At 64.3% G+C, this 57,671-nt stretch carries 50 protein-coding genes, 1 tRNA gene, 3 rRNA genes and 5 pseudogenes (1 of these 59 running past the window's edge); 13 read left to right on the top strand and 46 right to left on the bottom strand.

Annotated elements, in window-relative coordinates; translation table 11 throughout:
- The 4 genes from EET03_RS19125 to fabG all read right to left on the bottom strand — a co-directional run.
- Positions 1-1,152, bottom strand: a 1,152-nt coding sequence (locus EET03_RS19125) for an acyl-CoA dehydrogenase family protein (RefSeq protein WP_122508809.1), incomplete at its 3' end; no start/stop codon positions are given.
- The gene (locus tag EET03_RS19130) at positions 1,145-2,356 is read right to left on the bottom strand and encodes a CoA transferase (RefSeq protein ID WP_075541320.1); all 1,212 of its coding nucleotides are present in this window, start codon (positions 2,354-2,356) and stop codon (positions 1,145-1,147) included. The genes EET03_RS19125 and EET03_RS19130, both read right to left, overlap by 8 nt.
- 2 nt (positions 2,357-2,358) lie before the next feature.
- Entirely contained in the window at positions 2,359-3,570 is a 1,212-nt protein-coding gene (locus tag EET03_RS19135) for an acetyl-CoA C-acetyltransferase (RefSeq protein ID WP_075541319.1), read from the bottom strand.
- Positions 3,567-4,310 carry a 3-oxoacyl-ACP reductase FabG gene (gene fabG / locus EET03_RS19140; RefSeq protein ID WP_099193668.1) on the bottom strand — a complete coding sequence of 248 codons (744 nt, stop codon included), beginning with the start codon at positions 4,308-4,310 and terminating at the stop codon, positions 3,567-3,569. The genes EET03_RS19135 and fabG overlap by 4 nt, the downstream gene beginning before the upstream one ends.
- 71 nt (positions 4,311-4,381) lie before the next feature.
- Between fabG and EET03_RS19145 the strand changes: the two genes are divergently transcribed.
- Entirely contained in the window at positions 4,382-5,542 is a 1,161-nt protein-coding gene (locus EET03_RS19145) for an acyl-CoA dehydrogenase family protein (protein WP_075541317.1), read from the top strand.
- 138 nt (positions 5,543-5,680) lie between these two features.
- Here the strand turns inward: EET03_RS19145 and EET03_RS19150 are convergent, their stop codons facing one another.
- The 3 genes from EET03_RS19150 to EET03_RS19155 form a co-directional block, all read right to left on the bottom strand.
- Positions 5,681-6,082, bottom strand: coding sequence for a DUF4267 domain-containing protein (locus EET03_RS19150; RefSeq protein ID WP_075541316.1), 402 nt, complete (start codon positions 6,080-6,082; stop codon positions 5,681-5,683).
- Complete coding sequence (locus tag EET03_RS30365) at positions 6,083-6,226, bottom strand: hypothetical protein (protein WP_167470665.1); 144 nt, start codon at positions 6,224-6,226, stop codon at positions 6,083-6,085. It lies immediately after the preceding gene.
- A 305-nt stretch (positions 6,227-6,531) separates the two neighbouring features.
- A tRNA-Leu gene (locus EET03_RS19155) sits at positions 6,532-6,615 on the bottom strand.
- 338 nt (positions 6,616-6,953) lie between these two features.
- Between EET03_RS19155 and EET03_RS19160 the strand changes: the two genes are divergently transcribed.
- Both EET03_RS19160 and EET03_RS19165 read left to right on the top strand, forming a co-directional pair.
- On the top strand, positions 6,954-7,328 hold the full coding sequence (locus EET03_RS19160; RefSeq protein WP_075541315.1) for a hypothetical protein: 375 nt from the start codon (positions 6,954-6,956) through the stop codon (positions 7,326-7,328).
- Entirely contained in the window at positions 7,325-7,678 is a 354-nt protein-coding gene (locus EET03_RS19165) for a DUF3817 domain-containing protein (RefSeq protein WP_075541314.1), read from the top strand. Before EET03_RS19160 ends, EET03_RS19165 begins: the two co-directional genes overlap by 4 nt.
- 245 nt (positions 7,679-7,923) lie before the next feature.
- Here the strand turns inward: EET03_RS19165 and rdgB are convergent, their stop codons facing one another.
- From rdgB to clpS, 16 genes and pseudogenes are all read right to left on the bottom strand, one after another.
- The gene (gene rdgB, locus EET03_RS19170; RefSeq protein WP_208649090.1) at positions 7,924-8,526 is read right to left on the bottom strand and encodes an RdgB/HAM1 family non-canonical purine NTP pyrophosphatase; all 603 of its coding nucleotides are present in this window, start codon (positions 8,524-8,526) and stop codon (positions 7,924-7,926) included.
- Between the two features lie 33 nt (positions 8,527-8,559).
- The gene (locus EET03_RS19175; protein WP_244232442.1) at positions 8,560-9,159 is read right to left on the bottom strand and encodes a DUF4395 domain-containing protein; all 600 of its coding nucleotides are present in this window, start codon (positions 9,157-9,159) and stop codon (positions 8,560-8,562) included.
- 260 nt (positions 9,160-9,419) lie between these two features.
- Complete coding sequence (gene rph, locus EET03_RS19180) at positions 9,420-10,199, bottom strand: ribonuclease PH (protein ID WP_063472369.1); 780 nt, start codon at positions 10,197-10,199, stop codon at positions 9,420-9,422.
- Positions 10,200-10,351: 152 nt separating this feature from the next.
- Positions 10,352-10,499 (bottom strand): annotated as a pseudogene (locus tag EET03_RS19185) (DUF1801 domain-containing protein); the annotation flags it as partial.
- Positions 10,496-10,928, bottom strand: a pseudogene (locus tag EET03_RS19190) (VOC family protein). The pseudogenes EET03_RS19185 and EET03_RS19190, both read right to left, overlap by 4 nt.
- Before the next feature lie 5 nt (positions 10,929-10,933).
- Positions 10,934-11,381: pseudogene (locus tag EET03_RS19195) on the bottom strand (helix-turn-helix transcriptional regulator).
- A 32-nt stretch (positions 11,382-11,413) separates the two neighbouring features.
- Complete coding sequence (locus EET03_RS19200; RefSeq protein WP_208649091.1) at positions 11,414-12,187, bottom strand: cyclic nucleotide-degrading phosphodiesterase; 774 nt, start codon at positions 12,185-12,187, stop codon at positions 11,414-11,416.
- 70 nt (positions 12,188-12,257) lie between these two features.
- Positions 12,258-13,073: a glutamate racemase gene (gene murI / locus EET03_RS19205; RefSeq protein WP_075541312.1), complete on the bottom strand. Its 816-nt coding sequence runs from the start codon at positions 13,071-13,073 to the stop codon at positions 12,258-12,260.
- Entirely contained in the window at positions 13,070-13,738 is a 669-nt protein-coding gene (locus tag EET03_RS19210; RefSeq protein WP_075541311.1) for a rhomboid family intramembrane serine protease, read from the bottom strand. Before EET03_RS19210 ends, murI begins: the two co-directional genes overlap by 4 nt.
- Positions 13,735-13,809: pseudogene (locus EET03_RS31765) on the bottom strand (16S rRNA (guanine(966)-N(2))-methyltransferase RsmD); the annotation flags it as partial. The pseudogene EET03_RS31765 and the gene EET03_RS19210, both read right to left, overlap by 4 nt.
- Positions 13,810-13,864: 55 nt before the next feature.
- Complete coding sequence (locus EET03_RS19215) at positions 13,865-14,836, bottom strand: cysteine synthase (protein ID WP_075541310.1); 972 nt, start codon at positions 14,834-14,836, stop codon at positions 13,865-13,867.
- Positions 14,837-14,845: 9 nt separating this feature from the next.
- Complete coding sequence (locus EET03_RS19220) at positions 14,846-15,118, bottom strand: MoaD/ThiS family protein (RefSeq protein WP_036400290.1); 273 nt, start codon at positions 15,116-15,118, stop codon at positions 14,846-14,848.
- Positions 15,119-15,170: 52 nt separating this feature from the next.
- Entirely contained in the window at positions 15,171-15,605 is a 435-nt protein-coding gene (locus EET03_RS19225; RefSeq protein WP_279637720.1) for a M67 family metallopeptidase, read from the bottom strand.
- On the bottom strand, positions 15,586-16,659 hold the full coding sequence (locus EET03_RS19230; RefSeq protein WP_075541309.1) for a P1 family peptidase: 1,074 nt from the start codon (positions 16,657-16,659) through the stop codon (positions 15,586-15,588). Before EET03_RS19230 ends, EET03_RS19225 begins: the two co-directional genes overlap by 20 nt.
- 16 nt (positions 16,660-16,675) lie before the next feature.
- Positions 16,676-17,263: an oxidative stress transcriptional regulator AosR gene (gene aosR, locus EET03_RS19235; protein WP_075541308.1), complete on the bottom strand. Its 588-nt coding sequence runs from the start codon at positions 17,261-17,263 to the stop codon at positions 16,676-16,678.
- A gap of 24 nt (positions 17,264-17,287) precedes the next feature.
- Positions 17,288-17,593 (bottom strand): ATP-dependent Clp protease adapter ClpS, encoded by a 306-nt coding sequence (clpS, locus tag EET03_RS19240; RefSeq protein ID WP_075541307.1) that lies wholly within the window; start codon positions 17,591-17,593, stop codon positions 17,288-17,290.
- A 66-nt stretch (positions 17,594-17,659) separates the two neighbouring features.
- Here clpS and EET03_RS19245 point away from each other — a divergent pair, with 66 nt between their 5' ends.
- Together EET03_RS19245 and EET03_RS19250 are read left to right on the top strand one after the other, a co-directional pair.
- Positions 17,660-18,976 (top strand): nicotinate phosphoribosyltransferase, encoded by a 1,317-nt coding sequence (locus EET03_RS19245; RefSeq protein ID WP_063472377.1) that lies wholly within the window; start codon positions 17,660-17,662, stop codon positions 18,974-18,976.
- Between the two features lie 34 nt (positions 18,977-19,010).
- A complete protein-coding gene (locus EET03_RS19250; RefSeq protein WP_099193670.1) occupies positions 19,011-20,996 on the top strand; it encodes an ATP-dependent DNA helicase in 1,986 nt (661 codons plus the stop codon).
- Here EET03_RS19250 and glgP read toward each other — a convergent pair whose 3' ends face one another.
- Positions 20,997-23,624: an alpha-glucan family phosphorylase gene (glgP, locus tag EET03_RS19255; RefSeq protein WP_075541305.1), complete on the bottom strand. Its 2,628-nt coding sequence runs from the start codon at positions 23,622-23,624 to the stop codon at positions 20,997-20,999.
- A gap of 255 nt (positions 23,625-23,879) precedes the next feature.
- Here glgP and EET03_RS19260 point away from each other — a divergent pair, with 255 nt between their 5' ends.
- Positions 23,880-25,967, top strand: a complete 2,088-nt coding sequence (locus EET03_RS19260) for an alpha-1,4-glucan--maltose-1-phosphate maltosyltransferase (protein ID WP_075541304.1) — start codon at positions 23,880-23,882, stop codon at positions 25,965-25,967.
- Between the two features lie 5 nt (positions 25,968-25,972).
- Positions 25,973-28,180, top strand: coding sequence for a 1,4-alpha-glucan branching protein GlgB (gene glgB, locus EET03_RS19265; RefSeq protein WP_075541332.1), 2,208 nt, complete (start codon positions 25,973-25,975; stop codon positions 28,178-28,180).
- Positions 28,181-28,211: 31 nt separating this feature from the next.
- Here glgB and EET03_RS19270 read toward each other — a convergent pair whose 3' ends face one another.
- Together EET03_RS19270 and EET03_RS19275 are read right to left on the bottom strand one after the other, a co-directional pair.
- Positions 28,212-29,126 (bottom strand): thioredoxin family protein, encoded by a 915-nt coding sequence (locus EET03_RS19270; protein WP_082274456.1) that lies wholly within the window; start codon positions 29,124-29,126, stop codon positions 28,212-28,214.
- A gap of 177 nt (positions 29,127-29,303) precedes the next feature.
- A complete protein-coding gene (locus tag EET03_RS19275; protein ID WP_075541302.1) occupies positions 29,304-30,497 on the bottom strand; it encodes an acetyl-CoA C-acetyltransferase in 1,194 nt (397 codons plus the stop codon).
- An 82-nt stretch (positions 30,498-30,579) separates the two neighbouring features.
- On the opposite strand from EET03_RS19275, the gene mce reads away from it, so the two are divergent.
- Positions 30,580-31,041 carry a methylmalonyl-CoA epimerase gene (gene mce, locus EET03_RS19280; protein WP_075541301.1) on the top strand — a complete coding sequence of 154 codons (462 nt, stop codon included), beginning with the start codon at positions 30,580-30,582 and terminating at the stop codon, positions 31,039-31,041.
- A gap of 9 nt (positions 31,042-31,050) precedes the next feature.
- On the opposite strand, the gene EET03_RS19285 is transcribed toward mce, so the two are convergent.
- Together EET03_RS19285 and nucS are read right to left on the bottom strand one after the other, a co-directional pair.
- Positions 31,051-31,338: a hypothetical protein gene (locus EET03_RS19285; protein ID WP_081255083.1), complete on the bottom strand. Its 288-nt coding sequence runs from the start codon at positions 31,336-31,338 to the stop codon at positions 31,051-31,053.
- A 22-nt stretch (positions 31,339-31,360) separates the two neighbouring features.
- Positions 31,361-32,032: an endonuclease NucS gene (gene nucS, locus EET03_RS19290; protein ID WP_075541331.1), complete on the bottom strand. Its 672-nt coding sequence runs from the start codon at positions 32,030-32,032 to the stop codon at positions 31,361-31,363.
- Positions 32,033-32,364: 332 nt separating this feature from the next.
- On the opposite strand from nucS, the gene EET03_RS19295 reads away from it, so the two are divergent.
- The 4 genes from EET03_RS19295 to EET03_RS19310 all read left to right on the top strand — a co-directional run bounded on the left by EET03_RS19295 (position 32,365) and on the right by EET03_RS19310 (position 37,953).
- Positions 32,365-33,978: an adenylate/guanylate cyclase domain-containing protein gene (locus tag EET03_RS19295; RefSeq protein WP_075541300.1), complete on the top strand. Its 1,614-nt coding sequence runs from the start codon at positions 32,365-32,367 to the stop codon at positions 33,976-33,978.
- Between the two features lie 248 nt (positions 33,979-34,226).
- Positions 34,227-35,852 carry an adenylate/guanylate cyclase domain-containing protein gene (locus tag EET03_RS19300; RefSeq protein WP_075541299.1) on the top strand — a complete coding sequence of 542 codons (1,626 nt, stop codon included), beginning with the start codon at positions 34,227-34,229 and terminating at the stop codon, positions 35,850-35,852.
- A gap of 89 nt (positions 35,853-35,941) precedes the next feature.
- Positions 35,942-37,459 (top strand): DNA-3-methyladenine glycosylase 2 family protein, encoded by a 1,518-nt coding sequence (locus tag EET03_RS19305; protein WP_075541298.1) that lies wholly within the window; start codon positions 35,942-35,944, stop codon positions 37,457-37,459.
- Positions 37,456-37,953 carry a methylated-DNA--[protein]-cysteine S-methyltransferase gene (locus tag EET03_RS19310; RefSeq protein ID WP_075541297.1) on the top strand — a complete coding sequence of 166 codons (498 nt, stop codon included), beginning with the start codon at positions 37,456-37,458 and terminating at the stop codon, positions 37,951-37,953. Before EET03_RS19305 ends, EET03_RS19310 begins: the two co-directional genes overlap by 4 nt.
- A gap of 54 nt (positions 37,954-38,007) precedes the next feature.
- Here EET03_RS19310 and rrf read toward each other — a convergent pair.
- From rrf to murA, 4 genes are all read right to left on the bottom strand, one after another.
- A 5S ribosomal RNA gene (gene rrf, locus EET03_RS19315) occupies positions 38,008-38,121 on the bottom strand.
- A gap of 82 nt (positions 38,122-38,203) precedes the next feature.
- Positions 38,204-41,308 (bottom strand): 23S ribosomal RNA (locus EET03_RS19320).
- Between the two features lie 294 nt (positions 41,309-41,602).
- Positions 41,603-43,133, bottom strand: a 16S ribosomal RNA gene (locus tag EET03_RS19325).
- Together the 16S, 23S and 5S rRNA genes form the textbook arrangement of a ribosomal RNA operon.
- A 285-nt stretch (positions 43,134-43,418) precedes the next feature.
- Positions 43,419-44,675 carry a UDP-N-acetylglucosamine 1-carboxyvinyltransferase gene (gene murA / locus EET03_RS19330; RefSeq protein WP_075541296.1) on the bottom strand — a complete coding sequence of 419 codons (1,257 nt, stop codon included), beginning with the start codon at positions 44,673-44,675 and terminating at the stop codon, positions 43,419-43,421.
- 70 nt (positions 44,676-44,745) lie between these two features.
- Here murA and EET03_RS19335 point away from each other — a divergent pair, with 70 nt between their 5' ends.
- The gene (locus EET03_RS19335) at positions 44,746-45,348 is read left to right on the top strand and encodes a cob(I)yrinic acid a,c-diamide adenosyltransferase (RefSeq protein ID WP_075541295.1); all 603 of its coding nucleotides are present in this window, start codon (positions 44,746-44,748) and stop codon (positions 45,346-45,348) included.
- A gap of 91 nt (positions 45,349-45,439) precedes the next feature.
- Here EET03_RS19335 and EET03_RS19340 read toward each other — a convergent pair whose 3' ends face one another.
- The 14 genes and pseudogenes from EET03_RS19340 to prfA form a co-directional block, all read right to left on the bottom strand.
- Positions 45,440-45,883: a DUF2550 domain-containing protein gene (locus EET03_RS19340; protein ID WP_063471756.1), complete on the bottom strand. Its 444-nt coding sequence runs from the start codon at positions 45,881-45,883 to the stop codon at positions 45,440-45,442.
- Positions 45,884-45,890: 7 nt separating this feature from the next.
- Positions 45,891-46,256 (bottom strand): F0F1 ATP synthase subunit epsilon, encoded by a 366-nt coding sequence (locus EET03_RS19345; RefSeq protein ID WP_063471755.1) that lies wholly within the window; start codon positions 46,254-46,256, stop codon positions 45,891-45,893.
- Positions 46,257-46,289: 33 nt separating this feature from the next.
- Complete coding sequence (atpD, locus tag EET03_RS19350; protein ID WP_063471754.1) at positions 46,290-47,756, bottom strand: F0F1 ATP synthase subunit beta; 1,467 nt, start codon at positions 47,754-47,756, stop codon at positions 46,290-46,292.
- 29 nt (positions 47,757-47,785) lie between these two features.
- The gene (locus EET03_RS19355) at positions 47,786-48,703 is read right to left on the bottom strand and encodes a F0F1 ATP synthase subunit gamma (RefSeq protein WP_075541294.1); all 918 of its coding nucleotides are present in this window, start codon (positions 48,701-48,703) and stop codon (positions 47,786-47,788) included.
- Between the two features lie 6 nt (positions 48,704-48,709).
- Positions 48,710-50,371, bottom strand: coding sequence for a F0F1 ATP synthase subunit alpha (atpA, locus tag EET03_RS19360; RefSeq protein WP_099193671.1), 1,662 nt, complete (start codon positions 50,369-50,371; stop codon positions 48,710-48,712).
- 62 nt (positions 50,372-50,433) lie between these two features.
- On the bottom strand, positions 50,434-51,774 hold the full coding sequence (locus EET03_RS19365; RefSeq protein ID WP_099193672.1) for a F0F1 ATP synthase subunit B/delta: 1,341 nt from the start codon (positions 51,772-51,774) through the stop codon (positions 50,434-50,436).
- Between the two features lie 6 nt (positions 51,775-51,780).
- Positions 51,781-52,305, bottom strand: coding sequence for a F0F1 ATP synthase subunit B (locus EET03_RS19370; RefSeq protein ID WP_075541291.1), 525 nt, complete (start codon positions 52,303-52,305; stop codon positions 51,781-51,783).
- 10 nt (positions 52,306-52,315) lie between these two features.
- Entirely contained in the window at positions 52,316-52,561 is a 246-nt protein-coding gene (locus EET03_RS19375) for a F0F1 ATP synthase subunit C (protein ID WP_003406686.1), read from the bottom strand.
- Positions 52,562-52,620: 59 nt separating this feature from the next.
- Positions 52,621-53,370: a F0F1 ATP synthase subunit A gene (gene atpB, locus EET03_RS19380; RefSeq protein ID WP_063471749.1), complete on the bottom strand. Its 750-nt coding sequence runs from the start codon at positions 53,368-53,370 to the stop codon at positions 52,621-52,623.
- Positions 53,363-53,851, bottom strand: a complete 489-nt coding sequence (locus EET03_RS19385) for an ATP synthase subunit I (protein ID WP_075541290.1) — start codon at positions 53,849-53,851, stop codon at positions 53,363-53,365. The genes atpB and EET03_RS19385 overlap by 8 nt, the downstream gene beginning before the upstream one ends.
- Positions 53,852-54,078: 227 nt before the next feature.
- Positions 54,079-55,303, bottom strand: a pseudogene (locus EET03_RS19390) (glycosyltransferase family 4 protein).
- Positions 55,304-55,312: 9 nt separating this feature from the next.
- A complete protein-coding gene (locus tag EET03_RS19395) occupies positions 55,313-55,972 on the bottom strand; it encodes an L-threonylcarbamoyladenylate synthase (protein WP_099193674.1) in 660 nt (219 codons plus the stop codon).
- Positions 55,969-56,817, bottom strand: a complete 849-nt coding sequence (prmC, locus tag EET03_RS19400; protein WP_075541287.1) for a peptide chain release factor N(5)-glutamine methyltransferase — start codon at positions 56,815-56,817, stop codon at positions 55,969-55,971. Before prmC ends, EET03_RS19395 begins: the two co-directional genes overlap by 4 nt.
- On the bottom strand, positions 56,814-57,671 hold the 3' portion of the coding sequence (gene prfA / locus EET03_RS19405; RefSeq protein ID WP_075541286.1) for a peptide chain release factor 1. It continues 216 nt past the right edge of the window; 858 of the gene's 1,074 nt are visible here — the last part of the coding sequence; its start codon lies beyond the right edge, outside the window; its stop codon occupies positions 56,814-56,816. Before prfA ends, prmC begins: the two co-directional genes overlap by 4 nt.

Consider the following 57,671-nt stretch of genomic DNA (forward strand, 5'->3'; position numbering starts at 1 on the left):
CTTCTGTATTTCGCTGGTTCCCTCGCCGATCAGCAGGAACGGTGCATCGCGCATCAGCCGCTCGATCTCGTAGGCCGTCGAGTATCCGTAACCGCCGTGGATGCGGAAGCTTTGCTGGGTGACTTCCGAACAGTATTCGCTGGCAAGGTATTTCGCCATTCCGGCGGCGACGTCGTTGCGCTCGCCCGAGTCTTTCAGCCGCGCCGCGTTGACCATCATCAGGTGTGCCGCTTCGACCTTGGTCGCCATCTCGGCCAACTGGAAAGCGATGGCCTGGTGCTCGGCGATCGGCTTGCCGAATGTGTGGCGTTGCTGCGCGTACCGCACCGCGAGCTCGAAGGCTCGAATGGCGACACCACAGGCTCGCGCCGCAACGTTCACCCGACCGACTTCGATGCCGTCCATCATCTGGAAGAAGCCCTGCCCCGGGATGCCGCCAAGGATGTCGTCGGCGGGTGCCCGATAACCGTCGAAGATGAGTTCGGTGGTATCGATGCCCTTGTAGCCCAGTTTGTCGATCTTTCCGGGGATCACCAAGCCCGGAGCCACTTCACCGAAACCCGTTGGCTTTTCGACGAGGAACGCGGTCAGGTTGCGGTGCGGCTTGGCTGCGCCTTCATCGGTGCGCACCAGCACCGCCACCAGCGTCGAACTGGCGCCGTTGGTCAGCCACATCTTCTGGCCATCGATGGCGTAGTCGCCACCGGGATCGCGGCGGGCCCGGGTGCGGATCGCAGCGACGTCGGAGCCCAGTTCCGGCTCGGACATCGAGAACGCGCCGCGGCACTCGCCGGTTGCCATCCGCGGCAGGAAGCGCTGCCGCTGCTCGTCGGTGCCGTGCTGGCGCAGCATGTAGGCCACGATGAAGTGGGTGTTGAGCACACCCGACACGCTCATCCAGCCACGCGCCAGCTCTTCGACACACAACGCGTAAGTCAGCAACGACTCTCCCAGTCCGCCGTATTCTTCGGAGATCATCAGGCCGAACAAGCCCATGCCCCGCATCTGGTCGACGATGGCCTGCGGATAGGCGTCGGCACGCTCCAGCTCCGGCGCGTTGGGAATGATCTCTTTGTCGACGAATTGCCGCACGGTAGTGATGATTTCGGTTTGCAACTCGGTCAGCCCGAGGGTCTTGGCAAGTCTAGTCATGCGCTGGCGTTCCTATCGTCTTGGCGCTCGACAATCGCGCGATGTCGGCGGCCGTCAGTCCGAGGCACTCGGTCAACACCTGCGCGGTGTCCTGTCCGAGTGCCGCTGCGGGTGTGCTGGCCGGGTGGACGCCATCGAACGCCGTCGGGATGCCGGGGGCCAGGTGATCACCGACTTCGGGCTGGTGCAGTAGGGAAAACAGCGGGTTGGCAGTCACTTTCGGGCTCGCAGCCACCTGCGCGAAGCTGCGGTAGCGTTCGAAGAGCACGGTGGTACCCGACAGTGCCGCAGTGATCTCGTCGCCGGTGTGGTCGCCGAACCAGGTCGCGAAAAGGCCCGTGAGGACATCGCGGTAGCGGTACCGGTCGCCTTCAGCGGCGAAGTCCACACCCAGCGCCTCGGCCAGCGCCGACACCGCCGCCCCGGTGCCGGTCACGTCGACCAGATCGCGAAAGTGCCGTCCGGTCAACGTGACAACCATGAACCCGAACCCGTCGCGGCTGGTGAAGTCCTGGCCGTACTGGCCGTAGACGGCATTGCCCAGGCGCTGCCGTTGCGTCCCATTGACCTGCGGCTCGGTCAACAGCCCCAGGTTTCCCGCCGTCGCCAGCGCAACGTCTTCCAGCGCCAGACTGACCCGAGCCCCCATCCCGGTCTGGTCGCGGCGCCGCACCGCAGCGACGACGGCGAGCGCGGCATACAGACCGCAACAGACGTCCCAGGCCGGCAGCACATGGTTGACCGGGCCGGCATGGCCGACCGGACCGGTGACCAGCGGGAAGCCGGTGGCCGCGTTGACGGTGTAGTCGACAGCGGTAGACCCGTCGCTTCGCCCGAGTAGCTGGAGGTGGATGACGTCGGAACGCCGGGCGGCCAGCAGCTCATGGCTGAGCCAGGGAAAGCCGGCGTTGGTCACGACGATGCCGTCGCCCTCGATGACCAACCGCTGCACCAGCTGCTGTCCTTCCACCGAGCGTAGATCCACGGTCACCGAACGCTTTCCCTTGTTCAGACCCGTCCAGTAGATCGACGTTCCGGATGCAGCGAGCGGCCAGCGCTGCACGTCGGCAGCACCGCCGATCGGATCCACGCGGATCACCTGTGCACCAAGCTGACTGAGCGTCATGCCGCACAGCGGTGCGGCCACGAAGCTGGAAACCTCGACGATGCTGATGCCGCTCAACGGCAACGCGCGACCTTGCATGTCTATGCGACCCGCTCAAAGACGGCGGCCAGCCCCTGACCCCCACCGATGCACATGGTCTGCAGGCCATAGCGCGCCTGGCGGCGGTCCAGTTCACGCGCCAGGGTCGCCAACATCCTGCCGCCGGTCGCGCCGACGGGATGACCCAACGAGATGCCGGAGCCGTGCACGTTGGTGCGTTCTCGGTCGGCGGCACCGAAGTTCCACTCCCGCATCACCGCAAGCGCCTGCGCGGCGAACGCTTCGTTGAGTTCGATGAGATCGATGTCGGCCAGCCGCAGGCCCGCCTTGGCGAGTGCGGCCTCGGTCGCGGGCACCGGACCGATGCCCATGATGTCGGGCGCCACCCCCGCCAGCCCCCAGGACACCAAACGGACCAACGGCCGCAAGCCGTACTCGGCGGCTTTGGCCGGCGTGGTGACCACGCACATCGATGCCGCATCGTTTTGGCCGCTGGCGTTGCCGGCTGTTACCGTGGCCTCCGGATCGTGTTTCAGCAGAACGGGTTTGAGCTTACTCAGCGACTCAAGCGTCGTGTCGGCGCGGGGAGGTTCGTCGGTGCCGATTAGCTCCTCGCCCTGGCGGGTGGGCACTGCGACCGGAATGATCTCCGCGGCCAGGATGCCGTCCTGTTGCGCGGTGACCGCCCGCCGATGCGACGTCACCGCGAGTTCGTCTTGCTCCAACCGCGAAATGCCGTACCGGCGGCGCAAATTCTCGGCGGTCTCCAGCATCCCACCGGGCACCGGATGATGCCGGCCCCCGGCCGTGGTGCGGCCACGAGCCAGCCCGTCGTGCACCCGGATGCCACCGCGGGCGCCACCCCAGCGCATATCGGTGGAATAGAACGCGACATTGCTCATGCTTTCGCAGCCGCCGGCGATGACGAGGTCGTTATCGCCATTGCTCACCTGCAGGCAGGCGTGGATCACGGCCTGCAGGCCCGAACCGCAGCGGCGGTCGACCTGCATACCGGGAACCGTGACCGGCAGCCCGGCATCCAATGCGACCACCCGGCCGATGGCCGGTGCCTCACTGCTGGGATAGCAGTGCCCCAGAATCACGTCCTGCACCGCATCGGGCGGCAGACCGGTGCGGTGCAGCAGTCCGTTGAGCGCGGCGACACCGAGATCAACGGCACTGACCGACTTGAATATCCCGCCGTAGCGGCCGATCGGCGTACGGACCGGCTCACAGATGACAGCGTCATTCATATGAACCGCCCGCCGGTGACATCCAGCACCGTTCCAGTCATGTACGAGGACAGGTCAGAGGCCAAAAACAAGGCGACGCTGGCGACTTCGCTGGGCTCGCCCGCTCTGCCCATTGGGACCTCGGCCAATTTCTGGTCCCAAATGCGTTGCGGCATTGCTTCCGTCATCGCCGAGCGAATCAATCCGGGGGCGATCGCGTTCACTCGAACACCCACGTGGGCAAGCTCTTTGGCGGCGGCCTTGGTCATCCCGACGATTCCGGCTTTAGCCGCGGAGTAATTGGTTTGGCCCACCATCCCGACCTTGCCCGACACCGAGGACATGTTCACGATCGCGCCCCGCTTGTTTTCGCGCATGATGGCGGCCGCCAGCCGGGTGCCGTTCCAGGTGCCCTTCAGATGCACGTTGATGACCTGGTCGAACTGCTCCTCGGTCATGTTGCGCATGGTCGCGTCTCGGGTGATGCCGGCGTTGTTGACCATGACGTCGAGACCGCCGAAAAGCTCCACGGCCGTGCGGATGAGCGCTTGGACCTCGTCGGCTTTGGTCACGTCGCACCGTACAGCCGCGGCTACTGCATCGCCGCCCAGCTTCTCGGCCGCGGCCTCGGTCGCTTCGAGATTCACATCACCGAGCACGACGCGCGCGCCCTCGGTGACGAATCGCTCGGCAATGGCCAAGCCCAGTCCTTGGGCTCCGCCGGTGACCACCGCGGTCTGACCGTTCAGCAATGACATCAACTATTCCTCACTGTCCTGCCCGCAGCCGGGCACTCACCGTTCAAGTATAATATTTCATATATGATGAGGCGATGCCCGTGACAGTCAACGACGAGGACTTTCAGCAGATCCTGGCCCAGACCCGTCACTTCGTCCGCACCGCCGTGATTCCGCGTGAGCAGGAGATCCTGGACAACGATCGGGTGCCGGACGACCTGCGTGAGCATGCCAAGAAGATGGGATTGTTCGGCTACGCGATTCCACAGGAGTGGGGCGGGCTTGGCCTCGACCTGCCGCAGGATGTCGAACTTGCCATGGAATTGGGCTACACCTCGCTGGCGCTGCGGTCGATGTTCGGCACCAACAACGGCATCGCCGGGCAGGTACTGGTCGGCTTCGGCACCGACGAGCAGAAAGCCCGCTGGCTGGTACCGATGGCCTCCGGCGACGTAGTCGCCTCCTTCGCACTGACCGAACCCGGCGCCGGGTCCAACCCGGCCGGACTTCGCACCAAAGCCGTTCGGGACAACGGCAATTGGGTGATCTCGGGGCAAAAGCGCTTTATCACCAATGCACCGGTGGCTGGTCTGTTCATCGTGTTCGCGCGGACCAGGCCGGCCGACGAGCGGGGCGCCGGCATCGCGGTCTTCCTGGTTCCCGCGGACGCGGCAGGAGTTGATGTCGGTGTCAAGGACGCCAAGATGGGCCAGGAAGGGGCCTGGACATCCGACGTCAACTTCAACGACGTCCGGGTCGACGCCGAGGCGCTGATCGGCGGCAGCGAGGATATCGGCTATCGAGCTGCCCTGACGTCGTTGGCACGCGGCCGGGTGCATATCGCCGCGATCGCGGTCGGCACGGCTCAGCGGGCACTCGACGAATCCGTGGCCTATGCCACGACCGCGACGCAGGGTGGCACGCCGATCGGGAACTTCCAGTTGGTGCAGGCGATGCTGGCCGATCAGCAGACCGGCGTGCTGGCCGGACGCGCGCTGGTTCGCGATGCGGCGCGGCTGTGGGTGTCAGGAGAGGACCGCCGCATCGCGCCGTCGGCGGCGAAGCTCTTCTGCACCGAAATGGCCGGCAAGGCAGCCGATCTCGCGGTGCAGATTCATGGTGGCAGTGGCTACATGCGTGGCGTCCCGGTGGAACGCATCTACCGCGATGTTCGGCTGCTGCGACTGTACGAGGGCACCAGCGAGATTCAGCGGCTGATCGTCGGGTCGAACCTGGCCCGAGCGGCGCAGCGCTGAACTCGGCGCCGTACGGCGTCAGCCAGATCGCGGATCGTCAGATCGCCCTGCTGCTGGCGGTAGCCCAACGACTGGGCGGCACCATCTACTATCGCCTCGACTCGCCGCGCAGTTGAGCGTAGGGCGATGCCGCATCGCTCAGCCGTCGTCCGAGCCGCTCTCGCACGCCACGGAAGACCCTAGCGCGGCGAAAACCAGTGCGCCGCCTGCGCCCAACAGAATCGCCTGTGTGCTGAGGTTTCCGCGCCGGCCCTCATCAAATCCTGCGATTACGTCGACCGTGTCGATCGCCGCGCCCGCCGCCGCGACCGCCCGAACCGCACCGGGCGGGGCCGCGAGCAACGCCACCGCCAGGGCGAGTTCCCGGGCACCGAAAAGCCTTGTCAGGAAGCGATTTGCGGTCACGGGGTCAATGCCGAATAGCCGCGCCGTCAGGTCCGGGGCGAGCCAGCTGCCGAGACCGACGGCAGCGCGGGTTGCGCCAAGCGCAATACGTGCAGTGGAATAAGTCGCCATTTCATGAACATAGATCATGCGCATTCAGATGAGACGCGTGCCGGCCAGGACGTCGCGGATTGCCAGGCAACCCTGTCGCAGCATCCCCAGCTCGTTGTCGTCGCCGCGGTCGGCCAAAGCGGCAAAGGGCAAATCCCGGTGCGGGGCAATCAGAACGGCCGCTGGCACTCGCAGCCGGCAATTGCGCCAACAGGTTTCACGGTGAGTAGCCGCTGACGCCGGAGTTCGATAGTGCTCGGTGACCGTCACCCGGTCAGGTTTTTCGATTGCTGAGCTGAGCCGCGGATTCAAGCAAGTTAAATTAAGATCGGGCTTGCCGCCCGCCAGACCGAAGCCGCGGACCGGGCGCTAGCTGAATACTCTTTCCAGCTGCTGAGGCGTCACATCACGGCATAGCGGGGATTCGCCTGTCTCCCGGTTGCACCTCACCACCCTGGGGCCAGCGATCGTCGACCAACACACAATCGCAAGGGTGCGGGCGGAGGGACTCGAACCCTCAAGCTCTCTCGAGCAATGGCACCTAAAACCATCGCGTATGCCAATTCCGCCACGCCCGCAGCGTTGCCGATCGTACCGCCCGGCTCGCCAGGCGAGTCGGTCAGTGGTCTCTCCTACCTTGGGTTCAGCACGCCGAAAGGAGCCCGCAGGCGCGATCCGTGGAGTTGGTTGCGGATTGATCGACAGCGACGGGTGCCGGCTAGTCGCCAACGATCGCCAGGGCGAAGCGTTACATCCTGGACTTGATCACCGGGGCACTCGACGACTTGGGTCCCCTGGACACGATCGAGCCATTACATCATCGCCGTGTACCGCAAACCGTCATTTTCCACGGTCGCGCGTCTCGACGAGTTCGACGGACCCAAGTCATGACGCATCGTCGCGGTACCGTCTAAGTGTGTCGACTACGCATCGTCGCAGGCCCGCGCTGATCGCCCTGGCGATCGTCACCGCGTGCGGCTGCCTGGCCTTGGGCTGGTGGCAGTGGACCAGATTCCAGTCGGTGTCCGGCACCTTCCAGAACCTGGGATACGCATTGCAGTGGCCGATGTTCGCCTGGTTCTGCATCTACGCGTACCGCAAGTTTGTTCGCTATGAAAAGGTACCGCCGGAGCCGCCAAACGCCATGACCGAGATACCACCCGGTCTGTTGCCCGAACGGCCCAAGCCCGTGCCACAGCCCTCCGACGATCCTGCCCTACAGGAGTACAACGCATACTTGGCCGAACTCGCGAAGCACGATGCCGAGAGGCAGAACAGGAACAGCGCATGACGACGCCTGAGACACCCGAAACGCAGCGGAACACTATCTTTCCTACGGAAAAGATCCGCACCGCGCTGCTCGGCTATCGCGTGATGGCGTGGACGACGGGTATCTGGCTCATCGCCCTGTGTTATGAACTGATCTCGCATCTGGTCTTCCACCACGAGATCCGCTGGATCGAGATCGTGCACGGTTGGGTTTACTTCGTCTACGTGTTGGCCGCTTTCAATCTCGCCGTGAAAGTTCGCTGGCCGATCGGTAAGACAGTCGGTGTCCTGCTCGCCGGCACCATCCCGCTACTGGGCATCATCGTCGAACATTTCCAAACCAGGGACGTCAAGGCGCGCTACAACCTCTAGAGGGGCGATGCCGGTCTGGCTGCCGCGCTCCGCGGAGTACCGGGCTGTGCCAGCCACGTCCTTAACATTCGTTCCGGCGAAGCAGGTACACAATTTGCTCGCCTATGAGCGACAAGCCAAGGCGCACAACGGGATTGTCGCTGTTAGGTGGGCACAACGACCATCCGACCCCGAGGCGACTCAAGTGACTGATGTGACCAGGCCCGCCGTCGCCCAACAGCTGACGGCACTACATCGGCACTGTCTTAGGCGAGGGCTCGCAACTCCGGCAACAGCAGCCTCAGCGCGCGGCCGCGATGCGACATCGCATCCTTCTCCTCGGGGCTTAGCTGCGCCGCGGTCCGCTGATAGCCGTCGGGAATGAAGACGGGGTCGTAGCCGAACCCGCCGTCACCGCGTGGCTCCCGCGCAATCATGCCGGGCCACTGGCCACGCACCACGACTTCGCCGGACGCCGAGACCAATGCGCAGGCCGAGACGAATGCCGCACCGCGCCGCCCGTCGGGTACATCGCGCAACTGGGCCAGCAGCAGGGCGGTGTTGGCCGCGTCGTCGCCGTGGTTGCCGGACCACCGGGCCGACAGCACCCCGGGCATGCCGTTGAGTGCCGCCACCTCCAAACCGGAGTCGTCGGCGACGCTGACCAGACCGGTCGCGGCGAACGCGTCGCGCGCCTTGGCCAGCGCGTTGTCCTCGAATGTCGCACCGGTTTCGGGTGTCTCGTCGAATGACGCGACGTCGTTGAGCGACACCAATGTCACCCCCGACAATCCGCCACCGTCCAGCACCCTGCGCAGTTCGGCCAGCTTCTTGGGGTTGCGGCTGGCAACCAGCAGGTTGGTCACCAATCAATCCGAAACATAGTCATAACGGCCCCGGGCCTACGCGCGACTTTCCAGGTTGATTGCTGGACTTTCCTGGTTTAGTGCTGGTCGTGGTGCCATTCCCCTGAGATAAGGGACTTCGCAGTCTTCACAACCCCAAATCAATTTGTGCATGTAACAGCCCACGCAAAATCCCAGCGTGGCCTCTAACCACGTCAGGACAAAACAGACCGCAACAACAGCCGCCATCGCTACGGACGACGCGCCGAACAGGCGCATGGCAAGACATGTCGCCGCTAAACTGCCACCGAGCAACCATGCAAACCGTTTCGGCCGCGTTGGTTTCCACACCGGACGAATTCCCATTGTCAACGCGGTACCCAGAATGCCAGTGGGGCTGAATGGAGTTAATCCGGTAGCCGCCGCAGCCAACATATCAAAAAGCACGAGCGGACCAACAATGATCACCGGATCGGTTTCCGGACGCATCAGCAATAATGCGATCGTGATTGCAGAGATAATATTTAGCAAACCCGCTCTTGCGCGGGTCGCGGTTTCGTTGATGCGCGGTTCCGCATGTGCACGCGTCATCTGTCCCATTGCCCACCACGGGTGGTTGAGAAAGGCATGTTCAAGTGGGACTTGCCGGCTGGCCATCAATTAATCCTAAAGCAATTGGTTTTGACAAAACTCAATTAGACGTCGAGAAGCTTATCATAACGGTATTGTGCGCACCTCTAGCCAGCCGCATTGAGTCGACGACAAAGGCAAACGCTACGGCCGATCAAGCCTAGCGGCGCCGCACTGCCGGTGACCGGCAGCAAAGACATCGTCTCCATGAACGACGCACCGTTTGTTAAGTTGACCAACACTCCGGCCATTGAGGCTTGAGTGTTCCGATTGGTGGATTACCAGGGTCAGCTTCCGAACACCTTCGGCGGTGGCGGTCCTTCGGGCAGGACACCTGGATACGGCAGCGCCAACGCCTCCCGCTGAGCGGCGAACAATTTGTCGCACGCGCCCAGCCCCATGTCGAGCAGCTTGTCCAGCGTCGACCGCGGGAACGTCGCGCCCTCGCCGGTGCCCTGGATCTCCACCAGAGTCCCGGTGTCGGTGGCGACGACATTCATATCGACCTCGGCTCGGGAATCTTCCTCGTACGGCAGGTCAACCCGGATCCGGCCGTCGACCACCCCCACACTGATCGCGGCGATGGCGCACGACAACGGCCGGGGATCAGATAGTTTGCCGGCCGCCGCCAGGTAGGTCACTGCGTCCGCCAGCGCCACATAGGCACCCGTGATGGCTGCCGTGCGGGTACCGCCGTCGGCCTGCAACACATCGCAGTCGACCGCAATGGTGTTCTCCCCCAAGGCCGCCAAGTCGATGCACGCGCGCAGCGACCGACCGACCAGTCGACTGATTTCCTGGGTGCGGCCACCGACTCGCCCCTTGACCGATTCGCGGTCCGAGCGCGTATGAGTGGCCGATGGCAACATTGCGTATTCGGCGGTGAGCCATCCCACGCCTGATCCCTTGCGCCAGCGCGGAACCCCCTCGGTGACGCTGGCGGTACACAGGACCTTGGTGCGACCGAACTCAATCAGCACCGAGCCTGCAGGGTTTTCGGTGAACCCGCGGGTGATGACCACCGGACGAAGCTCGTCGTCGAGGCGGCCGTCTTCTCGTTTCGACACGACGCCAACCCTAGCGGGCACCGTCCCCATCGAGCGTGCGTCCACGGCGTCGAGTGTGCGTCCACGGCGTCGCCACGTGCCTTGGGTTCAAGCGGTCGGCTGCCGTGTGTCCCAGCGTGGGCCGCACACGACGCTCAACCAACGGGTATTCACCAGACGGGAAAGCCGCGCCACTTCCATTCCTCGATGACGTTCGGATCGGTCTGCTTGATGAGCGTGCGGATCCGCGCGAGCGTGTCGCCCCGCCAGTCGGCCCAGCTCAGCCATCCGCGCATCGATATTCTGCGTTGCGTCGCTCATGGGTTCAGCTCAACTGCGAACTGTTGAATGCGGATCAGGTTGCCGGCAGAATCACGCAGTGCGCAGTCTCGAACCCCGTACGGCTGATCCGTCGGCTCCTGAATCACCTCGCCTTGGCCGTCGTGCAGGCAGGTCTGCGGCCGTTCAAAGGTGGCATCGCGATCTTTGGTTGCCAAGAGCAGGGTGCCGTAGCTGCCTTTGGCCATCATCTCGGCAATGGTGCGGCGCTCCTCGTCGGTGATGCCGGGGGTGGCATTCGGCGGGGTACAAGACGATGGAGGTGTCGGGCCGATGGGGAGGACCGACCGTGTCCCAGCGCACCTTGCCCTTGCCGACGTCGAGGCGGACCTCGAAGCCCAGCATGTCGCGATCGAAGACCAGCGATTCCTCCGGGTCGCGGAAGGAGCTCGAGTGAATGGTGATGTCCATGACGCTCACGCTAGGTGCAGCTCGGTAACCGAGGCTTCTCGATTCCTGATCGGTCGGGTCACCTGCTTCTCCAGGCACGCCGGAATGCCCTTTGCGGCGCCTGATGTGCGCTCTCGATAAAGGCTGGGTGGCATGCCGACCAGTTCGGGTAAAGCGAGTGCTGAAGGTGCCCAACGATGAGCAACCAACAGTGAAGCAAACCTCGGTGACGCTAAGGTCGCCGCGACGCAAGAGCGCCATCGCGCGCTCGATGCGCCGCGTCATGAGATACGAATACGGCGATTCGCCATAGGTCAGCTTGAACTGGCGGCTGAAATGCCCGGCAGACATATTCACGCTTCGGGCGAGCGCGTCGACGTTCAGCGGCTGTGCATACTCGCGGTCGATCCTGTCCCGAGCGCGCCGCAGCAGCTTGAGGTCTCGTAAGCGCTGAACCTCTGCCGGTGTGCTCACCTGCGCCGAACCACCGCCTTCGCCAGCGAGCTTCAGGCCCGCCGGACTTCGAAAGTCTCGCCGCACACCACCGCGTGTACTGGTCCGTCGAACTCGGCCTTGGCCTCACTGATGACGTCCTCGCGCGATGTCCATGGCGGAATGTGGGTCAGCAGGAGCTCGCGGACGCCGGCCCGCCTCGCGGCCCTTCCGGCTTCAGTGCCGGACAGATGTAGGTCCGGCGGACGGTCCGGGGAGTGTGTCCAGGAGGCCTCGCACAGAAAGACATCGACGCCGCGAGCCAACTCGACGAGCTGGTCACAGATGCCGGTGTCGCCGCTGTAGGCAAATGACGCGCCGGTGGAATCGGTAAAGCGCATGCCGTAGGACTCGGTCGGGTGGGCAACGACCCGGGGCACCACGGTAACCGCGCCGAACGTCACCGGCTCGCCGTCCACCCAGTGGTGGACGGCGAAGATGTCCGAGCAATCGTCGATCTCGCCGCCGTAGGGCGACGACGCTGCCCCCAGACGCGACCAGGTGTCGCTCGGGCCGTATAACAACGCCTTGCCCTTGGGAGGCGTTGGGTGATAACGGCGCCATACGAATAAGCCCGGCATATCCAGACAGTGGTCCGCGTGCAGATGCGACAACAGCACATGCACCGACCCGGGATCCAAGTGTCGTTGCAGTGCGCCGAGCACACCGCCACCGAAGTCGATGACCATCGGCGGGGTGTCCGGAGCCCGAAGCAGATAACCCGACGCGGCCGAATCCGGACCCACGACGCTGCCGGAGCATCCGAGCACGGTTATTAGCACGGACACTACTGTGCCATGCCCATTACCGCGATGAGAAAAACATTGCCGCAATAGGTGAGCAGAATCTCGCGTACCGCTATTTGACAGGCGGATGATGAACGGCTTCCACAACGGTAATCGCCGGCCCGAGGAATCGCGCCGCGAGCCGGGTGAACGCTTCCGGGTCGCCGGTGGCTTCGAACACCCGGGTAGCCGGCGGCGCATCGTGCGGGCGCAGCAGGTCGCTCTGGGTCAGCACCCGGAGAACTTCTTTGGCGGTCTCCTCGGCGCTCGAGACCAGCGTGACGTGGTCTCCCATGGCCAGTTGAATGAGTCCGGACAGCAGCGGGTAGTGCGTACAACCGAGCACCAGAGTGTCCACCCCGGCACGCTGCAACGGCTCCAGGTAACCCTCCGCCAGCCCCAGCACCTGACGGCCGCTGGTGACGCCACGCTCGACGAAATCCACGAACCGCGGACAGGCCACCGCGGTGATCTCGGTGTCGCGCGCGGCGGCGAACGCGTCTTGGTAGGCGTGGGAGGTGATGGTCGCGCGAGTGCCGATGACCCCGATGCGACCGTTGCGGGTGGCGGCAACCGCGCGGCGTACGGCCGGCAGGATCACCTCGACGACGGGCACGTCGTATCGCTCCCGCGCGTCTCGCAGGCAGGCCGCGGACGCCGAGTTGCAGGCGATCACCAAAACCTTGACACCCCGGTCGACCAAGTCGTCGCCGATGGCCAACGCGTGTGCGCGGATCTCCGGGATGGTCAATGGACCGTAGGGGCCGTTGCCGGTGTCACCGACGTAGATGATGTCTTCGTCGGGCAGTTGGTCGATGATGGCCCGCGCGACGGTCAGTCCGCCGACGCCGGAGTCGAAGATTCCGACGGGCGCCAACGGCGAGCTCATGTCTTCGGACGCAACTGCCGGTTGCCGGCCTTCTTCAGTGCGCGGGCTTTACGCTCCGGTGCCGACAAGAGATATGCCGCCACCACGCCGGCAAGCGCACCGCACAGATGGCCCTGCCATGACACCCCGCCGCACATGCCCAGCCGCGGAAAGGCTCCCAGCAAGACGCCACCGTAGAAGAACAAGACCACCAAACCGATGACGATGTCCCAGACCTTGCGCACGAAAAGGCCGAACACCAGCAGAAAGGTCAGCCAGCCGAAGATCAGCCCGGACGCTCCGATGTGGTCGGTCGGACCGCAGCTGCTGCCCACATTTCCGATGAGCCAGGTGCCGAATCCGCCCAGAATCCACACGATCACCGTCGCCCAGACGAACCGCGACAACCCGGCCAGCGTCATCAGGAATCCCAACACCAGTAAGGGAATGGTGTTGGCCATCAGGTGTGCCCAGTTGGCATGCAGCAGCGGCGCGAAAACGATGCCCCACAACCCGTCGGTTTTCAGCGGGCGGATGCCGTTGACGTCCAGCGAATGCCGCGTCAGCTGGTCGATCAGTTCAACGAGATACAGCAGCGCGACGAAGGTGAGGATGGTCGCCCCGCCGACGATCCAGCGCGGCCGCTTTTCCGGTTGCTTCGCGGGTGTGCGCGGATACCCGGTCATTGGCGCCGCTCCTCCTCATCGCTTCGTCCCCCGCAAGCGGGCGGTGCCCCCACTGCATCGTCGCCGGCGCGGGTCATTGGCGCCGCTCCTCCTCGTCGTTTCACTCCGCATCGTCGCCGGCGCGAGTCATGCCCACAGCTGCCCTTCCAGAGCGTTCTCGGCATCAGCAAGGCTACCGGCATAGGCGCCGGTCGACAGATACTTCCACCCTGCGTCGGCAACCACCAAGGCAATGTCGGCGCGGTTACCCGACTGGACGACATTGGCCGCGATTCCCAGTGCGGCGTGCAGCACCGCGCCCGTCGAGATACCCGCGAAGATGCCCTCGGCTGCCGCCAGTTCACGGGTACGGCGCACCGCGTCGTGCGCGCCCACCGAGTATCGCGCGGTCAGCACCTCAGGGTCATACAGTTCGGGGACAAAGCCCTCGTCGATGTTGCGCAGCGCGTACACCCCCTCGCCGTAGCGTGGCTCGGCGGCCACGATCTGAATGCCGGGAACCCGCTCACGCAGAAACCGGCCGGTACCCATCAGCGTGCCGGCGGTGCCCAGGCCGGCGACGAAATGGGTGATCTCGGGTAGGTCATCCAGCAACTCGGGACCGGTGCCGCAGTAATGCGCGTCCGTGTTGGCCGGATTGCCGTACTGGTACAGCATCACCCACGACGGGTTGGCGGCGGCAAGCTCCTTGGCGGCGGCCACCGCTGTATTGGATCCGCCCTCGGCCGGCGAAAAAATGATTCTCGCGCCATAGAGCTCCAGCAGCTGACGCCGTTCCATCGAGGTGTTCTCGGGCATCACGCATATCAGCCGGTAGCCCTTCAACCGCGCCGCCATCGCCAGCGAGATACCGGTGTTGCCGCTGGTGGGCTCGATGATGGTGGCGCCGGGCGACAACCGCCCGTCTAGTTCGGCCTGTTCGATCATCCGCAGCGCCGGCCGGTCTTTGATCGATCCGGTCGGATTGCGGTCTTCGAGCTTGGCCCACAACCGCACGTGGACTGCGTCGGCCTCGTCCACCCAGCGTGGGGACAGCTGCCGCAGACCCACCAGCGGGGTGTTGCCCAGGGCCTGTAGCAGCGAGTCGTATCGCGCCATGCGCTCCGCTTACCCGCCCGCGACGGCGGGCAGGATGGTGACCGAGTCGCCGTCGGATAGCACGGTGTCCAGACCACCGGAGAACCGCACATCCTCGTCGTTCACGTAGACGTTCACAAAGCGGTGCAGTTTGCCGTTATCGATCAGCCGCTCGGAGATGCCCGCGTAGTTGGCCTCGAGGTCGTTGATGACCGCGCCGAGCGTGTCGCCGTTCGCGGAGACGCGCTTCTGGCCATCCGTGTGTGGTCGCAGGACGGTCGGGATGGACACGGTGACGCTCATGCAGGCCTTCCTCGCACTTTTCCGGGGACTTTCCGGGGACCTTCACAGATGTTCAATACTGCTCGACGATATGGACAGGCTCTTCGGTGACGGCACCGGCGACGATGCGATAGCTACGTAGCTCGCAACGCTCGGCATCACGGGTGGACACCAGCACATAGTGCGCCTCCGGTTCCGCGGCCAGGCTGACGTCCGTGCGGCTCGGGTAGGCCTCGGTCGCCGTATGCGAGTGATAGATGACAACCGGCACTTCGTTCGCGCTTTCCATGGATCGCCACACCTGGAGCTGCTCGCCGGAATCGAAACGGTAGAACGTCGGCGAGCGCTCCGCATTGGTCATCGGGATATGGCGCTGGGGACGGTCGGAACCCTCCGGCCCTGCCAGCACCCCACAGGCTTCGTCAGGGTGATCGCGGCGCGCATGGGCGAGCATCGCATCGACCAGGTCGGCACGAATCACCAGCACCTCAGCCGTTCCCTTCCGCACGTGTTCGGAATGCTGCAGGCAACATGGCGCGGTAGCTCGGTATTCCGGCCACCGGCGCGGCGGCGATGACACCAGCCAATACCGCTCGGGCCAGGCAATCGCCGGCGGCCGCTCCCACCGCGCTGACGAGCCCCGTCTCCGGCGAGAGAGCGGCGGGTAACCCGGGGTCCGGCGGCACCTCGACCGCACCGGTGGCCAGCGCGAAGACGGTATCGCCGTCCAGCGGCGTGTGGGCCGGCCGGATCGAGCGGGCCAGCCCGTCGTGAGCCGCGATCGCGACGCGCCGGCACGCCGCCGGACTAAGAGCCGCGTCCGTCGCGACCACCGCAATGGTGGTGTTCATGGGGCTCGACTCCGTCGGCAGCTGCGCCAACGCCGCGACCTGCTCGGGAGGCGGTTTGGACAGCTCGAACTCGTCGATCAGCTCCGCCATCCACGGCAGGCCGGTCGCCGGATCGACGACGTTGCCCACCGAGTTCACCACGACGACCGCGCCGACGGTCACGCCGGACGGCAGCGTGGTCGACGCCGTGCCGACGCCGCCCTTGAGGAGGCCGGCGCGCGCGCCCACGCCAGCGCCTACGGTCCCGACGGCGACGGCCGCACCCTCGCCGCCGTCGGCGACAGCACCGGCCGCTTCGCAGGCCAGATAGCCGAAGTCAGCTCCCGGCCGGCAATTCCAGCCCCCGACCGGCAGGTCGAAGATCACCGCGGCCGGGACAATGGGCACCACCCCGGCGCCCCCCAAACCGACAGCGACACCGCGTTGATGTTCCTCGAGCCAGCGCATGACACCGTCGGCGGCGGCCAGGCCATAGGCGCTGCCGCCGGCGAGCAGCACCGCGTCCACGAAGCGGACACTGTTGACCGGATCCAGCAGGTCGGTCTCGCGGGTTCCGGGCGCACCTCCGCGGCAGTCGACCGCACCGACCGTTCCGGGTGGCGGCAGCACAACGGTGACGCCGCAAGCCCAGCCGGCGCCGAGGGACGCGTCGGGATCAAGCCGCTGGTGGTGGCCGACGCGGATGCCGCCGACGTCGGTGATGGCGTTCATCCGGTTGCCGTCGCGATCATCCGGCGGGTTTACCCATCAGCACCAGGACGAGGTACTCCTGCAGAACTGTCAACCATTGGTAGACGTCGTAATGCGCCGCCATGGGATGGTCAACCGGCAGCCGCTCGGGCCCTTGCGGGCCGACGTTGAGCAGTACTCCAAGAGTCAGCCGCAAGTCGTTGACGGCAGCAACCCAGGCGTTGGCATCGGACTCCGTCAGCTCGAACCGACCGCCGTTCTCCGGGACCGTCTGCAGCAACTGCTGTGCGGCACCGCGTTTGGCGTCGATGATCGCCGGCTCATGCAGACTGCGAAGGGCGGCGTTGAGCGTCTCGGAGGCATCGAGGGTCATCGGGTCGCCGGGATCCAGCTTGTAGAAATCCGGCAGCAGCCGACGCAGCGTCGGGTCACCGGGACGGTCGGAGTGCCCGGTCTTTATGCCGGTAATCTCTTCGAGTTCGTCTGTCGGAGTGGTCGATTCGCGTTCGTCGAACAAACCGACCATCGCGCCGACCAGATTCTTGAGCAGCGCTGCCTCGTGGGGCGCCAAGGCCGACCGAAAACGGGGGCCATTGCGGGTTTCGACGCGCTTCCATTTGCGCACGCTGGATCCGGATACCCTCGAAGCTCACCGGTCCTGCTGCATCGTCGCCCACAATCCGGCGGCGTGCAGTTTGGACACATCGACCTCCATGGCTTCCCGGCTGCCGGCCGAGACCACTGCCTTTCCCTCGTTGTGCACCTGCAGCATCAGCGTGGTGGCATGCGGCTCGCTGTAGCCGAACAACTTTTGGAACACGTACGTCACATAGCTCATCAAGTTGACCGGGTCGTCCCAGACGATAGTCACCCACGGACTGGCCGTCACATCGACCGGCGCGGACTCGCGTTGCCCGGTCGATCCGGGCTTGGCGGGCGCTGATGCGACGACCATAGCCATAGGATAGCGAGCCACCGCGGTGGATACCGAGACCCCGACACGAACCGATACGGTTGCGGGGTGAATGACTCGGTCCCCGCTGGGCTTCTGACCGACAAGTACGAGCTGACCATGCTCGCGGCCGCGCTGCGCGACGGCACAGCCAATCGCCGGACCACGTGGGAAGTGTTCGCCCGCCGGCTTCCCGCCGGCCGACGGTATGGGGTGGTGGCCGGAACCGGTCGACTGCTGGAGCTGTTGCCGCAGTTCAGGTTCGACGACGACGCGTGCGAGTTGCTGGCCCAGTTCCTCGACCCCGAGACCCTGGGCTACCTCCGGGATTTTCGCTTCTGCGGCGATATCGACGGCTACCCGGAAGGCGAACTGTACTTCCCCGGTTCCCCGGTGCTCTCGGTGCACGGCAGTTTCGCCGAATGCGTGCTGCTGGAAACGCTGGTGCTGTCGATCTTCAACCACGACACGGCCATCGCATCCGCGGCAGCGCGGATGGTCAGCGCCGCCGGAGGCCGCCCGCTGGTCGAAATGGGCTCACGCCGGACACATGAGCGCGCCGCGGTCGCCGCCGCCCGGGCCGCTTATCTCGCAGGCTTCGCCGGCTCGTCCAATCTGGAAGCTCAGCGACGCTACGGGATACCCACCGAAGGCACCGCTGCCCACGCGTTCACGATGCTGTACGCGCACCGGGACAGCCCCGCGGCGGTGTCAGAGTTAGCCGCATTCCGCGCCCAGGTCGAGGCGCTGGGCCCGGACACGACGCTGCTCGTCGACACCTACGACGTGACGACCGGTATCGCCAACGCTGTCGCGGCCGCCGGTACCGGGCTCGGCGCGGTCCGCATCGACTCAGGCGAGCTGGGCGTGCTGGCCCGCCAAGCCCGGGAGCAGCTCGACCAACTCGGCGCCAACCAGACCCGCATCATGGTGTCCGGCGATCTCGACGAGTTCGCCATCGCGGCGCTGCGCGCGGAGCCGGTCGATCATTACGGTGTCGGGACGTCGCTGGTCACCGGCTCGGGTGCACCGACCGCGAACATGGTGTACAAACTGGTCGAGGTCGACGGCATTCCGGTGCAAAAACGCAGCAGCCACAAGGAATCCCGCGGCGGCCACAAAGAAGCGCTGCGGCGGTCGAAGCCGGCGGGCACCATCACCGAAGAAATCGTGCATCCGGCGGGGCGCCCACCGACCACCACCGAGCCGCACCGAGTGTTGACCACCCCGCTGGTTCGCGGTGGGGACGTGGTAGCCGATACCGGTGGCAGTGCGCTGGCGGCCGCCCGCAAGCTGGTGGCGTCCGGGCTGGGGAGCCTGCCCTGGGAGGGACTGAAATTAGCGGCCGGCGAGCCGGCCATTCCGACCCTGACTATCACGCCCTGAGATTCGACTCGACAAGGGAGTAACCACGCCTGAGGTGTCTGTTCCCGAGTTGCTGGCCGTCGCCGTGGCAGCGCTGGGCGGCAGCGAACGCCGCGGCCAGCTGGAGATGGCCAACGCCGTGGCCCAGGCTTTCGCAACCGGCGAGCACCTCGTCGTCCAGGCCGGCACCGGCACCGGTAAGTCCCTGGCGTACCTGATTCCGGCGATTGTCCGTGCGGTCGGCGACGACGAGCCCGTCGTGGTGTCTACCGCAACAATCGCCCTGCAGCGGCAACTCGTCGATCGCGACCTACCCCGGCTCGCCGATGCGCTCGCCGCTTCCCTGCCCCGCCGGCCGCAGTTCGCATTGCTCAAAGGGCGGGGAAACTACCTGTGCCTCAACAGGATTCACAACGGCAGCGCGGCCGCCGACGCGGCCGGCGAGCCGCAGGAGGAACTCTTCAACCCCATGGCCGTGACCGCGCTGGGCCGCGACGTGCAACGGCTCACCGAATGGTCGGCCACAACCGGCACCGGAGACCGCGACGACCTCAAACCCGGCGTGGCCGATCGGTCGTGGTCGCAGGTCAGCGTCTCCGCGCGGGAATGCATCGGCGTGGCCCGGTGCCCGTATGGCTCCGAGTGCTTCTCCGAACGGGCACGCGCGCGGGCGGGTGCCGCCGATATCGTCGTCACCAATCATGCGTTGCTGGCCGTGGACGCCGTTGCCGAATCCTCGGTGCTGCCCGAACACCGCCTCCTGGTGGTCGACGAGGCGCACGAACTGGCCGACCGGGTGACCTCGGTGGCCACCGCGGAGCTGACGTCGGCAACCCTCGGTGTGGCCGCGCGGCGGATCGCTCGGCTGGTCGCCCCGGAAGTGCTCGAGCGGTTGGAAGGAGCGTCGGCGACCTTCACCTCGGCGATCCACGACGCGCCACCCGGGCGCATCGATTACCTCGATGACGAGTTGGCGACATACCTGACGGCGCTACGCGACGCGGCCGGCGCAGCCCGCTCGGCGATCGACAGCACCAGCGACGCGAACGCGGCGTCGGCCCGCGCCGAAGCCGCGGCGGCCCTGACCGAGATCTGCGATACCGCGTCGCGAATACTGACGTCCTTCGCACCGGCGATCCCCGACCGCACCGACGTGGTCTGGCTCGACCATGAGGAGAACCGCGGTTCGCCACGCAGCGTGCTGCGGGTGGCTCCGCTGTCGGTCGCCAACCTGCTGGCCACTGCCGTATTCGCCCGTTCGACGACGGTGCTGACCTCGGCGACGCTGGCAATCGGCGGGACCTTCGACGCGATGGCGGCGGCCTGGGGCCTGCCTTCAGACAGATCCTCGGACAAGCCTTCGGACACACCGTGGCGTGGGCTGGACGTGGGATCGCCGTTCCAGCACGCGAAGTCGGGGATCCTCTACGTGGCGGCCCATCTTCCGCCCCCCGGCCGTGACGGAACCGGGTCGGCCGAGCAGCTGACCGAAATCGCCGAACTCGTCACCGCGGCCGGCGGGCGGACCCTTGGCCTGTTCTCCTCGATGCGCGCGGCGCGCGCCGCCGCGGAAGCCATGCGCGAACGGCTTTCCACACCGGTGTTGTGCCAGGGCGACGACAGCACCTCCGCACTGGTCGAGCAGTTCACCGCCGACGCCGCCACCTCGCTGTTCGGCACCCTGTCGTTATGGCAGGGCGTCGACGTACCCGGACCGTCGCTGTCGTTGGTCCTGATCGACCGCATCCCGTTCCCCCGCCCGGACGACCCACTGCTGAGCGCCCGCCAGCGCGCGGTGGCGGCCCGCGGCGGCAACGGCTTCATGACGGTCGCCGCCAATCATGCGGCGCTGCTGCTGGCACAGGGCGCGGGTCGGCTGTTGCGCCGGGTCAGCGACCGTGGGGTGGTGGCGGTGCTGGACTCGCGACTGGTGACCGCCCGCTACGGGGACTACCTGCAAGCCTCGCTGCCCCCGTTCTGGCAGACCACCAACCCCACCCAGGTCCGCGCGGCGCTGCGGCGATTGTCGGCCGCCGGCTGATCAGCCCCCGGCGAGGGTGACCAGCCCGAGCTCATTGCCGGCGGCCAGCATCGGATGGCGAGGCAGCACTCGCACGGTGTAGCCGACGGCCCCCGCCAGCGGCAGCGGCGTTGTCGTCGAGAAGATGTGGCTCACACCGTCGGTGCCGGTATGCGACATTTCGACGGTGGCCGGGTCCACCAGCGCATCGCCGGCGTCGACCCTGCCCAGCACCGCTTGCACCGTAACCTCGTCGGGCTGCAGGCCGGCCAGTTGCACGATTGCGGTCAAGGTCAGCTTCGAGCCGAGCAGCGGAGTATCGGGCAGCCCGGCGCTGTCCACGTCGGTGATCTCGATACGCGGCCACGCTGCTGCGGCCCGCCGCCGGTAGGCGGCCAGCTCGCGGGCCCCGGCGAACTCGGTGCCGTCACCCGCAACACCGATGGTCTTGCGCCACGATTGCGCCGCCGGAGCGTAGTAGTGCTCGACGTAGTCGCGCACCATGCGAGAAGCCAGCACTTTCGGTCCCAAGGTCTGCAGGGTGTGCCGCACCATCTCCATCCATCGCGGCGGCACGCCGCGTTCGTCACGCTCGTAAAACTTCGGCGCCACCGCCTGTTCCAACAGGTTGTAGAGCCCATTGGACTCCAGGTCATCGCGTCGTTCCGGATCTGCCACGCCGTCGGCAGACGGTATCTCCCAACCGTTTTCGCCGTCGTACCATTCGTCCCACCAGCCGTCACGGATGGACAGATTCAGCCCGCCGTTGAGCGCGCTCTTCATCCCTGACGTTCCGCACGCTTCCAACGGCCGCAACGGGTTGTTCAGCCACACGTCGCAGCCCCAATACAACCACCGGGCCATCGACATGTCGTAGTTGGGCAAGAACGCGATGCGGTGGCGCACCTGCGGCCGGTCGGCGAACCGCACCACCTGCTGGATCAGCGCCTTTCCCCCATCGTCGGCCGGATGCGACTTGCCTGCCACGATCAGCTGTATCGGCCGTTCGTGGTCCAGCAGCAGCTTCTCGAGTCGATCCGGATCACGCAGCATCAGGGTCAGCCGCTTGTACGTCGGAACCCGGCGGGCAAACCCGATGGTCAACACGTTCGGATCGAAGGCCGTTGCGATCCAGCCCAATTCGGCTTCGGAGGCACCGCGTTCCAACCACGATTGCCGCAGCCGCGCCCGCACGTCCTCCACCAGCAACGAGCGCAGCTGTGACCGGATCCACCACAGGTGGCCGGCATCCACCTGCTGTAGCCGCAGCCAGACGGCGGGCTCGGCGAACGAGTCCGAACCGGCCAGTTCGCGGCCCAATTGCAGCCATTGTGGTGCGGCCCAGCTGCGGGCGTGCACCCCGTTGGTGATCGACCCGATCGGTACTTCGTCGTGGTCGAATCCGGGCCACAGCTCGTTGAACATGGCCCGGCTGACCCTGCCATGCAGCAGCGAGACACCGTTGGCCCGTTGTGCCAGCCGCAGACCCATGTGGGCCATGTTGAACTTGGTGGGATCGTCCTCGGCGCCCAGCCCCAGGATGCGATCGGTCGGCACGCCCGGCAGCAGCGTCGGCTCGTCATCGCCGAAGTAACGCTGCACCATGTCCACCGGGAACCGGTCGATACCGGCGGGCACCGGAGTGTGCGTGGTGAACACCGTGCTGGACCGCACCACCGTCAGCGCGGTATCGAAGTCCAATCCCGAGTCGGTGATGAGTTCCCGGATGCGTTCGGCTCCCAGGAATCCGGCGTGGCCCTCGTTCATGTGGAATACCTCGGGGGCCGGCGATCCCTCGATGGCGGTGAACGCGCGAATGGCCCTTATCCCGCCGATACCGGCCAAGATCTCCTGCTTGATCCGGTGTTCTTGGTCACCCCCGTAGAGGCGGTCGGTCACGCCGCGCAGCTCGTGCTCGTTTTCCGGAATATCGGAATCCAGCAGCAGCAACGGCACCCGGCCCACCTGGGCAACCCAGATCCGCGCCCGCAGCTGCTCGAAATCCGGCAGCGCCAGCTCGACCAGCACCGGATCACCGTTGGCGTCGGTGAGCAGGCGCAACGGCAGCCCGTGCGGGTCCAGCGACGGATAGGTCTCCTGCTGCCAGCCGTCGGCGGTCAGCGACTGCCGAAAATATCCGGAGCGGTAGTACAGACCGACCGCGATCAGCGGCAGCCCCAGGTCGGACGCGGCCTTGAGATGGTCGCCGGCCAGAATCCCAAGGCCGCCGGAGTAATTGGGCAGCACCTCGGCGATGCCGAACTCCATCGAGAAGTACGCGATGCTGGTGGGCAGGCACGGCCCGGATGCTCCGGGGACACCCGCCTGCTCTTGCTGCTGATACCCCTGCTCGTGCTGCTGATACCACAGTGGGCGGCTCAGGTAGTCGGCCAGATCGGCCGCCTGCTCGTCGAGCCGGCGCAGGAATTCTTCGTCGAGCGCCAATTCGTCCAGGCGTGCCGGTTTGACCGCACCCAGCACCGCCACCGGGTCATTGCCGCAGCTGGCCCACAGTGCCGGGTCGATGCTCGCGAACAGGTCCTGGGTGGACTTTTCCCAGGACCACCGCAGGTTGGTCGACAGTTGGTCCAGCGCGGCAAGACGGTCGGGCAGATGAGCACGGACAGTAAACCGGCGGAGGGCTTTCACGCGTCTTTACCTTACTGAGGATTTCGGTCAGAGCGGGCTACTCGGTGACAGGTTGGGCCCCGCCGGTGTGGCCGGACACTAGGGTGGGTATGGGGCGCTAAGACGAGCAGACAACGACACACGAAGGACACCCCGGCGACACCGCTGTTGCTCGTCCCCGGGGTGACGAGCCCAGGAACGGCCCGCAGTGGCCAAGGGGGGCGAGGTCGGGTTCCCCGCCTGCATGGGCGAGCCGCGAACAGAACGGAGTGATTGGTGCCCGGTCGTGTCGAGATCGATAACGTCCAGCCCGTCGTCTCATGCGGCGCCTACCCCGCCAAGGCGGTGGTAGGCGAGGTGGTGCCGGTCAGCGCCTCGGTATGGCGCGAGGGCCACGAAGCAGTGGCCGCGACCCTGGTAGTGCGCTACCTCGGCCCGCGTTATCCGCTGGTCAGCGACGTACGCAGGGTCTCGGCGGTGCGGGCGCTGGAATCCGAGGTGGCGGCCAGGCCGGCCGAGCAGCAGCGCGTCAAACCGCTGTTGTTCCCGATGACGATGGGCCAGGAGCCCTACGTCTTCCACGGCCAGTTCACCCCCGACAGCGCCGGACTGTGGACCTTCCGGGTCGACGGTTGGGGTGACCCGGTACATACCTGGCGTCATGGCCTGGTCGCCAAACTCGATGCCGGCCAGGGCGAAAAAGAATTGTCCAACGATTTGCTGATCGGCGCCGCGCTACTCGAGCGCGCCGCCACGGGGGTGCCGCGCGCGCAACGCTGGCCGCTGATGGAGGCTGCCGCGACGTTGCGGAATCCCGGTGACCCGGTGACCCGCTCCGCGCTGGCCCTGTCCCCGGAAATCGACGACCTGCTCAAGGCTTATCCGCTGCGGGATCTGGTTACCCGCGGCGAACAGTTCGGCATCTGGGTCGACCGCTCGGTGGCCCGCTTCGGGGCGTGGTACGAGATGTTCCCGCGTTCCACCGGAGGTTGGGACGACGACGGCAAACCGGTGCACGGCACCTTTTCCACCGCGGCGGCCGAGCTACCGCGCATTGCACGGATGGGGTTCGACGTGGTGTACCTGCCGCCGATTCATCCGATCGGCAAGGTGCACCGCAAGGGCCGCAACAACAACCCCACCGCCGCGCCCGGTGACGTCGGATCTCCGTGGGCGATCGGCAGCGACGAGGGCGGCCACGATGCCATCCACCCGAGCCTGGGCACCATCGACGATTTCGACGACTTCGTTGCCGCGGCGCGCGACCTGGGCATGGAGGTGGCCCTGGACCTGGCCCTGCAATGCGCGCCGGACCATCCGTGGGCCCGTGAACACCGAAACTGGTTCACCGAACTGCCGGACGGCACCATTGCCTACGCGGAGAACCCGCCGAAGAAGTATCAGGACATCTATCCACTCAACTTCGACAACGACCCCGTGGGACTCTACGACGAAGTGCTGCGCGTAGTACGACATTGGATCGACCACGGCGTCAAGTTCTTTCGGGTCGACAACCCGCACACCAAGCCACCCGACTTCTGGTCTTGGCTGATCGGTCAAGTCAAGACCATCCACCCCGACGTGTTGTTCTTGTCCGAGGCATTCACTCCCCCGGCCCGCCAGTACGGGCTGGCCAAACTGGGCTTCACGCAGTCCTACAGTTACTTCACCTGGCGCACGTCCAAGTGGGAGCTCACCGAATTCGGTAACGAGATAGCCGAATTCGCCGACTTCCGCCGGCCCAACCTCTTCGTCAATACCCCCGACATCCTGCACGCGGTCCTGCAACACAACGGCCCCGGCATGTTCGCCATCCGCGCGGCGCTGGCTGCCACCATGGGTCCGGCCTGGGGCGTGTACTCCGGTTACGAGCTGTTCGAGCACCGGGCGGTGCGGGAAGGCAGCGAGGAGTACCTGGACTCGGAAAAATACGAGCTGCGTCCCCGTGACTTCGCGGGCGCGCTCGCCGAAGGCAGGTCACTGGAGCCGTTCATCACGCAGCTCAACGCAATTCGGCGACTGCATCCCGCGCTGCAGCAGTTACGCACCATCCATTTCCATCACGTCGACAACGAGGCGTTGCTGGCTTACAGCAAGTTCGACCCGGCGACCGGCGACTGTGTCCTGGTGGTGGTCACGCTCAACGCCCTCGGGCCCGAGGAAGCAACCCTGTGGCTGGACATGGCCGCGCTGGGTATGGAGCCCTACGAGCGGTTTTGGGTCCGCGACGAGATAACCGGCCAGGAATTCAATTGGGGGCAAGGAAATTATGTTCGCATCGACCCGGCGCAAGCAGTCGCCCACGTCATCAACATGCCACTCATTCCGGAGGAATCCCGAGTCACACTGCTGCGCAGGAGGTGAGCGACTTGAGTAGATCCAAGAGCCGAACCGATCAACTGCCCGGGACGCACTTGGCGCCCGACCCCGCCGAGCTGGCGCGCCTGGTGGCCGGCGCCCACCACAACCCGCACAGCATCCTGGGCGCCCACGAGTACGGCGACCACACGGTTATCCGGGCATTTCGTCCACACGCGGTCAGCGTCGTCGCGCTCGTCGGTGACGACCAGTTGCCGATGCAGCACATCGACGCCGGGCTGTTCGCGGTGGCCCTGCCCTTCGTCAACTTGATCGATTACCGGTTGCAGGTTTGCTACGAAGGTGCTGACCCCTATGCGGTCGCCGACGCTTACCGTTTTCTGCCCACCCTGGGTGAAGTCGACCTCCATCTGTTCGCCGAGGGACGCCACGAGCGACTCTGGGAAGTCCTTGGCGCTCATCCCCGCTCGTTCACCACGGCCGACGGTGTCGTGGAGGGCGTGTCGTTCGCGGTGTGGGCGCCCAACGCCAAGGGCGTCAGCCTGATCGGTGATTTCAATGGCTGGACCGGAAACGACGCACCAATGCGCGTACTGGGTTCCTCGGGAGTGTGGGAGTTGTTCTGGCCTGGTTTCCCGGACGACGGCCTCTACAAGTTCCGGGTGCACGGCGCCGACGGCGTCGTGACCGATCGGGCCGACCCGTTCGCGTTCGGCGCCGAGGTGCCGCCCCAGACGGCATCGCGGGTGACGGTGAGCGACTACACCTGGGGCGACGCCGACTGGATGGCTCGGCGTGTCCAGCGTAATCCGGTGTTCGAGCCGATGAGCACCTATGAAGTCCACCTGGGCTCCTGGCGTCCCGGACTGAGCTACCGCCAGCTTGCCCGGGAGCTGACCGATTACGTGGTGGCACACGGGTTTACCCATGTGGAGCTACTACCAGTGGCCGAACACCCGTTCGCCGGATCATGGGGATACCAGGTCACGTCGTACTATGCGCCGACATCGCGCTTCGGCACTCCCGACGATTTCCGGGGGCTGGTCGACGCCCTTCACCAAGCGGGCATCGGCGTCATCGTGGACTGGGTGCCGGCCCACTTCCCTAAGGACGCATGGGCGCTCGGACGGTTCGACGGCACTCCGCTCTACGAGCATTCCGATCCCAAACGTGGCGAGCAACTAGACTGGGGCACTTACGTTTTCGACTTCGGGCGGCCGGAGGTACGAAACTTCCTGGTGGCCAACGCGTTGTTTTGGCTCCAGGAATTTCACATCGACGGCCTGCGGGTGGACGCGGTGGCATCGATGCTCTACCTGGATTACTCGCGCCCCGAGGGCGGCTGGACCCCCAACATCTACGGCGGGCGGGAGAACTTGGAGGCGGTGCAGTTCCTGCAGGAGATGAACGCCACCGCGCACCGGGCGGCACCCGGCATCGTCACCATCGCCGAGGAGTCGACGTCGTGGCCAGGGGTAACCAGACCGACAAGCCTTGGCGGCCTTGGCTTTTCGATGAAATGGAACATGGGCTGGATGCACGACACGCTTGACTACATCAGTCGAGACCCGGTCTATCGCAGTTTTCATCACCATGAGATGACGTTCTCGATGCTGTATGCGTTCAGTGAGAATTACGTGCTGCCCCTCAGCCACGACGAGGTAGTGCACGGCAAAGGGACGCTATGGGGGCGGATGCCGGGTAGCAATCACATGAAGGCCGCCGGGCTTCGCAGCCTGCTCGCCTACCAGTGGGCACACCCGGGCAAACAACTGCTGTTCATGGGCCAGGAATTCGGCCAGCGTGCCGAGTGGTCCGAGCAACACGGTCTTGACTGGTTCCAGCTCGACGAACAAGGCTTCTCGAACGGTATTTTGCGCCTGGTGCGCGACATCAACGAGATCTACCGCAACCACCCGGCACTGTGGAGCCAAGACACCGTTCCGGCCGGCTATTCCTGGATCGACGCCAACGATTCGGCCAACAACGTGTTGAGCTTCCTGCGCTACGGCAACGACGGCTCGGTGATGGCGTGCGTGTTCAATTTCGCCGGCACCGAGCACAGCGGCTACCGGCTGGGTCTGCCTTCGGCCGGCCGGTGGCGAGAAGTCCTCAACACCGACGCGACCTCCTACAACGGGTCCGGGATCGGCAACCTCGGGGGCGTCGACGCCACCGACGACCCGTGGCACGGTCGTCCCGCATCAGCGGTGCTGGTGCTGCCGCCCACGTCGGCCTTGTGGCTGGAACCGGCCTGAAGCGACCAGTCACCAACCCCTGCCCGACACCTCAGTACAGGGCGTTGGCGAGATTGCGCCGGCCCGCGATGACCTCGGGATCGGCGGGGTCGAAGAGTTCGAAGAGCTCGATCAGCCTAGTGCGCACCCGGGTGCGCTCATCCCCCGATGTACGGCGCACCAATGCGACCAGACGCTCGAACGCCCCGCTGACATCCTGATTGAGGATTTGCACGTCGGCGGCCGCGAACGCGGCCTCGATGTCATCGGGTGCGGCGTCGGCGACCCGGACGGCATCCGGCCGCTGTGCGGTTGCGCGAGTGAGGAAGTCGATCTGCCGGATCGCCGCCTTCGCTTCGACATTGCCCGGCTCGGTATCCAGAATCGCTTGGTACGACTTCTTTGCGGCGTCGAAGTCGCCGGCCTCGAGTTCCGCGCGGGCCTGCGCCACCGCCGGATCGACTTCCGCGAACTCTCCCGAATCCGTTGGGCCCCTGAGCTTTCCCGCAGTCGCCGACAGCAGCGAGTCCAGCCAGCGTCGTAGCTGATCGGCAGGCTGGGGGCCCTGGAAACTTGAGATCGGCTGCGCCGCAGCCAGAGCCACCACGGTTGGGACCGCCTGGATGCCGAATATCTGAGCCACTCTGGGTACAACGTCGACGTTGACCGTCGCCAGCTGCCAGGTGCCCTGGTCGGTCGAGGCCAGGCCGGACAACGTGTCGAGCAGGTCGACGCACACATCGCTGCGCGGCGACCATAGCAACACCACCACGGGCACCTCGTCGGAGCGGGCGATCACCTCGTCTTCGAAGTTCGTCTCACTGATCTCGACCACACCCGGCTGAGCAGACGGTGTCCGGCCGGCAGCCCCGCCTGTTGCGGCGCTTTGTTGAGCTCGTTGCTTGAGACCGGAAAGGTCGACCGCACCGGCCATGGCAGGCCCGATCGAAGGTCGGGGACGTGTCACGTCATCAAGTCTGTCACGCCGGGCCCGGCTGCCATCCACCCGGTGGCGCCGACCGTTGCATGCTGACCGAAATCGCTGCCGGAAACCCGCACCAACAGCCGCGAGGGGCGGATATGACGAAAATCACACCGGCACCCGACGGAGGCATTCCAGCAACGTCAACACTGGCTGCCGGCGCTAGCCCGCCCGCAGGATCAACGCGTCGCCCTGGCCGCCCGCGCCGCACAGGGCCGCAACGCCGTAGCCCGAGCCGCGGCGGGCCAACTCGAGCGCCACATGCAGTGTGATGCGCGCTCCCGACATCCCGATGGGATGGCCGACGGCTATCGCTCCGCCGTTGACATTGACGATCTCGGGATTCACCCCCAGCTCACGCATCGAGGCCAGTGCGACCGCCGCGAAGGCCTCGTTGATCTCGACGACATCGAGCTGGTCCACCGAGATGCCCTCACGCTTGAGCGCCTTCTTGATCGCGTTGGCCGGCTGCGACTGCAGTGTCGAATCCGGGCCGGCCACGACGCCATGCGCGCCGATCTCGACCAGCCACGAAAGTCCTAGCGCCCGGGCCTTTTCTTTGCTCATCACCACGACCGCGCAGGCGCCGTCGGAGATCTGCGACGCCGAGCCGGCGGTAATGGTGCCGTCCTTGCGAAACGCCGGCTTGAGGCCGGCCAATGAATCGGCGGTCGTGTTGGCGCGGATGCCTTCGTCTTCGCTGAACTGCAGTGGATCACCTTTACGCTGCGGAATGCTCACCGGCACCACTTCGTCGGCAAACACACCGTCCTTCCATGCAGCGGCTGCTTTCTGGTGCGACTGAGCCGCGTACTCGTCCTGCTGCTGCCGCGTGAACTTGTCGACGTCGTTGCGTTGCTCGGTGAGTGCCCCCATCGGCTGGTCGGTGAACACGTCGTGCAGCCCGTCGTAGGCCATGTGGTCCAGAACCGTGACGTCGCCGTACTTGTAGCCGGCCCGACTGTCCATCAGCAGATGCGGCGCCTTCGTCATGGACTCCTGACCCCCGGCGACCACCACGTCGAATTCTCCGGCCCGGATCAGCTGGTCAGCCAGCGCGATGGCGTCGATGCCCGACAAGCACATCTTGTTGATGGTCAAGGCCGGCACATCCCAGCCGATACCTGCCGCGACCGCCGCCTGTCGCGCGGGCATCTGTCCCGCGCCCGCGGTGAGCACCTGGCCCATGATCACGTACTCGACCAGAGATGGCGGGTTTTCCACACCCGGGAAGGCCTTTTCCAGGGCGCCCCTGATGGCGATGCCGCCCAGGTCACTGGCGCTGAAATCCGTCAGGGAACCCATCAGCTTGCCGATGGGTGTCCGGGCTCCAGCAATGATCACCGACGTCGTCATGACTACCTCCTATGAGCGTGGGAACGGCCGATCCAGCCAACCCGGAGAAGCAGATTCTTCCCCATGAGGTTACCGTTGTGTTATGACCACCGATCAAGTTGACGCCCGTCAGGTTGTGGCCACCTCGCTGGTGACCGGGCTCGATCACGTCGGCATCGCCGTCGCCGATCTGGACGCGGCGATCGAGTGGTACCACGACCACCTCGGCATGATCCTCGTCCACGAGGAGGTCAACGACGACCAGGGAATCCGCGAGGCGATGCTCGCGGTCCCGGGCGCCCCCCGGGCGGCCCAGATCCAATTGATGGCCCCGGTCGACGACTCATCGGTGATCGCAAAGTTTCTGGACAAGCGCGGGCCGGGCATCCAGCAGTTCGCCTGTCGGGTAGCTGATCTCGACGCGCTGAGCCGGCGGCTGCGCTCGCAGGGTGTCCGTCTCGTCTACGAGGCTCCCCGGCGTGGCACGGCAAATTCCCGAATCAACTTCATTCACCCCAAGGACGCCGGCGGCGTTCTGATCGAGTTGGTCGAGCCGGCTCGCTGAGGGCCGCGGCTAAGACCACTTTCGGGTCGGGCCACGAGTCCCCCGGCTGGCCCAACACGGAGAATGCCAGTGCCGCCGCTCCTCGACAGCTTCCGGTCGATCAGCGGGCCACACCACCACATGTGAAGTCCCGGTACGGATTTCGTGATCGCACCCGGGACATCGATAGGTCTTGACGGCTCGTGCTGCCGCAATCGCTCGGACTTCGTACTCGTAGCCATCCGGCCCGGTCTCGACCCGGCGCGGCATCGGCGCTACCGGTCGCTGCCGGCTTGGCGGTTTACGGCGCCGGGCCACCTGACAAGATTAGCCTCGACCTTCAGAACAGCCGGTACTCGTCGCTGTCCATGCCGCGCATCTTGTCGTAATCCAGTGTGAGGCAGCGGATGCCGCGGTCGGTGGCCAAGGTGCGGGCCTGCGGCTTGATCTGTTGAGCGGCGAACACGCCCTTGACCGGCGCGAGAACGCTGTCGCGATTGAGCAACTCGAGATAACGGGTGAGCTGCTCGACCCCGTCGATCTCGCCGCGCCGCTTGATCTCCACTGCGACACAGCCCCCATGTTCGTCGCGGCACAGCAGGTCGACCGGCCCGATCGCGGTCATGTACTCGCGACGGATCAGCGTGTACCCCTCACCCAAGATTTGCACGTGTTCAGCGAGCAACGCCTGCAAGTGGGCCTCGACGCCGTCCTTCACCAGTCCGGGGTCGGCACCCAGCTCGTGGCTCGAGTCGTGCTCGATCTCTTCGACGGTGATACGCAACTGTTCGCCGGATTTGTTGGTGACCACCCACACCGGCGATTCTGTGCCGGTCTCCTCGGTCAGCCAGCACGGCGGACTCATCCAGTTCAACGGTTTGTAGGCGCGGTCGTCGGCGTGCACGCTGACCGATCCGTCGGCCTTGAACAACAGCAACCGACGCGCGGACGGCAGATGCGCGGTAAGCCGGCCGACATAGTCGACCGTGCATTGGGCAATGACGAGACGCACCCGACTCACCTTAGCCTCGGCCTTGCATCGGGTCACGGATTGGCCTGTGTGGATGCTGTTTTCGAAGATGCGACGCGTTCGACTGACCGTGTCGGCGGGGTTGGACGAGGCCGTCCTGGATGGCGATGGTCCAGCGCAACGTCGCGATCTCGCAGCGGGCGTTTTCGGGTTGCTCTGCCGGCAAAATGCCTCTCCTGCAGGTGCACAGCGAACCTTAGACAATTCGATCCTGCACTGCGGGACAGGATCTTTCGCCAATCGACAGCCGTTACCGACACACTTCCGCGAAAAAATCAGTTAGAGCCGGTCCGACAACTTAGGCTGTTGCCACAATGTCGTCCCAGAAGGCCGTGGCGCAGCGCTTGGATCGGGTGCTTGATAAAGTGACCCGCTGGTACCGCTGGCCGTCAGAAACCCCTGCTTACGGGTCCTGGCTGCTCGGACGTGCATCGGAAAGCCAGCAACGTCAACGGATACGTATCCAGGTGATGATGAGTGTCACCATTCTGGCTGCGCAATTGGTCGGGATCACCATCGCGGCTCTGCTACTGACGGTTGCCTTCCCGAAACCGAGCGTGATCTTCGACGCGCCGCATTGGCTGTCCTTCGGGCTCGTACCCGCCTACAACGTGCTCGCTGTGGTGCTGGGCGCACTTTGGCTTACCCGGCAAACAACTCGCGCACTGCGATGGGCAATCGAGGAACGCATACCCACCCCAGACGAAGCACGCGATACGTTCCGGATCCCAGCGCGCGTGTCGTTGGCGGTTCTTTTCGTATGGGGATTCGGGATGGTGTTGTGGACCACCCTCTACGGCATGGCCAACCCATTATTTATCCCACGGTTCCTGTTTTCGATGAGCGTGGTCGGCGTTCTCGTGGCCACCGGCTGCTATTTGTTATCCGAATTTGCGCTGCGCCCAGTGGCCGCCCGGGCGCTCGAAGTAGGACCAACGACGCGATCCCTGGTGCCAGGCATCATGGGGCGCACCATGGTGGTATGGCTGCTCTGTTCGGGCCTACCCAATACCGGTATCGCCCTCACCGCGCTATTCGAGAATACGTTTTGGGAGCTGGAGAACGACCAATACATCATTTCAGTGCTGATCCTGTGGGCGCCCGTTATGGTCTTCGGATTCGTCCTGATGTGGATGCTTGCGTGGATGACGGCAACGCCCGTGGGCGTGGTTCGCGCGGCGCTCAAGCGCGTGGAGCAGGGCGACTTGGTTGCCGATCTGGTGGTGTTCGACGGCACCGAACTCGGTGAGCTGCAGCGTGGATTCAACTCGATGGTCCACGGCCTGCGCGAACGCGAGCGGGTGCGTGACCTCTTCGGCCGGCACGTCGGTCGCGAGGTCGCCCTCGCCGCCGAACGCCAGCCGCCGAAACTGGGCGGTGAAGAGCGTCACGTCGCCGTGGTGTTCATCGATATCGTCGGCTCGACCAAGTTGGTGACCAGCCAGCCTCCCGCCGACGTCGTGCAGTTGTTGAACCGGTTTTTCGCAGTCGTCATCGACGAGATCGACCGTCATCGCGGCTTGGTCAATAAGTTCCAGGGCGACGCGTCGCTTGCCATCTTCGGCGCCCCCAATCACCTTGACCGACCTGAAGACCAGGCTCTGGCCGCCGCACGCGCCATTGCCGAACGACTGGCCAACGAAGTGCCCGAATGCCCGGCGGGCATCGGGGTGGCATCAGGACAAGTGGTCGCCGGCAATGTCGGCGCCAACGAACGGTTCGAATACACCGTGATCGGCGAGCCGGTCAACCAAGCGGCCCGGCTTTGCGAACTGGCCAAATCACATCCGGGTCAATTGTTGGCTACCGCCGACACCGTGCGGGGCGCAACCGAACACGAGAGCGCCCTGTGGTCCCTGGGCGAGGTCGTGACGCTTCGCGGGCACGACCAGCACACCCGGCTCGCATCGCCGGTGCAAGCCGGGTAGCAAGGCCGGTCCACAACCCCATCCAACACTGCTAGCGGGCAACTGCCGGATTTGGAGCTTCGAGATCGGCGCCGCGCCCGATCACCACATGCATTGCCGAGAACCGAAAGGCCAATGGCTGCAGCTATTTTCGAATCGCACCACGAGGCCATCACCAGGGTCGACCCCTTGCCCGTAACCAGACCGACCCGAACCACTCGGGGCAGCGCGTCAGCCACGCGAAAGATGCGAATTAGACTGACGCCACAATGGTGGCCGAGGAAAGTATGGCGCAACGTTTGGGCCGGGTACTTGAGACGGTGACCCGTCAGAGCGGCCGGCTATCAGAGACCCCCGCCTACGGCTCCTGGCTGCTCGGGCGGGTATCGGAGGACCAACGGCGCCGGCGGATACGCATCCAGGTCATCTTGACGGTGATGGTGGTCGCGGCAAACCTGATCGGGATAGCGGTCTCCATCCTGGTGGTAACGGTCGCGATTCCCGAGCCGAGTGTCTTTTCCGATGCCCCGTTGTGGGTGTCGTTCGCCGTTGTACCGGCCTACATCGTGGTCGCCTTGGCGCTCGGAGCGTATTGGATCACGCGACGAACTGTGATCGCGCTGCGCTGGGCAATCGAGGAACGCCCACCAACCCACGACGACGAGCGCAACACCTTCCTGACTCCCTGGCGGGTCGCCATTGTCGACCTGATCCTCTGGGGAGTCGGCGCGGCGCTGCTGACCACGCTCTACGGCATGGCCAACACCATGTTCATCCCCCGCTTCCTCTTCGCGGTGACCGTTTGCGGACTCCTGGTCGCCACCGGGAGCTACCTGCTCACCGAGTTCGCATTGCGTCCGGTAGCAGCCCAGGCGCTCGAGGCGGGACCGCCGCCTCGGCGACTGGCATCGGGGATCATGGGGCGAACCATGATGGTGTGGCTGCTGGGATCGGGTGTTCCGATCGTCGGCATTGCCCTGATTGCGGTCTTCCAGATCGAGATGCGGAATCTCACGGCGACCCAGTTCGCGGTCGGTGTGCTCATCGTGTCGATGGCAACATTGGTCTTCGGGTTTGTCCTGATGTGGATCTTGGCCTGGCTCACGGCGACACCGGTACGCGTGGTCCGAGCGGCACTGCAGCGCGTGGAACGAGGGGATCTCCGAGGCGACCTGGTGGTGTTCGACGGAACCGAACTCGGTGAGCTGCAGCGTGGTTTCAACGCGATGGTCGACGGCCTGCGGGAGCGCGAGCGGGTGCGTGATCTGTTCGGCCGCCATGTCGGACGTGAGGTCGCCCTTGCCGCCGAGCGGGAGCGGCCGAAACTGGGCGGGGAGGAACGCCACGTCGCCGTGGTGTTCCTTGACATCGTCGGCTCGACCAAGTTGGTGACCAGCCAACCCCCGGCCGAGGTCGTGCAGTTGCTCAACCGCTTCTTCGCGATCGTGGTCGAAGAGGTCGATCGCCATTGCGGGCTGGTCAACAAGTTCGAGGGTGACGCCTCGCTGGCCATTTTCGGTGCCCCCAACCATCTCGACCGACCCGAAGACCAGGCGTTGGCCTGTGCGCGGACCCTGGCTGAGCGGCTGGCCGAGGAAATGCGGGAGTGCCAGGCAGGCATCGGGGTGGCGTCCGGACAGGTGGTGGCCGGCAATGTGGGCTCTAAGGAGCGGTTCGAATACACCGTGATCGGCGAGCCGGTGAACGAAGCGGCCCGACTGTGCGAACGCGCGAAATCACGCCCCGGCAAGTTACTGGCTTCGGCGCAGACCGTCGAGGCAGCGAGCGAAAGCGAGCGTGCCCATTGGACTTTGGGAAGACACGTGAAGCTTCGTGGGCACAAGCGGCCGACTCGACTGGCATCGCCGATCGAACCGGCCACACCGCGTAGGTAACCTCCGGCCACCCGCCCGGGCGCTACTGTGCCTACTACGATGTCGCTTTCCCGCCAGCCATGTCGGTGATCAGGTGTAATTGTCGGACTGTGCACGAAGATTTCGAACGCTGCTACCGAGCGGTCCAGGCCAAAGACGCCCGGTTCGACGGCTGGTTCGTGATCGCGGTCTTGACGACCCGGATCTACTGCCGGCCCAGTTGCCCGGTACGGCCGCCGTTCGCGCGCAACGTGCGGTTCCTGCCGACGGCGGCGGCGGCCCAACAGGAGGGCTTCCGGGCCTGCAAACGTTGCCGTCCTGACGCGTCTCCCGGTTCTCCGGAATGGAACATCCGCGGTGATGTGGTCGCCCGGGCCATGCGGCTGATCGCCGACGGCACGGTGGACCGCGAAGGCGTCACCGGCCTGTCCGCCCGTCTCGGTTACACCCCGCGTCAGCTGCAACGGCTGCTGCGGGCGGAGGTGGGCGCCGGCCCGCTGGCATTGGCCCGCGCACAACGAATGCAGACGGCCCGCGTGCTGATCCAGACCACCGATCTGCCGTTCGGGGAGGTGGCTTTTGCGGCCGGGTTTTCCAGCATCCGGCAATTCAACGACACCGTGCGCCTGGTCTGCGACAGCACGCCGACGGTGTTGCGCAAGCGCGCTGCCAACCGCTCGGGATCCGCCGAATCCGGGGCCACCGGGCACCACGGTGGCCCGGGAGCGATATCCCTGCGGCTGCCGACCCGTACGCCATTCGCCTATCAGGGCGTCTTCGGCCATCTGGCCGCCGGCGCGGTCCCCGGTTGCGAGGAGGTCCGCAATGGCGCGTACCGACGCACACTGCGGCTTTCCTCGGGCAGCGGCTTGGTCACCCTGACACCGGCGCTCGATCATGTTCGCTGTCTGTTGGTGCTCGACGATTTCCGCGATCTCGCGGCCGCCACCGCACGGTGCCGTCGGCTACTGGACCTTGACGCCGATCCCGAGGCGGTGATCGAGGCACTCAGCGGGGATCCGGCGTTGGCCCCAGTGGTCACCAAGGCCCCCGGACAGCGGATTCCGCGTACCGTCGATGAGGCTGAACTCGCGGTGCGGGCGGTGCTGGCTCAACAGGTTTCGACCAAAGCCGCGCGGACCCACGCGGGCCGACTCGTCGCCGCCTGCGGGCAGCCCGTGCACGATACCGCGGGCGGCCTGACCCACACCTTCCCGTCGGTGGAGCAGCTGTCGCAGATCGACCCCGTCCATCTGGCCGTCCCCACGGCGCGTCGGCGCACGCTCAGCGCGCTCGTCAGCGGCCTTGCTGACGGGAGGATCAGCCTGGACGCCGGTTGCGACTGGACGGAGGCGCGCAGCCAGTTGCTGGCCCTGCCGGGAGTGGGCCCTTGGACGGCCGAGGTCGTCGCGATGCGCGGCCTGGGTGACCCGGACGCATTTCCTGCCGGTGATCTCGGTGTCCGGTTGGCCGCCAGACAACTGGGCCTGCCCGAACAACGACGCGCACTTTCCGAGCGAAGTGCCCGGTGGCGGCCCTGGCGGTCATATGCCACACAGCATTTGTGGACCACGCTCGAGCACCCGGTAAACCATTGGCCACAAAAGCCGCCGAAGGAAGTCGCATGATTCATTACCGCACAATCGACAGCCCGATCGGACCGTTGACTTTAGCCGGGCGCGGGGCCGTATTGACCAATCTGCGGATGGTCGATCAAACCCATGAACCGAACCGATTCGGTTGGTCACCGAATCAATGTGCCTTTCCTGCCGCGGTCGAACAGGTTGACGCCTATTTCGCCGGTGACCTCCGCGATTTCGATATCGACCTGGACCTGCGTGGCACAGAATTCCAGCAGCGGGTATGGAAAGCCTTGCTGACGATTCCCTACGGGGAAACTCGATCCTATGGAGAAATCGCGGAACAGATCGGTGCCCCGGGCGCGGCGCGTGCCGTCGGCTTGACCAACGGGCGGAATCCCATCGCCATCATCGTCCCGTGCCATCGGGTCATTGGGGCCAGTGGAAAGCTCACCGGGTACGGGGGCGGGCTTGACCGAAAGCAAACATTGCTCGAATTGGAGAAGAAACGTGTGTCGGTCAATTTGAGTTTGTTCGACTGACACGAATCCTGTAAATGCAAAAACACCCCCGATACCCCGGGGGTGTTTTTGTATGTTCGGCGGTGTCCTACTTTTCCACCCGAGAAGGGCAGTATCATCGGCGCTGACAGGCTTAGCTTCCGGGTTCGGGATGGGACCGGGCGTTTCCCTGTCGCTGTGGCCGCCGTAACTCTATGTAAATTTGTATTGGTGGGGGGTGTGGACTCACGACTGACGCCGTGAGAGTGGAAAGTGGTTGCGATTTTTGTGTGTTGGTAAGTTTTCGGCCGGTTAGTGCCAGTTCCCTTCACTCATTACTGAGCTTCCAGGTCTGACCTATCGAACCCGTGTTCTGCGGGGGGCCTTATCCCACCAAGTGGGTGAGAAGCCTGATCTTGGAGAAGGTTTCCCGCTTAGATGCTTTCAGCGGTTATCCTGTCCGAACGTAGCTATCCAGCGGTGCCCCTGGTGGGACAACTGGTGCACTAGAGGTTCGTCCGTCCCGGTCCTCTCGTACTAGGGACAGGTTTCCTCAAGCTTCTGACGCGCGCGGCGGATAGAGACCGAACTGTCTCACGACGTTCTAAACCCAGCTCGCGTGCCGCTTTAATGGGCGAACAGCCCAACCCTTGGGACCTGCTCCAGCCCCAGGATGCGACGAGCCGACATCGAGGTGCCAAACCATCCCGTCGATATGGACTCTTGGGGAAGATCAGCCTGTTATCCCCGGGGTACCTTTTATCCGTTGAGCGACACCCCTTCCACTCAGAGGTGCCGGATCACTAGTCCCGACTTTCGTCCCTGCTTGACTTGTAGGTCTCGCAGTCAAGCTCCCTTGTGCACTTACACTCGCCACCTGATTGCCGTCCAGGTTGAGGGAACCTTTGGGCGCCTCCGTTACATTTTAGGAGGCAACCGCCCCAGTTAAACTACCCGCCAGGCACTGTCCGTGAACCCGATTCAGGGTTCGACGTTAGGTGTCCAATACGATCAGAGTGGTATTTCAACAACGACTCCACCCCAACTGGCGTTGAGGTTTCACAGTCTCCCACCTATCCTACACAAACCGTACCGAACACCAATACCAAGTTGTAGTGAAGGTCCCGGGGTCTTTTCGTCCTGCCGCGCGTAACGAGCATCTTTACTCGTAGTGCAATTTCGCCGAGTCTATGGTTGAGACAGTTGAGAAGTCGTTACGCCATTCGTGCAGGTCGGAACTTACCCGACAAGGAATTTCGCTACCTTAGGATGGTTATAGTTACCACCGCCGTTTACTGGGGCTTAAATTCTCCGCTTCACCTTGCGGTTAACGGGTCCTCTTAACCTTCCAGCACCGGGCAGGCGTCAGTCCGTATACATCGTCTTGCGACTTCGCACGGACCTGTGTTTTTAGTAAACAGTCGCTTCTCACTGGTTTCTGCGACCGAATCCCGCTCCCACCGCAAGGGTGTTCACGGTATTTCGGTCCCCCTTCTCCCGAAGTTACGGGGGTATTTTGCCGAGTTCCTTAACCATAGTTATCTCGTACGCCTTGGTATTCTCTACCTGACCACCTGTGTCGGTTTGGGGTACGGGCCGTGTGTGTGCTCGCTAGAGGCTTTTCTTGGCAGCAGAGGATCACCGAATTCGCCTCAATCGGCTATGCGTCACCTCTCAGGATTTATGAGCGACGGATTTGCCTATCGCTCTCCCTACTGGCTTGCCCCAGTATTACCACTGACTGGTACGGCTGCCTTCCTGCGTCACCCCATCGCTTGACTACTACCAACGAAGGCTCCACGCAGCGCCAGACCTCCACGCCCCCGAAGGGGAGTGATCGATCCGGTTTTGGGTGGTTAGTACCGCTGATTCATCACGGGCGCCCACACACGGGTACGGGAATATCAACCCGTTGTCCATCGACTACGCCTGTCGGCCTCGCCTTAGGTCCCGACTCACCCTGGGCGGACTGGCCTGGCCCAGGAACCCTTGGTCTTTCGGCGGGCAAGGTTCTCACTTGCCTTATCGCTACTCATGCCTGCATTCTCACTCCCCCATCCTCCACCACCGGTCACCCGGCGGCTTCGCTGAATGAGGGACGCTCCCCTACCCAACCTTGCGGTTGTCGCGGCTTCGGCGGTGTGCTTGAGCCCCGCTACATTATCGGCGCACAATCACTTGACCAGTGAGCTATTACGCACTCTTTCAAGGGTGGCTGCTTCTAAGCCAACCTCCTGGTTGTCTCTGCGACTGCACATCCTTTCCCACTTAGCACACGCTTTGGGGCCTTAGCCGGCGATCTGGGCTGTTTCCCTTTCGACGTACGGAGCTTATCCCCCGCCGTCTCACTGCCACGCTATACACCACGGCATTCGGAGTTTGGCTGACGTCAGTAACCTAGTGGGGCCCATCGGCCATCCAGTAGCTCTACCTCCGTGGTGAAACACGCAACGCTGCACCTAAATGCATTTCGGGGAGAACCAGCTATCACGGAGTTTGATTGGCCTTTCACCCCTACCCACAGCTCATCCCCTCAGTCTTCAACCTAAGTGGGTTCGGGCCTCCACGCGGTCTTACCCGCGCTTCACCCTGGCCATGGGTAGATCACTCCGCTTCGGGTCCAGAACACGCCACTACACACGCTCGCGCGTGATACGCCCTATTCAGACTCGCTTTCGCTGCGGCTACCCCGCTCGGGTTAACCTCGCGACATGTCCCTGACTCGCAGGCTCATTCTTCAAAAGGCACGCCATCACCCCACGAAAGGGCTCTGACGGATTGTAGGCACACGGTTTCAGGTACTCTTTCACTCCCCTCCCGGGGTACTTTTCACCATTCCCTCACGGTACTATTCCGCTATCGGTCATCGAGGAGTATTTAGGCTTACCGGGTGGTCCCGGCAGATTCACAGCAGATTCCACGGGCCCGCTGCTACTCGGGAATTGATACTAGGCAGGTGCCGGGTTTTCACGTACCGGGCTCTCACCGTCTACGGCAGACCATCCCAGGCCACTTCCGTTAACCACGACACTTTCTGACTGCCCCTCAGCCGGGTAGAGCTGAGACGTATCGATCCCACAACACCGCACACACAACCCCTACCCGGTTACCCATGCGTGCGGTTTAGCCATGTTCCGCGTTCGCTCGCCACTACTTACGGAATCACTTTTGTTTTCTTCTCCTACGGGTACTGAGATGTTTCACTTCCCCGCGTTCCCTCCCGCACCCTATATATTCAGATGCGGGTAACACGACATCACTCGTGCTGGGTTTCCCCATTCGGAAATCCTCGGATCCACGCTCGGTTGACAGCTCCCCGAGGCTTATCGCAGCCTCCCACGTCCTTCATCGGCTCTCGATGCCAAGGCATCCACCATGCGCCCTTAGACACTTACAAACACAAAAACCAAAGAATAAAATTGCACAAAAGAACACGCTACCCGTAGGGGCAACGCATCCATTTGATGCTCGCAACCACTATCCAATTCTCAAACACCACACCCCACCACCAAGATGGTGGGACAACACCCAGAAAATCCCTGAGGGGGACAAACCCGAGTGTTGCCTCAGGACCCAATAGTGTGTCCGGCGTTTCGCTTGCTGTTGCGCACCCGGCCCCCGTCCACTACAGACGGGAACCCCTCACGGCTTACACCCCACCAATTGGGGAGTTTTTCGTGGTGCTCCTTAGAAAGGAGGTGATCCAGCCGCACCTTCCGGTACGGCTACCTTGTTACGACTTCGTCCCAATCGCCGATCCCACCTTCGACAGCTCCCTCCCGAGGGTTAGGCCACTGGCTTCGGGTGTTACCGACTTTCATGACGTGACGGGCGGTGTGTACAAGGCCCGGGAACGTATTCACCGCAGCGTTGCTGATCTGCGATTACTAGCGACTCCGACTTCACGGGGTCGAGTTGCAGACCCCGATCCGAACTGAGACCGGCTTTAAAAGGATTCGCTTAACCTCGCGGCATCGCAGCCCTTTGTACCGGCCATTGTAGCATGTGTGAAGCCCTGGACATAAGGGGCATGATGACTTGACGTCATCCCCACCTTCCTCCGAGTTGACCCCGGCAGTCTCTCACGAGTCCCCGGCATTACCCGCTGGCAACATGAGACAAGGGTTGCGCTCGTTGCGGGACTTAACCCAACATCTCACGACACGAGCTGACGACAGCCATGCACCACCTGCACACAGGCCACAAGGGAACGCCTATCTCTAGACGCGTCCTGTGCATGTCAAACCCAGGTAAGGTTCTTCGCGTTGCATCGAATTAATCCACATGCTCCGCCGCTTGTGCGGGCCCCCGTCAATTCCTTTGAGTTTTAGCCTTGCGGCCGTACTCCCCAGGCGGGGTACTTAATGCGTTAGCTACGGCACGGATCCCAAGGAAGGAAACCCACACCTAGTACCCACCGTTTACGGCGTGGACTACCAGGGTATCTAATCCTGTTCGCTCCCCACGCTTTCGCTCCTCAGCGTCAGTTACTGCCCAGAGACCCGCCTTCGCCACCGGTGTTCCTCCTGATATCTGCGCATTCCACCGCTACACCAGGAATTCCAGTCTCCCCTGCAGTACTCTAGTCTGCCCGTATCGCCCGCACGCTCACAGTTAAGCCGTGAGATTTCACGAACAACGCGACAAACCACCTACGAGCTCTTTACGCCCAGTAATTCCGGACAACGCTCGCACCCTACGTATTACCGCGGCTGCTGGCACGTAGTTGGCCGGTGCTTCTTCTCCACCTACCGTCAATCCGAGAGAACCCGGACCTTCGTCGATGGTGAAAGAGGTTTACAACCCGAAGGCCGTCATCCCCCACGCGGCGTCGCTGCATCAGGCTTGCGCCCATTGTGCAATATTCCCCACTGCTGCCTCCCGTAGGAGTCTGGGCCGTATCTCAGTCCCAGTGTGGCCGGACACCCTCTCAGGCCGGCTACCCGTCGTCGCCTTGGTGGGCCATCACCCCACCAACAAGCTGATAGGCCGCGGGCCCATCCCACACCGCAAAAGCTTTCCACCACAAGGCATGCGCCAAGTGGTCCTATCCGGTATTAGACCCAGTTTCCCAGGCTTATCCCGGTGTGCAGGGCAGATTGCCCACGTGTTACTCACCCGTTCGCCACTCGAGTGTCTCCGAAGAGACCTTTCCGTTCGACTTGCATGTGTTAAGCACGCCGCCAGCGTTCGTCCTGAGCCAGGATCAAACTCTCCAAACAAAAACCCCTCGAACAACGAGGCGAATTTACAATCAGAGATACCTGACAAGACGCCAATAACTGGCATCTGAATAATACGACTACGCCCCACACGGGGAGTGAACGGCGTAGTCAAAAAAACAACAACAAACAATTACACCAAACACACTATTGAGTTCTCAAACAACACGCTTGCTTGTTTTCGCCCGCTTCGGGGCAACCCTACCAGCTTAATACGATTCTGGCGACTTGGTCAAGCCCCGGTTCCAGCCAACTTTGAGAAGATGACCGGGGTGCCGGGCGCATCTAGGAGCATACCCTCTCGACCTCGGCGCCGAGACTGACCAGGTTCTCGACGAACAACGGATAGCCGCGGTCGATGTGGAACACGTCATGAACCTCGGTGTCACCATCTGCGACCAGCCCGGCCAGGACCAAGCCGGCCCCCGCCCGGATGTCTGAGCACCAGACGGGCGCACTGGATAGCTGTGGCAGGCCCCGCACAACCGCGTGGTGGCCGTCGGTGCGCGCGTCAGCCCCCAGCCGGATCATCTCTTCGACGAACCGGAACCTCGCCTCGAACACATTCTCGGTGATCATCGAGGTGCCGTCGGCGATCGATGCCAACGCGATCGCCATCGGCTGCAGGTCGGTCGGAAAACCGGGGAACGGCAAGGTCGCAACGTTGACGGCCTTCGGGCGTTCGTACTGCACGATGCGGAAGCTGTCATCGGTTTGGGTGACGGTAGCGCCCGCGTCATGCAATTTGTGCAGTACCAGTTGGAGGTGTGACGGGTCGATGCCCGTCACGGTGATGTCGCCACGTGTCATGGCCGCGGCGATACCCCAGGTGGCAGCGACGATGCGGTCCCCGATCACGCGATGCTCGGTGGGGTACAGCCGCGGGACGCCGGTGATGGTCATCGTCGGCGAACCGGCACCTTCTACCTGCGCGCCCATCTGATTCAACATCGTGCACAGGTCGACCACGTCGGGTTCACGCGCCGCGTTGTGAATGGTGGTCACACCCTCGGCCAATACGGCAGCCATCAAGATATTCTCGGTAGCTCCCACTGAGGGAAACTCCAGCTGAATCTCCGCACCGCGCAAGGTTTCTGCCTGGGCCACCACGCACCCGTGCTCGATATTGCACCGCGCACCCAGTTGCCGAAGACCTGCCTGATGCATATCCAGCGGCCTCGAACCGATCGCATCACCGCCGGGGAGAGCGACCTTGGCCTGTTTGCATCGCCCGACCAAGGGTCCCAGCACGCAGACCGAGGCTCGAAACTGGCGCACCGCGGCGAAGTCGGCGTCGTACTTCGGTTCGTCTGGTGAGGTGATGCGCGCGACGTCGCCGTCGAGCTCTACGGTGGCACCCAGTCCACGCAGTACTTCCGCCATCAGCGGCACATCGAGGATGTCGGGGCAGTTGGTGATTGTGCTGGTGCCTTCGGCCAGCAGTGTCGCGGCCATAAGCTTGAGAACGCTGTTTTTCGCGCCTCCGACGGCGACTTCGCCTGACAACCGGTTACCACCAGTCACCATGAATCGCTCCGCCACCCGGATCAGTCTAGTGAAGCGCTATCGGCTTGTCAGTCGGCCAACCAAGTGGGCCCGGTACCGTTTTGCTATGGCTGTGCACCTGACCCGCATCTATACCCGAACCGGCGACGACGGTACCACCGGGTTGAGCGATTTCTCACGGGTCGCGAAAACCGACGCTCGCCTGGTGGCGTACGCGGATTGCGACGAGGCCAACTCCGCGATCGGTGTGGCCGTGGCACTGGGAAACCCGGACCGCCAGCTGACCGACGTGCTGCGACAGATTCAAAACGATCTGTTCGACCTCGGCGCGGATCTGTCCACCCCCTTGAAAAAGCCGCTGGAAGACTCCGCGCACCGCCCGCTGCGGATCACCCAGACCTATATCGACCGGCTCGAGGCTTGGTGCGACACATACAACGAGGCCCTGCCGGCACTGAATTCCTTTGTGCTTCCCGGCGGTTCGCCGCTGTCGGCCCTGCTGCACGTCGCCCGGACGGTGGTGCGCCGAGCCGAGCGGTCGGCATGGGCCGCCGTTAGCACCCATCAGGAAGGGGTCAGCGTCTTGCCGGCGAAGTACCTGAACCGGCTTTCAGATCTGCTCTTCATTCTGTCCAGGGTGGCCAACCCGGGAGGTGACCTGATGTGGCGGCCTGGCGGTGGCTCCGGAGAAGACAAGCGCGAGAAGTAAGGCAGCACAGCTATTCCAGTTGCCCGCCCTCGCCGGCCGTCGTGGACACTGCAGATCCGTTCGGGCGCTTGAACTTTCGAGGCCGACGAGGCTAGACACTGCGGCGTCGTGCGCGTGGTGAAGGACGCGACTCCAGCCACGACAGGAACGCGGTCAACGCCCCCTTGTCCAACGCGATCTCGTATCCCGACCTGCGATCCTGGGTCGTGTCACGCAGTTCCAGAACGACGATCTCGTCGGTCATGATGTCGAACTCGTCGCCGCGTGGCGCCCGCCGGGCCACGATCTCGACGCCTCTCCTACTAAGCCGGCGATCCGGCCACAGGCGCAGGCTGGACAGCCGGTAGAAGGCGGCTTCGGCGCCATGGTAGCGGATCACGCCGTGATGCCAACCGTGACCTCCGACCGCGGGGATATCTCGCATGATTCCCGCGGTACCGCCACGGCGTAGTTTCCACAGCCGATAACTCAGGGCGAGCACGGCAATGCCCAACAGGATGATGAGCACGACCATGCCGACCATGGGCACGCTCATCGACGTGTCAGTCGATCGCGCCGATAGCGCGCAATCTCGCACGTCCCTTGGCAGCGATCCGGGGATCCTCGGACTCGGCATCCTGCTTGGCGGCGCTCTCGTCGATCTCCGACTCGAATGCCGCAGATTCGGCGAGAATGGTGACTCCGTCTTCGGTTACCGACATGAACCCGCCGTCAACGGCGACGCGGAGGTCCTTGTCGTCCTCCCGCTCCAGACGAACCATTGCGTCGTCGACCAACTGGGCCACCAGCGGAATGTGGTGCGGCAGGATGCCGATCTCACCGACGGTGGTGCGGGTGAAAAGGAATGTTGCCTTGCCGGACCAGATCTTGCGGTCGACGGCAACGAATTCAACGTTCAATTCCGCCATGGCACACCACCTTTCGGCTCGGTCGGATGCTCGTTACAGCTTTGCACCGAGGCTTTCCGCCTTCTTCGCCAGGTCGTCGAGGCCACCGATCAGGAAGAAGGCCTGCTCGGGAACGTGGTCGAATTCGCCCTTGGTCAACCGGTCGAACGCCTCGATGGTTTCCTTCACCGGCACCGTCGATCCCGGTTGACCGGTGAATTGCTCGGCCGCCATCATGTTCTGCGAGAGGAAGCGTTCGATCCGCCGCGCCCGTCCCACCAACTGCTTGTCCTCTTCGGACAGCTCGTCGATACCCAGAATGGCGATGATGTCCTGAAGGTCCTTGTAGCGCTGCAGGATTCGAATGACCTCCTGAGCAACCCGGTAGTGCTCGTCACCGACGACGCCGGGGTCCAGGATGGTGGAGCTCGACGCCAGCGGGTCGACCGCCGGGAAGATGCCTTTGGAGAACACCGCACGCGACAGCTCGGTGGTGGCGTCCAGGTGGGCGAACGTCGTCGCCGGCGCCGGGTCGGTGTAATCGTCGGCGGGCACGTAGACCGCCTGCATCGATGTAATGGAACGCCCCCGCGTGGAGGTGATGCGCTCCTGCAGCTCACCCATCTCGTCGGCCAGGGTCGGTTGGTATCCCACCGCAGACGGCATCCGGCCGAGCAGCGTGGAGACCTCCGAACCGGCCTGGGTGAACCGGAAAATGTTGTCGATGAACAACAGCACGTCCTGGCCGGCCTCGTCGCGGAACCACTCCGCCATGGTCAACGCGGACAGCGCGACCCGCATACGGGTGCCGGGTGGCTCATCCATCTGGCCGAAAACCAGTGCGGTGTCCTTCAGCACGTTGGCTTCCCGAAGCTCGACCCAGAGGTCGTTGCCCTCGCGGGTGCGCTCCCCGACACCGGCGAACACCGACGTACCACCGAAGTTGCGGGCGATGCGGTTGATCATCTCCTGGATAAGCACCGTCTTGCCCACGCCGGCGCCACCGAACAGCGCGATCTTGCCACCACGCACGTACGGGGTCAGCAGGTCGACAACCTTCAGACCGGTCTCGAGCATTTCGGTCCGGGGCTCCAGATCCTCGAATGCCGGCGGCTTGCGGTGAATCGACCAGTGTTCGAACTCTTCTCCGTAGCCGGGCTCGTCCAGACAATTCCCCAGCGCGTTGAAGACGTGGCCCTTTACGGCCTCACCGACCGGCACCGAGATCGGCTTGCCGGTGTCGGTCACCTCGACTCCGCGTACCAGTCCGTCGGTGGGCTGCAGCGAGATGGTACGCACCAAGCTGTCGCCGAGGTGCTGGGCCACCTCCAACGTCAGCGTCTTGGCGAGTGACTCGAAGTCGATCTCGGCATGGAGAGCGTTAAACAGCTCCGGGATGGAGCCGCGCGGAAACTCGACGTCGACGACGGGCCCGGTAACCCGCACCACGCGGCCGCTGGTCTCCGAGCGCTCCGGCTTTTGCGCCTTGTCGGTCTTTGTGTTGGTGTCAGTAGCAGCCATAATTTTCTTCGCTTCCTCGTGGGGGCTACCTAGCGGGCGTCTGCGAGCGCGTTTGCGCCACCGACGATTTCGCTGATCTCCTGGGTGATCTGGGCCTGGCGCTCGCGGTTCGCCATCAGCGTCAGGGCCTTGATCAGGTCGTCGGCGTTGTCGGTGGCCGACTTCATCGCTCGTTGTCGCGATGCCAACTCCGATGCCGCGGATTCCAGCAGCGCGGCGTACACCCGAGTGGTCAGGTATCGCGGCAGCAGCGACTCGAACAGTGTCGTCGCGTCCGGTTCGAAGGAGTACAGGGTGCGCGGGGTGGGCTCTTCCTCGACGTATTCGACCACCATCGGGGCCATCCGGCGGGCCTCCGTCGACTGCGACAACATCGACTTGAACTCGGTGAAGACGATGTGCAGTTCATCGACGCCTTGATCATTGTCGGTCTGCTGGTCTTCGCCGTTACCAGTGCCCATCATGAACGCCTCGACCAACGTCGAGGCGATCTCCGCCGCATTTTCGTACTTGGGTTGCTCGGAGAACCCCGTCCACGACTCGGTGATATCCCAGTGCCGAAACGTGTAGTAGGCCAGCGCTTTACGGCCGACAACGTAGAGAACCGGCTGCTTACCTTCCTCCCTCAGCAGGGAGAACAGCTCCTCGGAACGGCGGAAGACATTGGCGTTGTACGCGCCACACAGACCTCGGTCGGAGGACACCACCAATACCCCGGCTCGCTTCGCCTCAGGGCGCTCGACGAGCAGCGGATGGTCGAGCGCGGCGTCTGCGGCCAAGGTAGTGAGCATCTGGGTGATCTGCTCGGCGTAAGGCCGGGCAGACCCGAGCCGAGCCTGCGCCCTGGCAATACGCGACGTTGCGATCAGCTCCTGGGCCTTGGTGATCTTCTTGATCGAGCCGGCCGAGCGGATCCGCCCGCGAAGTTCACGAAGTGTGGCAGCCATTGGTTGCTACTTCTTCTCTTTCTTTTCTTTCTTCGGCGCCGGCTTGTGGACTTCCACCGCTTCCTTGCCGAGCTTCTCCTCATCGAGGGCCTCGACATGCTCGTCGGGTACCACTGATCCGCCACCCGATGGTGCGAAGCCCTTCTTGAAGTGATTGATGACGTCGGTCAGCGCCTTCTCGGTCTCCTCGCTGAGCTTCTGGGTGTCGCGGATAGTGCTCAACAACTTCTCTTCGGAGGCCCGAATGTGGTCGAGCAGTTCGGTTTCGAAGCGCCGGACGTCTTCGACCGGAACCGAGTCCAGATGACCTCCCGTGCCCAGGAAGATCGAGATCACCTGCTCCTCCACCGGCATCGGCTGGTACTGGGGCTGCTTGAGCAGCTCGACCAGTCGGGCGCCGCGGTCAAGCTGCGCCTTCGAGGTGGCGTCCAGGTCCGAGGCAAAAGCAGCAAAGGCTTCCAACTCGCGGTACTGCGAAAGATCCAGCCGCAACGAGCCGGCCACTTCTTTCATCGCCTTGATCTGTGCGGCGCCGCCGACGCGGGACACCGACACACCCACGTTGATGGCCGGCCGGACACCCTGGTTGAACAGGTCGGTCTCCAGGAAGCACTGCCCGTCGGTGATCGAGATGACGTTCGTCGGGATGTAGGCCGAAATGTCGTTGGCCTTGGTCTCGATGATCGGCAGACCGGTCAGCGAGCCGCCACCGAGGTCGTCGGACAGTTTCGCGCAGCGCTCCAGGAGCCGCGAATGCAGGTAGAACACGTCACCCGGATAGGCTTCGCGGCCGGGTGGGCGCCGCAGCAGCAGCGAGATCGCCCGATATGCCTCGGCCTGCTTGGTCAGGTCGTCGAAGACGATCAGCACATGCTTGCCGTCGTACATCCAGTGCTGTGCGATGGCCGAACCCGTATAGGGTGCAAGCCATTTGAAGCCGGCCGAATCGGACGCCGGTGCCGCGACGATGGTGGTGTAATCCATGGCGCCGCCCTCTTCCAAGACGCGCCGGACGGCTGCGATGGTGGTGCCCTTCTGCCCGATAGCCACGTAGACGCAGCGCACCTGCTTCTTCTCGTCGCCGGACTCCCAGTTCTGCCGCTGATTGAGGATGGTGTCGACGCACACCGCGGTCTTGCCCGTCTTGCGGTCGCCGATGATCAGCTGGCGCTGTCCGCGGCCGATCGGGGTCATCGCGTCGATGGCCTTGATACCGGTCTGCAGCGGCTCCTTGACGCCTTGCCGCTGCACCACCGACGGCGCCTGGAGCTCCAGCGCCCGCCGCGTCTCGGCTTCGATGTCTCCGCGCCCGTCGATCGGCTGGGCGAGCGGGTTGACCACTCGAGCCAAAAACGCGTCGCCGACCGGGACGGACAGGACTTCGCCGGTGCGCTTGACCTGTTGGCCTTCCGCGATGTTCGCGAAATCACCGAGGATCACCGCACCGACACTGTGCTCGTCGAGGTTGAGTGCCACGCCGAGGACGCCGCCCGGGAACTCAAGCAGCTCTTGCGTCATGACCGACGGCAGACCTTCGACGTGTGCGATGCCGTCGCCGGCATCCACCACGGTGCCGACCTCCTCGCGGGCGGTGTCGGAGGTAAAGGAGCCTACGTACTCTTCGATCGCGCTCTGAATGTCATCAGCGGAGATTGTCAACTCGGCCATGGCTTTTCGTCTTCCTACTTCGGATTGTGCTGACTAATTCGGGTTTGGGTCGGGCTTCGTCTTTAGTCGGGTAACTGAGCCTTGGCTGTGGCCAATCGAGACGAGAGCGTACCGTCGATCACCTCATCACCGACCGCAATGGACAGGCCGCCGAGCAGTTCAGGGTCAATTTGGAGCTGCACGGTGACGGGATGACCGTAGATGCGGCTCAGCACGTCGGTCACCCGGCTGCGCTGCGCGTCGGTGAGGTCGGCCGCCGCACTCACTTGCGCGACGACTTCACCGCGACGAGCCACTGCAACTTCGGCGAGCAGCAGTACCGCGTCTTCGGCGGGCTGACCCCTCAAGAGTTCAACAGTCTGGGACAGCAACGAGAGCGCGATCGGATTCACGCTGCTGCCCGCACGGTCGAGTACATTGTGCAACAACCGGATACGGCCTTCGGACCCAGCGGCGTAGTCGCCGAGCAGGATGGAAAGTCGGGGCTGTGCATCGAGGATGCGCGAGAACCGGAACAATTGGTCTTCGACTTCGTCGACCTGACCCTCACGCTCGGCGATTTCCAACAGGGCTTGCCGCGACACGTGCTCGATAGCATCGATCAAATCGGAGTTCGCCGACCACCGCTCCGCAACGGCCGCCCGCAATACCTCGAGTGCGCCATTGCCGACTTTGCCGGAGACCAGCCGCTCCAGCAGCCGGACCCTGGGCGTCGCGTCTTCGGCCGGCACGGTGAGATAGCGCGTGACGACGATTTCCCGACCCAGCAACTTGGCAACCGACACCAGCTCATCGGCGAGGGTTGACAACCCATCATTGTCGAGGCCCTTGGCGAGCGTGCCGAATTTGTCGACCAGGCTTTGCAGCGCCCGTCGGCTGGCCGATCGCATCTTTGCCGCGACCGGATACTCGACTTCGGCCGCGGCCGGCGCCATGGCGTCGAGCTCGTCCAGGAAGCGGTCGACCGTAGCCGACCGCTGTGCCGGCTCGCCAACGTAATTGCGAACCAGCTCCCCTGCCTGGCGCACGGATTCGTGGCCGAGTTCCAGGCGCAGCTGACGGGTCAGCTGCGTGCGGAGCAACTCGACCTGACGAGCGCCCTGGACCTTGATGCGTTCGGCCTCGACCTCGGCCTGGGCCCGCAATTGTTCGGTGATGCGCGTGGCGTCCGTCTTGGCCTCTTCGACCACCCGTTCGGCCTCCGCGGTGGCGGCTTCCACTGCTTTGCTGTGCGCCGTCGTCGATTCGGTCAGCCGGTCGGCCGCGGCGGCCGAATCAGCCAACTGCTGGCGCACCGTCTGCTGCCGGGCACTCATCAGGCGCCGCACGGGCGGCGCAACATAACGCCACACCAGAAACACGATGGCCGCGAACCCGACCAGCTGTCCGATGAATGTCGACATGATTGACTACCTCGTTGCGGCTGAGGTGGTTACGTCGATGCCCAGGATCCGACTGGCCAGTGTCGCCGACATCGTTCCCACATTGGCGCGTAGATCCAGTTCCACGGCGTCCCTCTCGCGCTTCAGTTGCTCGTTGGCCGTTTGCAGCGTCGATGCCACTTCTTGTTCGGCACGGGCGCGCGCGTCTTCGACGGCCTTACGACCGTCGGCACGCGCATTGTCGCGATAGGACGACGCCTGGACTCGGGCTTTCCTCATGGCTTCTTCGTAATCGGCCTGGGCAGCGGCGAACTGCTCGGCCGCCTTCTTGCTGTCGGCCAGTGTCTTGGCCACCATGGCGTCACGTTCCCGCAATACCTTGAGGATCGGCGGCACGACGAAAGTGCCGATGACGCCGAGCACCACCAGGAAGATGGCCAGCACGAAGAAAAAGGTGCCGTTGGGAACGAGGAAGTTTTGGTTCTTGCCGCCTTCTTCCGCCCCCGACGCTGCCTGACCAGCGGCCAGAACAATCGAGTTCAGGTCACCCATCACAGCCGAATTACTTGACGGGCGTGGCGAAGACGAACAGCGCCATGAACGCCAGGTTGATGAAGTAGGCAGCCTCGACCAGGCCGACGGTGATGAAGAACGGGGTGAAAAGCCGTCCTTGCGCCTCGGGTTGGCGGGCGACACCGGAGATAAGCGCGTTACCGGCGACACCGTCACCGATACCGGCGCCGATCGCGCCGCCGGCCATGATCAGTCCACCGCCGATGAGGGCGCCGGCAGCGATAGTGGGGTCCATTTCTTTATCCTCCTTGATGACTCTGGTTGCGGTTGACCAGGTTTCGTTAGCGGTGCGGTTTAGTGATGTTCCTCAAGCTCCATCGCTTGGCTGAAGTACAGGATTGTCAGCAGGGCGAAAATGAACGCCTGGATGGCGCCGACGAACAAGTCGAACGATTTCCAGATCGCATTAGGCAACCACATGACATACGGCGGAAACAGCGCGATCAGCGCGACCAGGATGCCGCCGGCGAAGATGTTGCCGAAAAGACGAAGCGACAACGAGATCGGCTTGGCGAGCTCTTCGACGACGTTGATCGGCGCGAGGACCGCCACGTGCCCCTTGAGCAGCTTGATCGGGTGCCCGACGATACCCCGGCGCCAGATGCCGGCCGCGTGGTAGCTGACGAAGACGAACAAGGCCAGCGCCAGCACGTAGTTGATGTCGGCAGCGGCCGGTTTGAGCAACTCGGTGGTCTGCCCGTTCTTGTCGGTGTACTGCACCGGGAGGACAGAGAGCCAGTTGGAGATCAGGATGAACACGAAGATGGTCACCGCCAGCGGCAACACGAACGGTGCGATCCGCATGCCGATGGCGCCTTCGACCTGATTGCGCATCTGGATGGTGATGGCCTCGAAGAACAATTGCACGCCACCCGGCACATCCGTCGACGTGACTTTGGAGCGCAGGTAGAACGCCAGCGCGATGACGATCACCGCGGCAATGGCCGTCGACAGAACGGTATCGGTGTTCACGGTCATACCGAGCCAGGTGGCGGTGTGGTGCTCGCCGACCTCGATCTGAGCGGCCAGGATCGACTCAGTCATCGCTGGGGCTCCTCACTTCCGTCCCTTCAGATGCCGTCAATACACCGCTGTCGGCGTCACTGTCAGAGCCCGCTCCGCTGCGGAGCTTCTTCCAGACCGGCAGCGCGGTCGCCGCCACCAGCAACACCTGAAAGAGCGCGAGTCCGAACACCACCCCCAACCCGGCGGGCCGGAAAATGTAGGCCACGATCAGCCCGAGAACGGTGATGATCGCCAGCCTCGACGCGGAGTTAAGGGCCATCGAGCTCTTCAGCGGATGCTCTCTTGCCGTAATCGATTCGACCGAGCGCCGGACCAACAGGGCATTGAGCAAACCCAGCAGCAGGCCGACACCCAAGAACACCCCGACCATCAGGTGCCCGCCCAAGCCGGCGACGAGCATGGCCGCGGCGGTCAGCACAACGCTGATAACCAACAAGCGAACCGGGCGGAAAGCAACAGAGGGAAACACCAACGGCGCGTCCTGCGCTGGTGTCGTCACTGCAGCACCTCAATCCCGGGTAGACGGAGCGGAAAACGACCGATCGACTGAGCGGTGGCCCGCCGAGCGTATCGCAAGGGTCGCGGTGGAATCACCCAAGGGGTAGCTCCCTGTGTCGGTCGTCGATCGGCGTGGTCGGATACCCATCCGACAGGCCGGGTGGCCGGCAGCCCGCGAGATTCTTTGCGGGGTTCTAGCAGCACCGTACCACAAGGTCAATGCCACTACTACTCATCGTCGTAGAAGTCGTCGCGGCGGCGCAGCAGCGGGATCGCCGTCGCGATGCCGGCGATGACGATCGCGCCCAGCATCACCGCGGCGGTGTGGCTTGGGTCGAAGAAGATCGTGCTCGCCGCGCCGAACGCAACGATGCCCACCCATAGGTAGATCAGCAGCACCACCCGGCGATGAGAATGACCGATCTGCAGCAGGCGGTGGTGCAGGTGCATCTTGTCCGGACTGAAGGCGCTGCGGCCCGCGCGGGTACGCCGAACGATCGCCAGCAGCAAGTCCAGCATCGGCACGAACATGACGGCCACCACGAGCAGAAACGGTGACAGCAGAGCAAACACATCGCGAGCGCCGTAGGCGTTCTGGGAGATCGGGCCGGCTGCCGTGGTGGACGCGGCAGCCAGCATCAGCCCGATCAGCATGGAACCGGAGTCACCCATGAAGATCTTGGCCCGGTGAAAGTTGTGCGGCAGAAAGCCAAGGCATGCTCCGGCAAGCACCACCGAGATCACGGCAGGCGGATAGAACAGCACGTCGCCGCCGTGGTCGCGGAGCAGGCCCACCGAGAACATGCAGATTGCCAGCGCCGTGATGAGGCCCAGCCCGGCCGCCAGCCCGTCGAGGCCGTCGACGAAGTTCATCGCGTTGACGATCGACACGGTCAACGCCAGGGTGAGCAGAATCGAGGATGCTTGGTCCAGCACGATGGTTCCGACGCCGCCCAGCGGGATGTAGAGCACACTCCATGCCACCCCCATGGTGACCAGCACACTGGCGGCGGTGATCTGACCGGCGAACTTGGTCAACGCGTCGAGTCCCCAGCGGTCGTCGATCAGGCCGATCCCCATGATGACGGCACCTGCGACGAGCACTGCGGGCATGCCGGTGGAATAGACGAACCCCCGGGTAAGGGCGGGAAGCTGGGAAGCGAGGAAAACGGCGGCGACGACGCCGAGGAACATCGCCAGTCCCCCCATCCTGGGGGTCGGCGTCACGTGCACGTCTCTTTCGCGCGGATAGGCGACGGCGCCCAGCCGCGTAGCCAGCACCCGAACCGGTCCGGTCGCGAAATAGGTGACGATCGCTGCGGTCAGTCCCACCAGGGCGAGCTCACGCAGCGGGACACCGGCGCTGCGAACAGAAAGTGCGAGCAAACCCCCGGCAACGCTGGCCACATCGCTGGACACCATCGAGACCGTACTTGACCTGAGACCTGAACAACCAGCGGGCCTAGGCGGTCAACGTCGCCACGTCCACCCCGAGAACGTCGGCGATCCGTTCCGCGGTCACCGGACCCGGCCGCAGAATGCGCGGGAAGGCTCCGGTCAGGTCGACGATCGTCGAGGCGGCCTGCTGCGCGGACGGCCCCCCGTCGAGATAGACGTCGACGCGGTCGCCGAGCTGGCGGCGCGCGTCGTCGGCGTCCACCGCCGCCGGTTGGCCCGAGACGTTGGCGCTGGACACCGCCAGGGGCCCTGCCTCACGCAACAATTCGATGGCGACCGGGTGTAACGGCATCCGCAGCATCACGGTGCCGCGGGCATCGCCGAGATCCCACTGCAGCGATGGTGCTTGCACCACAACCAGGCTCAGCGCTCCGGGCCAGAATGCGCGAATCAGCTCGCGCGCCCCGGGCGGCACCGAATAAACCAGTCCCTCGATCGTGTGCCAGGAGCCGACCAGCACCCCCACCGGCATATCGCGCCTACGCCCTTTCGCCGCGAGCAGCGCGTCGACTGCGGTGCGGTCGAAGGCATCGGCGGCGACTCCGTAGACCGTGTCCGTCGGCATGACAACCAGCCGGCCCGCCTTGAGCGCCGCGACCGCAGCGCTGATTCCGCTGGAGCGCTGGCCGCGGTCGGCACAGTTGAACAGCTCGGCGGGCGTCATGACGCTTCCCACCTGCCGGCCGTCACGAACCGGGGCCGTCCGGCCAGGTCTTTGCGTGCCACGACGTCCTCGAAAAGTCCTGTGGTGCTTACGAGTTCGACGGTCGATTCGGAAGTGGTGTCGTCATGCTCGACGGCCAACAGCCCGCCGGGACGCAGCCAGCGTCCGGCCAGCCGTACGACGTGGGCAATCACCGCCATCCCGTCCGCGCCGCCGAACACGGCGTGCTGCGGATCATGTTGGGCTACTTCGGGTTCCACACTGGCATTGTCTGGAACATAGGGCGGGTTGGCGATGACCAGGTCGACCCTTCGGTCGAGGTCAGGCCGCAAGCCGGGTGCGGTGACGTCGGCTCGGATCAGTTCGACGTTACTGCCCTCGGTGTTAAGGCGCGCGTATTCCAAGGCCGCCTCGGAGTCGTCGACACCGATGATTCGCGCGGCCGGCCGGTGCCGGGCCAGTGCGACCGCCAGTGCGCCGGAACCGGTGCACAGGTCGACGATGACCGCTCGCTGCGGAAGCGGTTGCGCGGTGGCCCACTCCAACATTGCCTCGGTCTCGGGACGCGGTATGAACACGCCAGGGCCGACATGCAGCTCCACCGGGCCGAACGACACCGTCCCGAGGAGATGCTGCAGCGGCACCCGCCGCGATCGCGCGGTGACGATGTCGTGGTATTGCGCGAAGAACTCAGCACCCGGGGCATGGTCAAGCAGAGCAAGCAAACCGCGCTCGATGCCCGTCAGATGAGCGGCCAACTGCTCGGCATCCCAACGCGCGGAGTCGATCCCGGCTTCGGCCAGCAGGGCCGCAGCCGAGTCGATCGCATGGCGCAGCGAGATCATGACTGTTGTAACCGGGCCTGCTTGTCCGCGCCAGCCAGTGCGTCGAACAGCGCATCCAGGTCGCCGTCCAGAACCTGATCGAGATTGTATGCCTTGTAACCGATTCGGTGATCGGTGATCCGGTTCTCCGGGAAGTTGTAGGTGCGGATGCGCTCGCTGCGGTCCACCGTGCGGATCTGGCTGGCCCGATCCGCCGACGCGTCGGCCAGCGCCTGCTCCTCGGCTATCGCCTGCAGCCGGGCGGCCAGCACCTGCAACGCACGGGTCTTGTTCTGCAGCTGAGATCGTTCGTTTTGGCAGGTGACGACGATTCCGGTGGGTAGGTGGGTGATCCGCACCGCGGAGTCGGTGGTGTTGACACCTTGGCCGCCCTTGCCCGAGGACCGGTAGACGTCGATGCGCAAATCCGACTCGTCGATCTGGACTTCGCCCACTTCTTCGGGTTCCGGGTAGACCAGCACACCGGCTGCCGAAGTATGTACGCGCCCTTGGGATTCGGTCACCGGGACCCGTTGTACCCGATGTACGCCACCTTCGAACTTCATCCGCGACCACACGCCGTCGGCCGAGTCGCCCCTGCTCGCGATGGCCAGCGTGGCGTCCTTGTAGCCGCCCAGATCCGAGGTGGTCTCATCGAGTACGGTCACGGTCCAGCCGTGCCGCTCGGCGTAGCGGACGTACATCCTGGCGAGGTCGGCGGCGAACAGCGCCGACTCCTCGCCTCCCTCACCGGATTTGACTTCGAGCACGATGTCGTCGGCGTCGTGGGGGTCGCGCGGCGCCAGCATGTCGGTGAGTTGGGCATCCAGTTCGGCTACCCGAGCCGCCAATTCGGCGGCCTCGGCTACGAACGA

The organism is Mycobacterium innocens (assembly GCF_900566055.1).
GTDB lineage: Bacteria > Actinomycetota > Actinomycetes > Mycobacteriales > Mycobacteriaceae > Mycobacterium > Mycobacterium innocens.

Excerpts from the sequence above, each read along its gene's own strand:
- atpB (WP_063471749.1), bottom strand. The coding sequence starts at position 53,370 with ATGACTGAGTCGATCCTGGCCGCTCAGATCGAGGTCGGCGAGCACCAC.
- EET03_RS19355 (WP_075541294.1), bottom strand. The coding sequence starts at position 48,703 with ATGGCTGCCACACTTCGTGAACTTCGCGGGCGGATCCGCTCGGCCGGC.
- EET03_RS19335 (WP_075541295.1), top strand. The coding sequence starts at position 44,746 with ATGGCTGTGCACCTGACCCGCATCTATACCCGAACCGGCGACGACGGT.
- mce (WP_075541301.1), top strand. The coding sequence starts at position 30,580 with ATGACCACCGATCAAGTTGACGCCCGTCAGGTTGTGGCCACCTCGCTG.
- atpD (WP_063471754.1), bottom strand. The coding sequence starts at position 47,756 with ATGGCTGCTACTGACACCAACACAAAGACCGACAAGGCGCAAAAGCCG.
- EET03_RS19215 (WP_075541310.1), bottom strand. The coding sequence starts at position 14,836 with ATGGCGCGATACGACTCGCTGCTACAGGCCCTGGGCAACACCCCGCTG.
- EET03_RS19145 (WP_075541317.1), top strand. The coding sequence starts at position 4,382 with ATGCCCGTGACAGTCAACGACGAGGACTTTCAGCAGATCCTGGCCCAG.
- EET03_RS19275 (WP_075541302.1), bottom strand. The coding sequence starts at position 30,497 with ATGACGACGTCGGTGATCATTGCTGGAGCCCGGACACCCATCGGCAAG.
- EET03_RS19220 (WP_036400290.1), bottom strand. The coding sequence starts at position 15,118 with ATGAGCGTCACCGTGTCCATCCCGACCGTCCTGCGACCACACACGGAT.
- EET03_RS19135 (WP_075541319.1), bottom strand. The coding sequence starts at position 3,570 with ATGAATGACGCTGTCATCTGTGAGCCGGTCCGTACGCCGATCGGCCGC.
- atpA (WP_099193671.1), bottom strand. The coding sequence starts at position 50,371 with ATGGCCGAGTTGACAATCTCCGCTGATGACATTCAGAGCGCGATCGAA.
- clpS (WP_075541307.1), bottom strand. The coding sequence starts at position 17,593 with ATGGTCGTCGCATCAGCGCCCGCCAAGCCCGGATCGACCGGGCAACGC.
- EET03_RS19230 (WP_075541309.1), bottom strand. The coding sequence starts at position 16,659 with ATGAACGCCATCACCGACGTCGGCGGCATCCGCGTCGGCCACCACCAG.
- EET03_RS19395 (WP_099193674.1), bottom strand. The coding sequence starts at position 55,972 with ATGACGCCCGCCGAGCTGTTCAACTGTGCCGACCGCGGCCAGCGCTCC.
- EET03_RS19345 (WP_063471755.1), bottom strand. The coding sequence starts at position 46,256 with ATGGCGGAATTGAACGTTGAATTCGTTGCCGTCGACCGCAAGATCTGG.
- EET03_RS19370 (WP_075541291.1), bottom strand. The coding sequence starts at position 52,305 with ATGGGTGACCTGAACTCGATTGTTCTGGCCGCTGGTCAGGCAGCGTCG.
- murI (WP_075541312.1), bottom strand. The coding sequence starts at position 13,073 with ATGAGCTCGCCGTTGGCGCCCGTCGGAATCTTCGACTCCGGCGTCGGC.
- EET03_RS19295 (WP_075541300.1), top strand. The coding sequence starts at position 32,365 with ATGTCGTCCCAGAAGGCCGTGGCGCAGCGCTTGGATCGGGTGCTTGAT.
- prmC (WP_075541287.1), bottom strand. The coding sequence starts at position 56,817 with ATGATCTCGCTGCGCCATGCGATCGACTCGGCTGCGGCCCTGCTGGCC.
- EET03_RS19165 (WP_075541314.1), top strand. The coding sequence starts at position 7,325 with ATGACGACGCCTGAGACACCCGAAACGCAGCGGAACACTATCTTTCCT.
- EET03_RS19340 (WP_063471756.1), bottom strand. The coding sequence starts at position 45,883 with ATGAGCGTGCCCATGGTCGGCATGGTCGTGCTCATCATCCTGTTGGGC.
- EET03_RS19150 (WP_075541316.1), bottom strand. The coding sequence starts at position 6,082 with ATGCGCATGATCTATGTTCATGAAATGGCGACTTATTCCACTGCACGT.
- EET03_RS19210 (WP_075541311.1), bottom strand. The coding sequence starts at position 13,738 with ATGACCGGGTATCCGCGCACACCCGCGAAGCAACCGGAAAAGCGGCCG.
- EET03_RS19375 (WP_003406686.1), bottom strand. The coding sequence starts at position 52,561 with ATGGACCCCACTATCGCTGCCGGCGCCCTCATCGGCGGTGGACTGATC.
- EET03_RS19365 (WP_099193672.1), bottom strand. The coding sequence starts at position 51,774 with ATGTCGACATTCATCGGACAGCTGGTCGGGTTCGCGGCCATCGTGTTT.
- EET03_RS19300 (WP_075541299.1), top strand. The coding sequence starts at position 34,227 with ATGGTGGCCGAGGAAAGTATGGCGCAACGTTTGGGCCGGGTACTTGAG.
- EET03_RS19310 (WP_075541297.1), top strand. The coding sequence starts at position 37,456 with ATGATTCATTACCGCACAATCGACAGCCCGATCGGACCGTTGACTTTA.
- EET03_RS19130 (WP_075541320.1), bottom strand. The coding sequence starts at position 2,356 with ATGCAAGGTCGCGCGTTGCCGTTGAGCGGCATCAGCATCGTCGAGGTT.
- EET03_RS19175 (WP_244232442.1), bottom strand. The coding sequence starts at position 9,159 with ATGGCCAGCCGGCAAGTCCCACTTGAACATGCCTTTCTCAACCACCCG.